A 54,303-nucleotide genomic window follows, 5' to 3' on the forward strand; every position below is an offset into this window, starting at 1 on the left:
GCCTCGGCCGCCGTGGCCGTCATCCCGGCGGCGAACGGATGCGTCGCGTCGACCACCGCCGCGGTGGGCGCCTCCCGCAGCCACGCCACCAGCCCGGCGACCCCGCCGAACCCGCCGATCCGCACGCGCCCCGGCGGCAGCGCCGGATCGGCCACCCGGCCGGCCAGCGAACTGACCACGTCGATCCCCGCGCCCGCGAGCGCCGCGGCCAGCCGCCGCCCCTCGCCGGTGCCGCCGAGCACCAGCACCCGGCCGGTCACCTGATCCCGCCGTGCATGCTGATCCCGTGACGACGGCGGATCGGGCGGAGGGCACCGGCCTGCGCTCCGGCTGGACCACCGGGGCCTGCGCCACCGCGGCGACCACCGCCGCGTACACCGCGCTGCTCACCGGCGAGTTCCCCGATCCGGTGACCATCGACCTGCCGAAGGACCGCCATCCGTCCTTCGCGCTGGCCGTCGAGCGGCTCGAGGACGGCGCCGCCACCGCGGGCGTCGTCAAGGACGCCGGCGACGACCCCGACGTCACCCACGGCGCGCTCGTCTCCGTCCGCATCACCCCCGGGCAGCCGGGCAGCGGCGTGACGTTCCGGGCCGGCGACGGCGTCGGCACCGTGACCAAGCCGGGGCTGCCGCTGCCGGTGGGCGAGCCGGCGATCAACCCGATGCCCCGGCAGTTCATGCGGGAGCACGTGGCCGCGGTCGCCGCCCGGCACGGCGGAACCGGCGACGTCGTGGTGGAGGTGTCCGTCGAGCACGGCGCGGAGCTGGCCCGCCGCACCTGGAACCCGCGGCTGGGCATCCTCGGCGGGCTGTCGATCCTCGGCACCACGGGCGTCGTCGTGCCGTACTCGTGCTCGGCGTGGATCGACTCGATCCGCCGCGGGGTCGACGTCGCGCGCGCCGCCGGCCACGCGCACGTCGCGGCCTGCACCGGCAGCACCAGCGAACGGGTGGCGGTCGAGACCTACGGGCTCCCCGAGGACGCGCTGCTGGACATGGGGGACTTCGCCGGCGCCGTCCTCAAGTACCTGCGCCGCCACCCGGTCGAGCGGCTGACCATCGCCGGGGGCATCGGAAAGCTGGCCAAGCTGGCCGACGGCCACCTGGACCTGCACTCCGGTCGCTCCCAGGTGTCGACCGACTCGCTGTCGGCCATGGTCGAGGGCGCCGGCGGATCCCCCGGGCTGGCCGATCGGGTGCGCGCGGCCAACACGGCCCTCGACGCCCTGCAGCAGTGCCAGGCGGCCGGGCTGCCGCTCGGCGACCTGGTGGCCGCCGGCGCGCGCCGGACCGCGCTCGGCGTCCTGCGCGGCGCACCGGTCGCGGTCGACGTGCTCGTCATCGACCGCGCCGGGACCGTCGTGGGACGCGCCTAGCTGCGGCATCTCGTCGTCGAGTACAGGTGGCTGTCGGGGAACTCGCCGGCGGTGAGCACCGAACCCACGATCACCACGGCGGTGCGGGTCACCCCGGCCGCCTCCACCTGACCGGCGATGTCGGCCAGCGTGCCGCGGAGCACCAGCTCGTCGTCGCGGCTGGCCCGCGCCACGACGGCGACCGGGCAGTCGACCCCGTACGAGGGCACCAGCTCGGGAACCAGCGCGGCGATCCGCTGCACTGCGAGGTGGAGCACGAGGGTGGCGCGGGACGCGCCGAGGGTGGTCAGGTCCTCCCCCGGCGGCATCGGCGTCGACCGCGCGGACGTGCGGGTGAGGATCACCGTCTGCCCCACCCCCGGAACGGTCAGCTCCCGCTTGAGCGACGCCGCCGCGGCGGCGAACGCAGGCACCCCGGGGACGACGTCGTAAGGAACGCCGGCCGCGTCCAGACGACGCATCTGCTCGGCCATCGCGCTGTAGACCGACGGATCGCCCGAGTGCAGCCGCGCGGCGTCGAGCCCGGCCCCGTGGGCGGCCACCAGCTCCGCGGTGATCTGGTCGAGGTCGAGCTCCGCCGTGTCCACCAGGCGCGCCCCGGCCGGCGCGGTGTCCAGCAGCTCCCGGGGCACCAGCGCGCCGGCGTAGAGGCAGACCGGCGCGGTGGCGATGAGCCGGGCGGCCCGGACCGTGATGAGGTCCGCCGCTCCCGGCCCGGCTCCGATGAAGTGCACCGTCACGGCTTGACTCCCGACCAGATCGTCACGGGCATGGCGGCCTTCCAGCCGGTGAAGCCGCCCACCGGCACGGCGCTCGACACGGTGAGGCGGACCAGATCGCCGCCGTGCGCGGCGAACCGGGCGGCGAGCACCGCCTCGCTCTCCAGCGTGACGGCGTTGACCACCAGCCGCCCGCCCGGGGGCAGCGCGTTCCAGCAGGCGTCGAGCACCCCGGGCACGGTGGCGCCCCCGCCGACGAACACCGCGCTGGGCGCCGGGAGACCGGCCAGCGCCTCCGGCGCCCGGCCCTCCACCAACTGCAGCCCGGGCACCCCGAGCCGGACCGCGTTGCGCCCGATGCGCGCGGCCCGGGCCGGGTCGCTCTCCACGGCGACGGCCCGGCAGGACGGGGAGGTGCGCATCCACTCGATGCCGATCGAGCCCGCGCCGGCGCCGACGTCCCAGAGCAGCCCGCCGGGCAGCGGGGCCAGCCGGGCCAGGGTGACCGCGCGCACGTCGCGCTTGGTGAGCTGGCCGTCGTGCTCGTAGGCGTCGTCCGGCAGGCCCGGCACGGGAGGCAGCGGCACGGTGCCGGGATCGGCGAGGACCTCGACGGCGGTGAGCACCAGGGCGTCGGTCTCCGCGTGCGGCCAGTCCGCGGCGGTGCCGGCGAACCGCCGCTCCTCCGGCCCACCCAGCTGCGCGAGCGCGGTGACCCGGCTGGCGCCGTAGCCCCACCCGGTCAGCCGGCCGGCCACCGCGGCCGGGGTCGTCGAGTCCGAGCCGAGCACCAGCAGCCGGCGGCCGGGGGTCACGTGCGGGGCCAGCAGGTCGACCGGCCGGCCGACCACCGGGACGACGGTGGTCTCCTCCACCGCCCACCCCAGGCGTGCGCAGGCCAGCGTCACCGACGAGGGGTGGGGCACCACCTCCACCGCCCCGGGGCCGAGCACCCGCACCAGCGAGCTGCCGATGCCGGAGAGCATGGGGTCGCCGCTGGCCAGCACGACCACCTGCCGGCCGGGGTGGTCGGCCGGCAGCGACGCGATCGCGGGGCCCATGGGCGAGGGCCAGGGCACCCGCTCGGCGGTCACCTGCGGTGGCACCAGCGCCAGCTGGCGGGCGCTGCCGCGGAGCACGTCGGCGACCTCGACCGCCCGCCTGGCACGCGGGGAGAGGCCCTCCCAGCCGTCCGCGCCGATGCCGACCACCACGACCGGCAGGCGGCTCTCGGGACGTCGGCTTCCGGGCACGTCCGCCGATCCTAGGGAGGGGCGGTGCACCCGGACGTCCGGCCGGCCCGGCTCGACGTTCGTGGGCAGCTGCGGCAGCGCCCGCGCTCAGAAGGGGACCAGCTGGCCGAGCAGGCCGGAGCCGCTGTCCCGGCCCGACAGCAGCCGGCAGAACTCGACCGCGTCGAGCTCCAGCTGCTCCCCGTCCGCTCCGGACGCCCAGGATCCGCCGGCCGGTCCGGTGAGGGTGAGCCGGTAGGGCCGGCCGTGGCGCTGGGCCCACTCGGCGACCACGTCGGCGACCAGGACGCCGTCGTGGTCGGGGGTGAGCTGCGGCTCGCGGCCCGTCGCGCGGCACACGTCGATCCGGTGCATCCACACGTCCCGGGTGAGGACCACGTCGAGCAGGAAGCCGATCCGCCAGTACTCGTGGATCTCCCCCAGGACCTGCTCCTCGGGGAGCCTGGCCCGGCCGACCAGCCGCGACATCCGGCGGCGATTCCGCACGGCGCGCGGCGCGGCCGCCTCGAGGCGGGTCGCGATCGCCGGGCCGTCGAGGTGGGCGTGCTCGCGCACCTGCACATCGGTGAGCGCGTCGATGCCGCCGCCCGCCCGTCCGGCGAGCCGCTGCTGGCGGGCCATCTCCCGCACGGAGGCGGCCATCTCCGCCATGCCGAGCACGTGCGCGGCCATGGCGCGCACGTCCCAGCCGGGGCAGTCAGTGGGGCGGTGCCAGTCGGGGGCGGCCAGGTCGCGGAGGACGGCGAGGAAGCGCTCGTACTCCGTGGCGGCGAGCCGGTAGGCGGTGTCCCTGTCCAGGGCTCCGGACCGCGGGCGGGGACGGGAAGGGGCAGGAGAGGCAGCGGTCACGACGGACCTCCTCGGATCAGCGGGTGGACGGGGTCGGTGCGGTGGTGGTCGAGCCACATGTCCATGACATCGGGCAGGACGGCGGTGAAGGCGCCGGTCTCGAACGGCTGCCCGGGCGCGTTGGACAGCTGCTGGGAGATGACCCCGGCGATCATCGCCGTCCAGGCGCGGTAGGCGCGGTCGACGTCGACGTCGGCCGCGATCAGGGCGGCGTCGCGCAGCGCGGCGACGAGGGCGCGCGAGTCGGTGTCGAGTTCGACGGCCGGCGCGTACGCCGCCTCCGAGGGCTCGAAGCCGGGCACGGGACGCCAGAACATGAGCGCCGAGTACGCGGGGTGCTCGATGGCCCAGCGGACCACGACCGTCGCGCCCTCCCGCAGGGCGGCCAGCGGGTCGGCACCCGTCCAGGCCCCGTCGGCCTCCCGGAGCGTCTCCAGCAGTGCGCGCCATCCGCGCTCGAAGAGGGCGTCGTAGAGGGCGTGCTTGCCGTCGAAGTAGCCGTAGAGCGACGGCGACCGGATGCCCATCCGGCGGGCCACCTCGCCGAGCGTGAGCCCGGCGACCCCCTGCTCGGTCATCACCTCGACGGCGACGTCGAGCACCTGCTCGATCGTCTCCTGCCGCCGACGCTGCCGGCGATCCAGCGGCACCGCTCCGCTCACGTCGTCGACTGTGCTCCTAACACCATTAGGAAGTCAATGAGGTCTTAGGTCCCGTTCGCGCGTCGCGGAGGGGGCTGTCGCAGGCCGGTCGTCCCGTGGTCGAATGACCCGCCACATGCGACGGCAGTGGAGGAAGCCCGGTGAGAACCCGGCGCGGTCCCGCCACTGTGACCGGGGAGCCCGTCCCCACGCTCGGCCACTACGTCCCCCGGGTCCGCCCGACGGGACATGGGAAGGCCGGGGACGGGCGTCGATCCGGGAGCCAGGAAACTCCAGCCGTCGTCCCAGCCACCTCCGGGCGTGGACACCCGGGGAGAGGACGCGTGCCATGCGCGGATACCCCGCGTGAGCTACCCCTTCACCGCCGTCGTCGGCATGGACGACCTGCGCCTGGCGCTGCTGCTGAACGCCGTCTCCCCCGCCGTCGGCGGCGTGCTGGTGCGCGGTGAGAAGGGCACTGCGAAGTCGACCAGCGTGCGCGCGCTGGCCGCCGTCCTGCCCCCGGTGGCGGTGGTGGCCGGCTGCCGATTCGGCTGCGACCCCGCCGCGCCCGACCCCACGTGCCCTGACGGACCGCACGAGGCCGGCGCCGCCGCCCGCAGCCGCCCGGCGCGGCTGGTCGAGCTGCCGGTCGGCGCCTCGGAGGACCGGCTGGTCGGCTCCCTGGACCTCGAGCGGGCGCTCACCGAGGGCGTGAAGGCCTACGAGCCCGGGTTGCTGGCCGCCGCCCACCGCGGGGTGCTCTACGTCGACGAGGTCAACCTGCTGCACGACCACCTGGTCGACCTGCTGCTCGACGCCGCCGCGCTGGGCACCGCCTACGTCGAGCGGGAGGGCATCTCGGTGCGGCACGCCGCCCGCTTTCTGCTCGTCGGCACGATGAACCCCGAGGAGGGCGAGCTCCGCCCCCAGCTGCTCGACCGGTTCGGCCTCACCGTCGAGGTCGCCGCGCCGCGCGATCCGGAGGTGCGCGCAGAGGTGGTCCGCCGGAGGTTCGCCTCCGACGCCGACCCGGCCGGCTTCGCCGCGGCGTGGGCCGCGGAGGAGACGGCGCTGGCCGAGCGCATCTCCGCGGCCCGCGCCCAGCTGCCCCGGGTCGCGCTCTCCGACGCCGCGCTGCGGCAGGTCACCGCGGTCTGCGCCGCCTTCGACGTCGACGGCCTGCGCGCCGACCTGGTCACCGCCCGCGCCGCGATCGCGCACGCCGCCTGGTGCGGTCGGGGAGAGGTCACCGAGGACGACGTCCGGGTCGCCGCCCGGCTGGCGCTGCCGCACCGCCGCCGGCGCAACCCGTTCGACGCCCCGGGGCTGGACGAGGACACCCTCGACCGGGCGCTGGCCGACTCCCGGCCCGACGACGAGCCGCCGCCCGACCCGTCCGACGACGACGGCGACCCCGACGACGGCGGCCCGGACGGCGAGGGCGGTCCCGGCGAGACCGGCCCCGGCGAGAGCGATTCCGGTGAGAACAGCCCCGGCGACCCAGGCGCAGGAGGCGATGCCCACGGACCGGGCGCACAGACCCAGGCAGCACCTCCCGAGCCTGAGGAGGGCACCGGCGGCCCGACGACGGCGCCGCGTGGAGAGGGCGGCGGGCGCGCGGACGTCGCCGCGCCCGACCGCGCGGCGGTCGCGCCGTCGGACACCTTCCGCACCCGGCGGCTGGAGGTCCCCGGTATCGGCGCCGGTGCGGCCGGACGGCGGTCCCGGGCTCGCAGCGAGCGCGGCCGCGTCGTCGGCGCCACCCGCCCGGCCGGCTCCGTCACCCGCCTGCACCTGCCCGGCACCGTGCTCGCGGCGGCACCGCACCAGCTCTCCCGCGGCCGGACCGGGCCGGGTCTGCGGATCGCCCGCGAGGACCTGCGCCAGGCCACGCTGGAGGGGCGTGAAGGCAACCTCGTGCTCTTCGTCGTCGACGCCAGCGGCTCGATGGGCTCGCGGTCGCGCATGGCCGCGGTGAAGGGCGCCGTCCTGTCGCTGCTGCTCGACGCCTACCAGCGCCGGGACAAGGTCGGGCTGGTCACCTTCCGCGGCGCCGGCGCCGAGCTGGTCCTGCCGCCGACCTGGTCGGTGGATGCCGCCGCCGCCCGGCTGACCGAGCTGCCCACCGGCGGGCGCACACCCCTGGCCGCCGGACTGCTCCGCGCCGCCGAGACGCTGCGGGTCGAACGGGTGCGCGATCCGCGCCGGCGGCCGCTGCTGGTCGTCGTCACCGACGGCCGGGCCACCGGGGCGCGCGGCGGCGACCACCTGGGCGACGCCCGCCGGGCGGCCGGCCTGCTCGCCGCCGCCCAGGTGGCGAGCGTGGTCGTCGACTGCGAGAGCGGTCCGGTCCGCCTCGGCCTGGCCGGCGCGATCAGCGCAGCCCTCGGCGCCCAGACCCTGCGGCTGGAGGAGCTGGGCGCCGACGCACTGGCCGCCACCGTCCGCACCGCCCGGCAGGCCGCCTGATGCCCCGGGGACAGGTCGAGGTCGTCCCGGCGGACGGCTTGAGCACCCGTCAGCGGCGGAACCGGCCGGTGCTCGCCGTGCACACGGGCGAGATGAAGGGGAAGTCCACCGCCGCCTTCGGCATGGCGATGCGGGCGTGGAACCAGGGCTGGTCGATCGCGGTCTACCAGTTCGTCAAGAGCGCGAAGTGGAGGGTCGGCGAGGAGAACGCGCTGACCGCCCTGGGCCGGCTGCACGAGCAGACCGGCGAGGGCGGCCCCGTGGTCTGGCACAAGATGGGGTCGGGCTGGAGCTGGTCGCGCCGCCAGGGCACCGAGGTCGACCACGCCGCCGACGCCGCCGAGGGCTGGGCGCAGATCCGGCGCGACCTCGCCGCCGAGGCGCACCGGTTCTACGTGCTCGACGAGTTCACCTACCCGCTGAAGTGGGGCTGGGTCGACGTCGACGAGGTGGTGCAGACCCTGGTGAACCGACCGGGCAACCAGCACGTCGTCATCACCGGGCGCGACGCTCCTCCGGCGCTCGTCGAGGCCGCCGACCTGGTCGTGGAGATGACCAAGGTCAAGCACCCGATGGACGCCGGCCAGAAGGGCCAGCGGGGCATCGAATGGTGACGGTCCCGAGAGTGGTGGTCGCCGCGCCGAGCAGCAACGCGGGGAAGACCTCGATCGCCACCGGGCTGATCGCCGCCCTGACCGCGCGGGGGCTGACCGTCTCCCCGCACAAGGTCGGCCCCGACTACATCGATCCCGGCTACCACGGCCTCGCCGCCGGCCGGCCCGGGCGCAACCTCGACCCCTGGCTGGTCGGCGAGGAGCGGATCGCCCCGCTGTTCCTGCGCGGCGCCGTGCACCCGCAGCCCGCCGACGTCGCCGTCGTGGAGGGCGTGATGGGCCTGTTCGACGGCGCCGCGCACCCCTCGGTCGAGCCGGGGTACGCCTCGACCGCGCACGTCGCCCGGCTGCTGCGGGCCCCGGTGGTCCTGGTCGTCGACGCCGCTTCCCAGGCGCACAGCGTCGCGGCGCTCGTGCACGGGTTCGCCACCTTCGACCCGTCGGTGCGCCTCGGCGGGGTCGTCCTCAACCGCGTGGGCACCGACCGGCACGAGACGATCCTGCGGGAGGCGCTGGGCGCGGCCGGCGTGCCGGTGCTCGGCGCCGTCCGCCGGGACGACCGGCTGCACACGCCCTCGCGCCACCTCGGGCTGGTGCCCGCCGCCGAGCGGTCGGCCGCGGCGGTGGACACGGTGCGCCGGCTCGGCGAGGTCGTCGCCGGCAGCGTGGACCTGGCCGCCGTCCTGGCGCTGGCCCGCACCGCTCCCCCGCTGGACGCGGCTGCCTGGAACCCGGCCGCCGAGGTCCCGCCGGTCGCCGGCCGCCCGCGCATCGCGGTCGCCGGCGGGCCGGCGTTCACCTTCGGCTACGCGGAGAACACCGAGCTGCTCGAGGCCGCCGGCGCCGAGGTGGTGACCGTCGACCCGCTGCGCGACGAGACCCTTCCCGAGGGCACCGCCGGGCTGGTGGTCGGCGGCGGGTTCCCGGAGGTGCACGCCGCCGACCTGTCGGCGAACGGGGCGCTGCGGGCCGACGTGGCCGCGCTCGCCGCCCGGGGTGCGCCGATCGCCGCCGAGTGCGCCGGGCTGCTGTACCTGGCCCGCGAGCTCGACGGCGTCCCCATGTGCGGAGTCCTCGACGTGGCGACGGCGATGGGCGGGCGGCTCACGCTGGGCTACCGCGCGGCGGTGGCGGCCGGCGACTCCGTGCTCGCGGCGGCGGGCACCCGGGTGCGCGGCCACGAGTTCCACCGCACGACCGCCGAGCCGGGCGCGGGACCGGCCCCGGCCTGGCACTGGGCGCCCGCGGGGGCCGAGGGCTTCGTCCGGGGCGGCGTGCACGCCTCCTACCTGCACCTGAACTGGGCCGGCTCGCCCTCGCTGGCCGGCCGCTTCGTCACCGCCTGCGCCACGGCCGACCGATCGGAGCACGCCCGTGCACATCGCTGAAGGTTTTCTGCCGGCCGGGCACGCCCTGGGCTGGACGCTCGCCGCGGCGCCGTTCGTCGCGTACGGGGCCCGCGCCGTGGTCACGGAGGTGCGCGAGAACCCGGAGTCCACCCTGCTGCTGGGCGCCGCGGGCGCGTTCACCTTCGTGCTGAGCGCGATCAAGCTGCCCTCGATCACCGGCAGCTCCAGCCACCCGACCGGGACCGGGCCGGGCGCGATCCTCTTCCGGCCCCCGGTGATGGCGCTGCTCGGCACCGTCGTCCTGCTGTTCCAGGCGCTGCTGCTCGCCCACGGCGGGCTCACCACCCTGGGGGCGAACGCCTTCGCCTTCGCCGTGGTCGGCCCGTGGACCGGCTACCTGGTCTACCGGCTGGCCCGCTCGGTGGGGACCGGTCTGCTCCCCGCGGTCTTCGCCGGAGTCGCGCTGGCCGACCTCGCCACCTACGTCACCACGTCGCTGCAGCTGGCGCTGGCGTTCCCCGATGCGAGCACCGGCGTCGCGGGCGCCCTGGTCAAGTTCCTCGGCGTCTTCGCCGTCACCCAGATCCCGCTCGCCCTCGGCGAGGGGCTGCTCGGCGTCCTGCTGTTCCGGGTGCTCACCGTCAACGCCCGCCCCGAGCTGGAGCGGCTGGGCATCCTCCGGCCCGCTCCGCTCGCCCCGACCGAGGGCGTCGCGTGAGCCGGCGGGCGGTGGTCAACGCGCTGCTCGTCCTCGCCGTCGTCGCGCTGTTCGCCGTTCCCCTCCTCCTCGACGGCGGCACCTCCGAGTACGGCGGCACCGACGCCGCCGTCACCGAGGAGCTGGCGGCCGACGGGTACACGCCGTGGGTCGAGTCGCTGTTCAGCCCTGCCGGTGAGGTGGAGTCGGGGCTGTTCGCCCTGCAGGCCGCGCTCGGGGGCGGTGTGCTCGGCTACGTGCTCGGCCGGCTGCGCGGTCGCCGGTCGACCGCGCGGCCCGGCCCCGCGGGGGCCGACCCCCGGTGACCGGCCTGGCCGTCGACGACGCGGCGTGGGCGAGCGCCTGGCGTGGCCGCGCCCCCGGCGACAAGCTCCTGCTCTGCGCGGGCCTGGTCGGGTGCGCGCTCGTGCTCCCGCCCTGGCCCGGTGCCGTCCTGGTGGCGGCGAGCGCGGTGGCGCTGGCACTGGGCCCGGCCCGCGTCCCGCCCGGCACCTTCCTCCGGGCCGTCCGGTGGCCGCTGGCGTTCATCACCGTCGGCGCGGTGACGGCGGTGGTCACCGTGGACGGCGGCGGACTGGGCTGGGCGCCCGACGCGGCGGCGCGGGCGGGACAGCTCGCCGGGCGGGCCGTCGCCGGCAGCGCCGCCGTGCTGCTGCTGGCCACCACCACCCCCATGTCGGACCTGCTGCCGCTGCTGCGCCGGCTGCGGGTGCCGGCCGCCGTGGTGGAGATCGCCTCGGTCACCTACCGGTTGCTGTTCGTGCTGCTCGACAGCCTCGGCACCGTGCGGGAGGCCCAGGCCGCCCGGATGGGCTGGTCGACGCCGCGCCGCTCGTACCACTCGGCCGGGATGCTCGCCGCCGCCGTCCTGACCCGGTCGTGGGACCGCGCCCGGCGCATGCAGGAGGGGCTGGCCGGCCGCGGCATGGAGACCGGCCTGCGGGTGCTGCCCGATGCCCGGCCGTCGTCGCGCCGCTTCCTGGTCCTGGCGGTGGCGCTCCCGGCCGCCGTCGTCGCGCTGACGCTGGTGCTGCGGTGAGCCACCGGACCCTCGCCGCCGCGGGCCTGGTCGCCGGATACCCCGGCGCGGCCCCGGTGCTCGACGGCGCGGCGGTCCGCGTGCCGCCGGGGCGGCGGCTGGCGCTGCTCGGCGCCAACGGCTCGGGCAAGACCACGCTGCTGCGCTGCCTGTCCGGGGCGCTGCGGCCGGCCGCCGGCACGGTCACCGTCGACGGCGAGCCGCTCGCGCACACCCGCCGCGGACTGCGCGCCCACCGCCAGGTGGTCCAGCTCGTGCTGCAGGACCCGGACGACCAGCTGTTCAGCGCCTCGGTCGGCCAGGACGTCTCCTTCGGCCCGCTCAACCTGGGCCTGGACGAGGACGCCGTCCGGGCCCGCGTGGCCGAGGCGCTGGAGCTGCTGGGCGTGGCACCCCTGGCGTCGCGGCCGACGCACCACCTCTCCTACGGCGAACGCAAGCGGGTGGCGATCGCCGGTGCGGTCGCCATGCGCCCGTGCGTGCTGCTCCTCGACGAGCCGACCGCCGGGCTCGACCCGACCGCGGTGGCCGACACCCTCGCGGCGCTCGCCCGCCTGCAGGAGCACGACTCCACGGTGGTGATGAGCACCCACGACGTCGACCTGGCGCTGCGCTGGGCCGACGAGGTCGCGGTCGTGGTCGGCCGGGCCGTGGTCCAGGGCGCCCCCGGCACGGTCCTCGGCGACGGCGGCCTGCTCGCCCGGGCCCGGCTGTCCCGTCCGTGGGCCCTGGAGGTCGGCGCCCGGTTGCGCGACCTCGGGCTGCTCCCCGACGGTCCGCTCCCCCGCGACGCCGCGGGGCTGCTGGCCGCACTCCCCGATCGTCCAGGGGTGCCCACGTGACGACCGTGGGGATCGGGCTGTCGTCGGGGGTGAGCGCCGCCGAGGTGCTGGCCGCGGTGGACGCCGTCCTGCCCCCGGTCGCCGGCCCGGTGCGGCTGGCCACCCTCGACACCCGGTCGGCCGAGCCGGGGCTGGTCGCGGCCGCCGCACGGCGCGGCTGGCCGGTGACCGGCCACCCGGCGGCGGACCTGGCCGCCGTGCGGGTGCCCACGCCGTCGCCCGCCGTCGCGGCCCGCGTCGGCACCCCCTCCGTGGCCGAGGCGGCGGCCCTGCTCGGCGGGGGTGAACTCGTCGTCGGCAAGACCGTCCACGGCCGGGTGACGGTCGCCGTCGCCCGGCTGCCCGACGCCGCCGGGACCGTCGTCGACGCCGATGACCGAGGAGGGCCCGTGACCCCCGACCCGGCCGGCGAGCTGCTGCACCCGGTGGGGCTCCGGCTCGCCGGCCGGCCCGTGGTCGTGGTGGGCGGCGGCGCGACGGCGCACCGCGGGGTCGCCGGCCTGCGGGCCGCCGGCGCGCTGGTCACCGTGGTCGGCCCCGAGGTCACCCCCGCGCTGGAGTCGCTGGCGACGACCGGCGGAATCACCTGGGAGCGCCGGCCCTACGGCGCCGGCGACCTCGCCGGCGCCTGGTTCGCGCTGGCGGCGAGCGGGGACTCCGCGGTGGACGCGGCGGTGGCCGCGGAGGCGGAACAGGCCCGCATCTTCTGCACCCGGGCCGACGACCCGGCGCTGTCCAGCGCCGCGCTCCCGGTCGCGGGCCGGGCGGGCGACCTGGTGGTCGCGGTCCACCGCGCCGCGGATCCTCGGCGGGCGGCCGGTGTGCGGAACGCCGTGCTGGCCGGCCTCGGCGACGGGACGCTGGCTTTCCGGTCGCCCGACGCCGGAGCCGCCCCCGGACGCGTGGTCCTCGTCGGTGGCGGCCCGGGGGATCCGGGGCTGATCACGGTGCGCGGCCGGCAGGCGCTCGCCGAGGCCGACGTCGTGCTGGTCGACCACCTGGCACCCCGGTCGCTGCTCACCTGCCTGGCGCCCGGCGCCGAGGTGATCGACGCCGCCAAGCTCCCGCGGGCCCGGTTCATGGCGCAGGAGCGGATCAACGACCTGCTGGTGGGCCACGCGCGCGCCGGCCGGCGGGTGGTCCGGTTGAAGGGCGGCGACCCGTTCGTCTTCGGCCGCGGCATGGAGGAGCTGGCGGCCTGCACCGCCGCCGGGGTGCCGGTGGAGGTGGTGCCGGGCGTCACCAGCGCCGTCGCCGTCCCGGCGCTGGGCGGCATCCCGGTCACCCACCGCGGGCTGACCCACGAGTTCGTCGTCGTCTCCGGCCATCTGCCCCCGGGCCATCCGCAGTCGCTGGTCGACTGGGCGGCCCTCGGCCGGCTGCGCGGCACGCTCGTCGTGCTCATGGGCGTGGAGACCGCCCCCGCGATCGCCGCGGCGCTGGTCGAGCACGGCCGGGCGCCGGACACCCCGGTCGCCGTCGTGACCGACGGCTCCACCGCCACCCAGCGGAGCGTGCGCACCACCCTCGCCGACCTGCCCCGGGTCTTCGCCGCCGGTCGTATCCGGCCGCCTGCGGTCTGGATCGTCGGCGAGGTCGTGAGCCTTCCTACCTGTTCCGAGGGCGCTCCGGCGGTGTGCCGTGACGGTGCGTGAACGCGTCGACAGCGGAGGAGGAAAGGCCCCGACGAACTCGTCACCCGACGTGGTGACGGCGCCGGTCGCCCCCTAGCGTGGGCCCGTCCGGACGGACCCGTCCGTCACCCGACCGGTGACAGCCGCCCGGACGCCGCCGAACCACCCGCCGGCACCGCCGGCACCCGGACCGGGGACCCATCGCACTCCCGGGGTGAAGCGACCGACCGACCCGCAAGGGCCGCCGGACGCCGGGCGTCTTCCCGCCCGAACCCGTCAGCTAACCCGGTAGGCGGCCGTGGAAGAAAGGAAAACCCGCCGAACATGGCGAGTTCGCTCAACCCTGCCCATCGCCGGATCACCGGCCGTCGGGCTCTGGTGGCCCTCGTGGCCGCCGGCGGTGTCGCCCTCACGCCGCTCCCCGCGTTCGCCGACCCCGAGCGGCCGACGACGTCGCAGCAGGCCGCGCAGCTGATCGCGAGCCGGGCGCACGACCTGGAAGTGCTCACCGAGCGGTACAACGAGACCCGCGAGCAGCTCAAGGCGACCCAGCAGGCCGCCGACCTGGCCGCCGAGGAGCTCAGCGCCGCGCAGGCCGCCCTGGAGCAGGCCCGCGACCGGGTCCGCACCGTGGCCCGCAGCGCCTACACCGGCGACGGGCTCGGCGTCCTCGAGGCCATGCTGACCAGCGGCTCCGCCGGCGACCTGGTCGACCGGGTGGGTCTCCTCGACGCCATCGCCGCGCACAACAACGGCGTGCTGGGCGAGGCCCGTCAGGCCGGGGAGGACGCCGACCGGGCCCGGGCCTCGGCCGAGCAGGCAGCGGAGGACGCGCGGTCCCAGGTCGACCGGGTCACCGCCCAGCGGGCCCGGCTGGACCAGCAGATCGCGGAGTACCAGGCGCAGTACGAGCGGCTCACCGAGGAGGAGAAGCGCGCCTCCCGGGCCGCCGCGGAGCGGCACGCCGCCGAGCAGGAGGTGGCGGCTGCCCAGGAGGCGGCGGCTGCCGAGGAGGCTCCGGCCGAGCAGGCCCCGGCCCCTGCGGCACCGCGCGCCTCGGCGCCGGTCGCCGCTGCCCCGGCTCCGGCCGCCCCGCGCGCTCCGGCTCCGGCCGCCCCAGCTCCGGCTGCCCCAGCTCCGGCCGCCCCGCCGGCTCCGGCCCCCGCACCCCCGCCGGCGCCGGTCGCGGGCGGGAGCGCCGCGGCCCGGACCGCGGTCGACACCGCCCTGGCCCAGGTGGGCGACCCCTACGTGTGGGCCGCCGCCGGGCCGAACGCCTTCGACTGCTCCGGACTGGTGCAGTACGCCTACGCCGCGGCCGGCATCTCGGTGCCGCACTCGAGCCGGATGCAGTCGACCATGGGCACCCCGGTGTCCCGGTCGGCCCTGCAGCCGGGTGACCTGCTGTTCTTCTACAGCCCGGTCAGCCACGTCGGCATCTACGTCGGCAACGGGCAGATGGTGCACGCCTCGACCTCGGGCGTGCCGGTCAAGGTCGCGTCGATCGACTCGATGGGCAGCTTCAACAGCGCCCGGCGGATCGCCGGCTGATCTCGGGGGGCGCGGGGCGGCGGTCCGCCCCGCGCCCCCCGCCTGCCCGGAGGCCCGGGCGGGCGGCGTGGGACGATCGCCCTCCGTGCGGGTCGGGACGCGGGGCGAGCTCCCCCGCGAGGTCAGGGTCCTGGCGGTCATCGCCTTCGTCGTGGCGTTGGGGTTCGGCATCGTCGCGCCGGCGATCCCGCTGTTCGCCCGCTCCTTCGGCGTCGGCACCACCGCCGTCGGGCTGGCGGTGAGCGCCTTCGCGTTCTTCCGCTTCGTCTCCGCGTTCAGCGGCGGCACCCTGGTCGAGCGGTTCGGCGAGCGGCTGGTGCTGGCCACCGGCCTCGCCATCGTCGCCGTGACCACCGGTGCGGCGGGGCTGGCGGGGTCCTTTCCGCTGTTCCTCGCCCTGCGGGCGGCCGGTGGCATCGGCAGCGCCATGTTCACCGTGGCCGCCCTCTCGCTGCTGCTGCGCGTCGCACCGCCGTCGCACCGAGGGCGGGCGGCCGCCACCTGGCAGGGCGGCTTCATCCTGGGCGGCATCGCCGGGCCCGCGGCCGGCGGGCTGCTGGCCGAGCTTTCCCCCCGGCTGCCCTTCTTCCTCTACGCCGGGTTCCTGCTCGTGGCCGGCGGCGTCGGTGTGCTGATGCTCCGCTCGGCCGCGCCCGCCCCGGACCCCGAGGCCGCGGACGTCGCCTCGCCCGACCTCGGCGCCGGACCGATGCCCCTGGGCACCGCGCTGCGCTCCCGGGTGTACCTCGCCGCGCTGGTGGCGAACTTCGGCGTCGGCTGGGTGCTCTTCGGCGTCCGCAACTCGCTGGTGCCGCTGTACGTGACCGAGGAGCTCGGCCGGACGGTCGCCTGGGCGGGCGCCGGCCTGCTGGCCGGCTCGGTCGCCCAGGCGCTGGGGCTGCTGCGGTCCGGCCGGCTGGTGGACGGCTGGGGACGGCGTCCCTCACTGGTGGTCGGCGCCGCGCTGGGCACCGCCGCCATGGCGATCCTCGTCCTGCCGCCCGTGGTCTGGGCGTTCCTGCTGTCCATGGCCGTCTTCGGGCTGGCGGCCTCCCTGCTGGCCAGCGCGCCGGCCGCGCTCGTGGGCGACATGAGCGCCGGGCGGGGCGGCCGGGTCGTAGCGGTGTTCCAGATGTCGGCCGACCTGGGGGCGATCGCCGGCCCGCTGGTCGCCGGCTGGCTGACCGACGTCGCCTCCTTCCAGGTGGCGTTCGCCGTGAGCACCGCCGTCCTCGCGGCCGGTCTCGTGGGCGGTCTGGTCATGCCGCGCGAGGCACCTCGGCCCGCGGCGGTCGGGGCGCCCGCCCCCTGACCCCCGTCAGCGGCTCCGGTACAGCCGGGTGGTCAGCGGCAGGAACACCGCGGCCAGGCCGGCGGCCACCGCCAGCGAGACGCCTATCGCGCCGCCGTCCGGTGTGCCGTCCATGAGCGAGCGGCACGCCGTCGCGAGGATCGAGATCGGGTTGACGGCGACGAACGCCTGCAGCGGCCCGGGCAGCGTGGCGGGGTCGACGAACACGTTGGACAGGAACGTCAGCGGGAAGATGCCCATGAAACCGGCGTTCATCACCGCGTTCGGGCTCCGCAGCAGCAGGCCGAGCACCGAGAACGCCCACGACAGCCCGAAGGAGAAGACCACCACGAGGGCCAGGGCCGCCACGGCACCGGCCACCCCCGCGTCCGGGCGGTAGCCCACGAGCACGCCGACGACGATGATCACGGTGCCGGCGACGACGTACCGGACGCTGTCCCCGAGCAGCGAGCCCAGCAGGGGCGCCGGTCGCCAGATCGGCAGCGACCGGAAGCGGTCGACGACGCCCTTGGTCAGGTCGGTGTTGAGCGAGACGCCGGAGTAGACCGTCGTGAAGAGCACCGACATGACCAGCAGCCCGGGCAGCGTGTAGTCCAGGTAGGCGCTGGTCGAGCCGGCGATGGCGCCGCCGAACAGGTACGTGAACATGAGCAGGAACATCACCGGCGTCACGGTCACGTCGAGCAGCTGCTCCGGCACGTGCCTGACCTTGAGCATGCCCCGCCAGCCGAAGGTGAGGGCCGTGGACAGCGGTCCCGGGCGCGGGGGGCGGGCGGTGCCCGCGATCGCCCGGCGCACGGCCGCGGCGTCGGCGTCCGTGGTCGTCCTCATGACGTCCGCTCCTCGAGGGTCGGTGCCGGTCCCGGCGGCTGCTCGGCGCCGCGGCCGGTCAGGGCGAGGAAGACCTCGTCCAGAGTGGGCTGGTCCAGGGAGAAGTGGGCGATGCCGATGCCCGTCCGCGCCAGCTCCGCCACCCCGGCCGCCGCACGGGCGGAGTCGGGGCACGAGGCGGACAGCGCAGCCGGGTCGGGTTCGAGGACGACCGTGCCGAGAGCCCGGTCCAGGACGACGGCCGCCTCGGCACGCCGGGCCGGGTCGAGCAGCCGCACGTGCAGCGCGCCGGTGCCGACCGAGGCCTTGAGCTGCGCCGGGGTGCCCTCGGCGATGACCCGTCCCCGGTCGATGACCGCGATGCCGTCGGCCAGCTGGTCGGCCTCCTCGAGGTACTGGGTGCAGAGCAGGATCGTCGTGCCCTCCGCCACCAGCGCCCGGGCGATCTCCCACACCTGGTTCCGCGACCGGGGGTCCAGGCCCGTGGTCGGCTCGTCGAGGAACATCAGCCGGGGGGTGACGACGATGCTCGCCGCGATGTCCAGCCGGCGCCGCATGCCGCCCGAGTAGTGCTTGACCAGCTTCCCTGCGGCGGCCGCGATGCCGAAGGCGTCCAGCAGCTCGTCGGCCCGCGCCCTCGACCCGGCCCGGGACAGGCCGAGGAGCCGGCCCAGCAGCACCAGGTTCTCGCGGCCGGTGAGCTCCTCGTCGACCGACGCCAGCTGCCCGGTCAGGCTCACCTTCTCCCGCACGGCGTCGGCCTCGGTGACGACGTCGTGGCCGAGCACCCGGGCACTGCCGGAGTCCGGGCTGATCAGCGTCGCCAGCATCCGGATGGTCGTCGTCTTGCCCGCCCCGTTGGGGCCCAGCACCCCGTAGATCGTCCCGGCCGGGACGACGAGGTCCAGCCCGCCGACGGCCGTCGTCCGCCCGTAGGTCTTGACCAGTGCGGTCGCCTCGACCGCCAGGGGTGCGTGCAGCTCCATGGGGACCTCGCCGGGTGTCGCGTCGTCGGGCTCTTGCTCCTGTTCGACGGACTCTCCTCGGCGAACTCATCGGAGGCCAACGACTTCTCCGCGGCCGGGCCGACCGTGCCGGCCGGAGCGGCGAGAAAGATCCGCGACCTCCGTGTGGCGGCGGCCGGGCCGGGGAAGGGGCAGGCGGAGCGCGCGGACGTGGTCGCCGGCCAGAGCTGACGTCGGGCGCTCGCCCAGCCGGACCGACCACGCCGCGAGGAGGCACGCATGGACATCGCCGCGATGCGGGCCAGCTTCGCGAAGGCCGCCGCGACGGGCGACGAGGCGCCGCTGTACTTCTACTCGCACCTGTTTTTGAGCCACCCCGAGACCCGGGCGATGTTCCCCGTCTCGATGGCCCACCAGCGCGACCGGTTCTTCCACGCCCTCGGCGAGGTCGTCTCGCACGTCGACGACCTCGAGGGCCTCGTGCCCATCCTGAAGCAGCTCGGGTACGACCACCGCAAGTTTGGCACCCTCCCGGCGCACTACCCGGCCGTGCTGCCCAGCCTGCTGGCCACCCTCGAGCACTTCGACGACGAGTGGGACGAGCACCGCGCCCGTACCTGGACCGAGGCCTACGAGCTGGTCGCCTCGGTGATGATCCAGGGCGCCGAGGAGTCCGCCGACCACCCCGCCACCTGGCGGGCCGAGGTCGTGGCGCACGAGCGCCGCTCGGTCGACGTGGCGGTGCTCCGCGTCCGCCCCGAGGTGCCGGTGGACTACCTGGCCGGTCAGTCGCTCTCCCTGGAGATCGACCGGCGTCCCCGGCTCTGGCGCTACTACTCCCCCGCCAACGCACCCCGCGACGACGGCACGCTCGACCTGCACGTCAAAGCCCGCCCCGGAGGACCGGTGAGCACCGCGCTGGTGCGCAGCGTGGAGGTCGGCGACCTGATGCGGCTGGGCCCACCGCTCGGCGACCTGACGCTGGGCGAGGGCTCCGACCGCGACCTGCTGCTCGTCGCCGGTGGCATGGGCCTGGCTCCGCTCGAGGCCCTCGTCGACCAGGTGCACCGCCAGGGGCCCGCCCGCCGGGTGGACCTCTTCGTCGGCGCCCGCACCGAGGACCAGCTGTACGACCGCGCCGCGCTGGACGCCCTGCAGCAGGCCTGCCCGTGGCTGAGCGTCACGTACGCGGTGTCGGACGACGGGCTGTCGGACCTGGAGCAGGGCGACGTCGGGGACGTGGTCCTGCGGCACGGTCCGTGGCTGAGCCGCGAGGTGTTCGTGGCCGGCCCGGCGCCCATGGTGGAGCAGACCGTCCACGGGCTGCTCCAGCACGGCGTACCGCGGGAGCGGCTGCGCAGCGAGGTGTTCGCCCCCAGCCGACCGGGGCCCAGTGCCGAGGGGAAGGTGACCGAATGACCACCACCGATGCGTCCGGTTCCGGAGGGCAGGATCGACGGCTGACGCCGGCGCAGATCCGCAGCACGCGGTTCCCCTCCGGCACCATGCTGCACCCCGGCTACGACCAGGCCGCCGTCGACCGCTTCCAGCAGCTGGTGGCGGCGGAGGTGAGCGCGCTGGCCGCGGAGGTGGAGACCCTCGCCGGCGAGCGCGCCCGCCTGCGGGAGCAGGTCACCGTCCTCGAGCAGCGGCTGGACGGCGCACCGGTGCCGCAGCCACCGAGCGAGCAGGCGGTGAAGATCCTGGCCAGCGCGCAGCAGACGGCCGACGAGTACGTCGCCGAGGCCGAGGACTTCAGCCGGCAGATGACCACCGAGGCCCGCGACCAGTACGAGGAGCAGCTGCGGCTCGCCCGCGAGAACGCCGGGGCGATCATGCAGGCGGCCCAGGAGGCGGCCGCCCGGCTGACCGGCAGGACCGCCGCCGTGGACGAGGACGCCGCCCCCGGCTCGCGGACCGCCGCGGAGCTCGAGGAGCAGGTCGCCTTCCTCAAGGCGTTCGCCCAGGCCTGCCGCGCCCAGCTGCGGGCCTACCTGGAGGCGCTGCTCACCGACGTCGAGACCGAGTGGGGGCGCGTCGACCCCGCGCTGGCCCCGCAGGCGATCCCCTCTCCCGCCCAGCCGGGCCGGCGCCCCGGGGGCACCGCGGCACCGCAGGCGTCCTTCCACGGCAACAGCGCCGGCGGCCCCGTGCAGGAGGACGAGCACGACGCCGAACGCGCCGCACCAGCGGGGGCGCGCGCGTCCGGCGGCTGAGCCCGGGCGGCCGGGTCCCGGGCCGGGCCACCGGGCGCGGAGCCCGTTCCGCGGGATCGGCGCGATAGGTTCTCCCCGGCCCGTCCGCCGACCGCCAGGAGGCCGCCCGATGCCCGACGTGCTCCTCGTCCTGCTGATCGTCGTGCTCGTGGCCCTGGCGGTCCTCGCGGTGGTGATCCTCGTGCTGCGCCGGCGGAACCTCGCCCGCGCCGCGGCCCCCCGCCCCCGCGTGGACCCGCTGGCCGACGAGCCCGACGTCTACGACCCGCACGCGATCGGCGTCGGCGACGTCATCACCTACGCCGGGATCGACCACGTCGTCCGCGGCACGATCGTCCTCGAGGAGGGCGGCATGACCTGGCGCGAGCACCTGCTGGACGGCTCCACCGGCCGCCGCTGGCTCACCGTGGAGGACGACGAGGGAGAGTTGGAGATGACCCTCTGGATGCGCCGGGAGGGCACGAACCTCACGCCGGACGGCGACGTGATCCTCGACGACCGGGTGCACCGGCAGATCGAGCGGGGCCGGGCGTCCTACACCGCCGAGGGGACCACGGGCACCCCGGCCACCGGGACCGTCGACTACGCCGACTACGCCACCGCGGACAAGACCGGCCTGCTCGCCTTCGAGCGCTGGGCGCCGACCCAGTCGTGGGAGGTCTCCACCGGCCGCAGCGTGAGCCGCGGCGAGCTCACCGTCTACCACCGGACGCCCGAGGCATGAGCCTGCACCAGCTGGACGTGGAGCCGCGGGACGTCTCCGCCGCCGCGCTGGGGCTGCTGCTCGGCGGCCCCGCGCCGGAGACGCTGGCGGAGCTCCGGCTGCCCGGTCCCGGCGGCGGATCGATCACCCTCGGCGTGCTCGGGGCCTCCCACGTGGTCACCGCCGAGGCCGGTGGCCGCCGGCTGACCGAGCAGGTCTCCTGCGACGCCGTCGGCGCCGGCGGCCACCCGCTCCCCCGCGCCGCCCGTTCCGGCGGCTACCGGCTCACCACGGCGGTCACCGCCACCGGCCGCGGTGAGCTCGACGCGACCGCCGACCGGTTGCGGGGGCTCGCCGCGGCCGATCCGGCCTGGTTGTGCGGCGCCTTCCCGGGGTCGGCGGGGGCGCTGACCGCCATGACCGCGCAACCTCGTGCGGGCGGCGGCTGGGCCTGGCAGACCTGGCACCTGTACCCCGCCGGCGTCACCGGCGAGGTCGTCACGACCCGGAGCTGGTGGACGCCGTGAGACCGATGCCCCGCGTGCTGGCCGTGCTCCTGGTCGCCGTCCTCCTGGCCGGCTGCAGCAGCGGCACCCGCGTCCGCGACTTCCTGGCCGGCACCTACGACCGGCAGAGCGCGACCGACGACACGGTCGTCTACTCCTCCCCCGACCCGGTCGGCACGACGACCGCGGCGATCGCCGACGCCGTCCCTCCGGCCGAGCGGCAGGCCGACGGCGGCAACGAGTACCTGCGCTACGACGACGACATCGTGATCGTGAGCGCGGCCGCCGGCGGCAGCACGGTGCGCGTCGAGGACCTCGACGGGCGCTACCGCAGCGGCTTCTTCGCCTTCCTCGGCCCCGGGTTCCGGCCGGGCTCCCCCGTCGGGGGCGGCGGCAGCGGCGGCCCCGGTGACGCCAAGTGACCCGTCCGCGCACGCCGTGGGCGCACCCGACCTCAGGAGGAACCCCGACGTGAGCAGCACCTGGCAGGCCCTGGAGTTCGGCACGGTCGAGGGCGGCGCCCTGGTCGACGGCGTGCTGGCGACGCTGCTGTGGTTCGTGATCGGCGTCGGCGTGCTGGCGCTGGGCTTCCTCGCGCTGGACCTGCTGACGCCCGGGAACCTGCGCACCCAGGTCTACACCGACCACAACCCGAACGCCGCGATCCTCCTCGCCGCCAACCACCTGGCCCTCGGGATCATCGTGGTCACCGCGATCATGACCAGCGCCGACAGCCTCGGCCAGGGCCTGGTGGACACCGCCGTCTACGGGCTGGTCGGCGTCGTGCTGCAGGCCGTGGCGCTCCGGCTGCTGGACGCGGTGATCCCGGAGAACCTGCGGGACCTGGTCAACGAGCCGCGGATGCGGGGCTCGGCGTGGGCGGTCGCCACCAGCCTGGTCGCCATCGGCGCGGTCAACGCCGCCGCCCTGTCCTGACGCCGTGGCCGCGTCCGCGCCGGAGCTGGCCCCGGCACCGGCGGCGGGCCGCGGCGCGGTCCGCTCCCGGCCGCTGCTGCTGGCCGCCGTCGCGGTCTGCGCCGCCTGCGGGCTGATCTACGAACTGGTCCTGCTCACCCTGTCGGCCAGCTTGGTCGGCGGTGGGATCACCCAGACCTCGCTGATCGTCGCCGGGTTCGTCGCGGCGCTCGGCGCCGGTGCCCTGCTGGTCAAGCCGTTCCTGCCGCACGCGGCGACGACGTTCGTCGCGGTGGAGATCCTGCTCGGCGTCGCGGGGGGCTTGAGCGCCGTCACCCTCTACGTGTCGTTCTCCTTCTACGGCACCAGCACCGCCGTCCTGCTCGTCGCGACCGGGGTGCTCGGCGTGCTGGTCGGCGCCGAGGTGCCGCTGCTGATGACGCTGCTGCAGACCGGACGCAGCGGGATCGACGCCGAGGGCTCGGGCAAGGTGCTGGCCGACCTCAACGCCGCCGACTACGCCGGCGCCCTGCTCGGCGGCCTGCTGTGGCCGTTCCTGCTGCTGCCCCTGGCGGGGCAGGTGCGCGGGGCGGCGATCACCGGCCTGGTCAACCTGCTCGCCGCCGCCGTGGTCTCCGGCCTGCTGCTGCGCCGGCAGATGAGCGTCCGCGCGCGCCGCTCCGCCACCGCCGCGCTGCTCGTCGCGGCCGCCGGGCTCGGGCTCCTGCTGCTGCGCGCCCAGGACATCGAGACGACGGCGCGGCAGCGGCTCTACGACGACCCCGTGGTGGCCGCCGAGCGCTCGAGGTACCAGGAGATCGTGGTCACCGAGCGCTCCGGCGACACCCGGCTGTACCTCGACGGCGACCTGCAGTTCTCCAGCCGCGACGAGCACCGGTACACCGAGTCGCTGGTGCACCCCGTGCTGTCCCGCGACCCCCGGCGGGTGCTCGTCCTCGGCGGCGGCGACGGCCTGGCCGCCCGCGAGGTGCTGCGCCACCCCTCGGTCGAGGAGGTCGTGCAGGTGGAGCTCGACCCAGCCGTCATCGAGCTGGCCCGCACACGGCTCGCCGCGCTCAACGACCACGCGCTCGACGACCCCCGGGTCCAGGTCGTCCCCGAGGACGCCTTCCGCTGGCTGCGCTCCCCGGCCGCCGACGGCTTCGACGCGGTGATCGTCGACATGCCCGACCCGGACACCCCCGTGCTGGGCCGGCTCTACTCCGAGGAGTTCTACGGCCTGGTCGCCGCCGCGCTCGCACCCGAGGGGCTCGTGGTGGTGCAGGCCGGCAGCCCGTACTCCACCCCCACGGCGTTCTGGCGGACGGTCTCGACCCTCGACGCCGCCGGGCTGACCGCCGCGCCGTACCACGTGCACGTACCGAGCTTCGGCGACTGGGGCTTCGCGCTGGCCCAGCGCGGTCCGCGGCCGCCCGACCTGGCGCTGTCCCCTGCCGCTCCGATGACCCGGTTCCTCGACCTCGACGTGCTGGCCGCCGCCGCAGTCTTCCCCGGCGACCGGCCCCGGCAGCGGCTGGCGCCCTCGACCCTGGACCGGCCGCTGATCGTCGAGGACCTGCGCGCCGGCTACACCGGCTGACGCAGCGGAGCGCGGCGACCCGGCCGATGGGCACACGCCTGTAGCGTGCTGTTCTTCAGGACACCGACGCTGCGCGCCCGACCCTCCGGCCCCGGGGGCCCGGCCGGCGGAGCGCCCCGGCCGCGGTGTCCCCGCTCCACCCGCCGCCGCCCTCCCGCGAGGCGCCGGCGCCCCGTCCTGCGAGGAGGACCACCCGTGACTGCCGCTCCCACCTCCGGTGATGCGGACCGGACCGCCCGCTCGGCGGTCGCGGAGGCCGCCCGGCGGCGCACCTTCGCCGTCATCAGCCACCCCGACGCCGGGAAGTCCACGCTCACCGAGGCGTTGGCCCTGCACGCGCGGGTGATCGGGCAGGCCGGCGCGGTGCACGGCAAGGCCGGCCGCCGGGGCACCGTGTCGGACTGGATGGACATGGAGAAGGCCCGCGGGATCTCCATCACCTCGGCGGCGCTGCAGTTCGAGTACCGCGACGCGGTGATCAACCTCCTGGACACCCCCGGGCACGCCGACTTCTCCGAGGACACCTACCGGGTGCTCACCGCCGTCGACGCCGCCGTGATGCTCGTCGACGCGGCGAAGGGCCTGGAGACGCAGACGATGAAGCTCTTCGCCGTCTGCAAGCACCGCGGCATCCCGATCATCACGGTGATCAACAAGTGGGACCGGCCCGGCAAGGACGCCCTCGAGCTGATGGACGAGATCAGCGAGCGCACCGGCCTCGCCCCCACCCCGCTGACCTGGCCGGTCGGCATCGCCGGCGACTTCCGGGGCGTGCTCGACCGCCGTGACGGCACTTTCCGCCGCTTCACCCGTACCGCGGGCGGGGCGACGATCGCCCCGGAGCAGCTGCTGACCGCCGCCGAGGCCATCGCGCGCGAGGGCGACGTCTGGCGGCAGGCCGAGGAGGAGGCCGAGCTGCTCGAGGCGACCGGCGCGGAGCACGACCAGGAGTCCTTCCTGGGCGGGGTGACCACGCCGGTGCTGTTCGCCTCCGCGATCTCGAACTTCGGCGTCGGCGCGCTGCTGGACACCCTTGTCGACCTCGCCCCGCCGCCGGCCGGGCGCCCGGACGCCGACGGCGCGGTGCGCGACCTCGACGAGCCGTTCAGCGCCTTCGTCTTCAAGGTGCAGTCGGGCATGGACGCCGCCCACCGCGACCGGCTGGCCTACATCCGGATCTGCTCGGGCGTCTTCGAGCGCGGCATGGTCGTCACGCACGCCGGTACAGGGCGCCCCTTCGCCACCAAGTACGCCCAGCACGTCTTCGGCCGGGAGCGGGAGAGCGTCGACGTCGCCTACCCCGGCGACGTCGTCGGGCTGGTCAACGCCTCGGCGCTCGGCGTCGGCGACAGCCTGTACACCGACCGGCCGGTCAGCTACCCGCCGCTGACCACGTTCGCACCCGAGCACTTCGCGGTGGTGCGCAGCCGGGATACCGCCAAGCACAAGCAGTTCCGCAAGGGCATCGAGCAGCTGGACTCCGAGGGCGTCGTGCAGGTCCTGCGCTCCGAGCGGCGGGGCGACGGTTCCCCCGTGCTCGCCGTCGTCGGGCCGATGCAGTTCGAGGTGGCCACGCACCGCATGGAGCACGAGTTCAACGCCCCGGTGGCGTTGGACCGGCTGCCGTACAGCATCGCGATGCGCACCGACGAGGCGTCCCTGCCGTTGATCGCGAGCTCCGGCGGGGTCGAGGTGGTGCAGCGGACCAGCGGCGAGCTGCTCGCCCTGTTCCCCGACAAGTGGGCGCTGCGGATGCTCCAGCAGCGCCATCCGCGCGTCACCCTGGAGCCGCTGGTGGCCGCGCAGCTGGCCTGAGCCGGGAACGCGCGGTCACCCCCGCAGGGCGGCGTACACCTCCTCGGCGTGGTCGAAGACGAAGAAGTGCCCCTCGCCGCCGAGCCAGTGCGCCGTGCAGACGGGCAGCATCGCGCTCAGGACCTGCCCCAGGACGACGGGCACCTGCCAGTCCTGCGTCCCGTGCCAGACGTGCACGTGCTGGCGGATCTCCGACAGCGGGAACCCCCACGGCCGGAACAGCAGCGCCCGGTCCTCGGCCAGCACGGCGGTTCCGTTCCGCAGCCCCTCGCTGAACGTCGCCGCCAGGATCCCCCGGACCGCCGGCCGGCCGATCACCCGCCGGTCGGCGGCGTTGAGCCGCAGCTGCAGGTACCGCGGGATCATCGCCGGCCGCAGCCCGATCGGCGCCAGGACGGGCCGGAGCACCGCCGCCAGCTGCGCGGGCCGGTGCGCGGCGGCCCGCACGCGCCGCGGCACCCAGCGCGGCCACGGCCAAGGCACGTCGGGCGGCGGCGCCCCACCGAGGATGCCGACGGCCCGGACGCGGTCGGCGAACGTGTGCGCACACGCCAGCGCGTAGGCCGCCCCGCCGGACAGGCTGACCACCGAGAAGCGGTCGACGCCGAGGTGGTCGAGCAGCTGCCCGACGTCGTCGGGCCAGTCCTGCACCCGGCGACCGGGCTGCGGGTCCGAGCGCCCGAAGCCGGGGCGGTCCGGGACGATCACCCGCATCCCCCACCGCCGGTAGGCGTCGGGGTCCTCCACGTGCCGCTCCAGCCGCGAGCTGGGCGATCCGTGGCAGCCCAGCACCGGCCAGCCGGCCGGATCGCCGTACTCGGCGTACGCGAGCACCCGGCCGTCGCGCAGCCGGATGCTGTTCTGACCGGGTGAGGGGTCCTCGACCATGGGGCTCCCCTACCCGCCGATCCCGGCCTCACCCGGCGGGCCCCGGTTGCCAGCTCGCCCGCGTGGCGGCCGATCCACCGGTGGGCGTGCTCAGCCGCGGGCAGGGCGCCTCGCCGTCCTGACCGCCGGCCAGGAGGCGCTGGCCGGGCTGTCGGTCCCGTCCCGGTCGCTGGTCGCGGGCGCCGGGCAGCAGCTCCCGTCGAGGAGCCGAGGGGAGTGGCCGACGCCGTCGAGGGCCTGCTGACCGGCTCGCTGGGCGGACCAGCAGGCCCTCGGTCAGTGGCCGCGGAACGCCTCCTCCAGCCACCACGAGGGCTGGTCGCGGGTCACCTTGGCATCGACGAGCAACGGTGCCGACCGCGGTCCGGCCAGCCACGCGGCGACCCCGTCGAGGTCGGCGGCCCGCCGCACGGTCACCGCCGCGTAGCCGTGACCGCGGGCGAGCGCGGCGAAGTCGGTCTCCGGGAAGCGGACGGTGTCCAGCGGGTGCCCGTCCGGACCGAAGTGGTGCATCTCGGCGCCGTAGCCGGCGTCGTCGTAGACCACGACGACCATCGGCAGGCCCAGCCGGACGACGGTCTCCAGCTCGGCCGCGCCCATCAGCGCCCCGCCGTCGCCGAGAGCCGCGACCGGCAGCCGGTCGGGCCGGGCCAGCGCCGCGCCGATCGCCGTGGCGAGGCCCAGGCCGACGGACTGGAAGGCCTGCGTGAAGCAGAAGCCCTGCTCGTCGGGCACGTCGAGGAACATGCTCGGGTAGCCCATGAAGTTGCCGGAGTCGACGGCCACCACCCGCTCGGCGGGCAGCAGGTCGTCGAGCGCCACGGTCAGAGACCGCGGATCGATGCGCTCGCCGTCCGCGGCGCCGGGCAGCGGCTCGTCCCGCCAGCGGCCCCGCACGGCCAGGGCGGACCGCACCTCCGGCGTCCGGTAGCCCGCGGCCCCGGACGAGCCCACGCGGGCCGCCGCCGCCTCGGCGACGACCCGCACGTCGCCGGTGACGCCGAAGGAGACCTGCCGCTGCGCGCCGATCGCGTCGGCGTCGAGGTCGACCTGCACCACGGTGGCGTCGTCGGCGATCAGCCGCCCGTGCCGCATGGTCCACATGTTGAGCTGGCAGCCCCAGCCGACGATCAGGTCGGCGCCGCCGATGAGCTCGGCGGCCAGCGGGGTGGCGAACCCACCGGAGACGTCCAGGTCCCAGTCGCTGCCGCGGAACAGCCCCCGGGCCACCGCCGAGGTTGCCAACAGTGCCCCGCAGCGCGCGGCCAGCTCCTCCAGCGCCCGGCGGGCACCCGGCCCGCGGGAGCCCCGGCCGGCCACGAACACCGGCCGCCGCGAGGCACGCAGCGCGTCGGCCAACCGCGCCACCTCCGCGTCGGCGGGCACCGGCGCCGCCCGGTGCGGTGCCGGCGGAGCGCCGGCCTCCTCCGCGGCGAGGGACTGGACGTCGAGCGGCAGGTTCAGCACGACGGTGCGCCGCTCCTGCCGGGCGGTGTCCACCGCGGCGGCGGCCACCGCGACCGCCTCGGCCGCCGAGGTCACCCGCACCGGGACCGCGCCGACGGCGGTGGCCAGCCCGAACTGGTCGACGTGGAAATTGGAGCGCGCCGACGTCGCCTCCGCCGTCAGCACCACCAGCGGGGTGCGGCTCTTCGCCGCCTCGGTGATGCCGGTGAGCGCGTTGGTGAGGCCGCAGCCCTGGTGCAGGCTGAGCACCGCCGCCCGGCCGCTGGTCCGGGCGTACGCATCGGCCATCGTGGCCGCGCCGCCCTCGTGGCGGGCCGCGACGTACCGGGCCCCCGTGGCGACCATCGCGTTGGTCGCCACGAAGTTGCCCGAGCCGACGACGCCGAAGACCGTGTCGACCCCGCGCCGGACCAGCGTCTCCCCGACGGCTGCCGCGACCGTGCGCCCGGTGGCCGGGGTCATCCCCGCTCGACCAGCGCCAGCACCCGCGACGGCGAGCCGGATCCGGAGACGATCGGCAGCGGTGCCGCCACCAGGAGGGCACCGGTCGCCGGGAGCCGGTCGAGGTTCTGCAGCTGGGTCAGCCCGTACTTGCCGCTGCCCATCAGCGCCGCGTGACAGGGGAACGGCGGGTCGAAGGAGTGCGCCGCGCCCGCGTCGGTGCCCACGGTCTCGACGCCGAGCCCGAGGACCGGGGACTCCTCGGCGAGCCAGCGCGCGCAGGCCGGCGAGAGCCCCGGAGTGTGCGGTCCGGTGTCGTCGGCGTTGAGGAACGCCTGCTGGGAGGCCGACCGGGCGTCCCAGCCGGTGCGGAAGAGCAGCCACCCGCCCTCGGGTAGCGGCCCGTGCTCGGCCTCCCACTCCCGCACGTGCTCGACCTCGAGCAGGAAGTCGGGGTCGGCGGCGGCCTGCGCGGAGAAGTCCAGCACGACGGCCGGGGCGATCAGCCGCCCGGACGGCACCGAGGCGACGTCGTCGCCGTTCCGGCCGGTGACCCAGTGGTTGGGCGCGTCGAAGTGCGTTCCGGTGTGCTCGCCGGTACGGAAGTTGTTCCAGTACCAGGCCGGGCCGCGGTCGTCGTACCGGCTCAGCTCCTCCAGCTCGAACCGTGCCGTCTGGGCGAACTGCTCGGGCAGCTGGATGACCGGCGTCTCCGCCGACAGGGGCGCGGTGAGGTCGACGACCTCGATCCGCGCGGTGGCCAGCGCCTCGGCGAGGCTGGTGAGGAGCGACATCGAAGTCCCTTCGCAGGAGGGCGGAACGGCCGACAGTCAAACATGATCGTCGTCGGCAGCCCGGTCCTTCCCGGGAACGCCTCAGCGCTCCTTGGGGATCATGATCCACAGGGCGATGTAGACGAGCTCCCCGACGCCGACGACGCCGAAGACGACGAAGCCGAGCCGGACGAGGGTCCGGGAGACGCCGAACCGGTTCGCCAGGGCGGCGCACACCCCGGCGATGACCTTCTGCGAACGTGGTCTGACCAGCGTAGATGTCATCCCGGCGCCCTACCCGGCCCCGGCCGGGGGCACACCTGCCCCGGCCGGTCAGGCCTGCGCGACCAGGCGCAGCACCGCCTCGGCGACGACGTCGGGCCGGTCGGCGGGCGCGAAGTGGCTCGCGTCGTCGATCCAGGTCAGCCGGGCACCCGGGATGTCGTCGGCCAGCCGCTGCCCGTACTTCGGCTTCATCTGGTGGTCCCGGCGGCCCCACACGATCTCGGCCGGGAGGGACAGCCGGGGCAGGAAAGGGGCCACCGTCTGGGTGTAGACGGAGTCCAGCGACCGAAGGTGGCGCGCGAGCTGCGCGGGGCCGCCCGGGCGCTCCCACGGCTCGACGAAGCGGTCGATGAACGGCGCGGCGCGGTCCTGGTGCGCGAACAGGGTGCGCAGCGCCGGACGTAGTCCGGTGGCGAGTGCGGTGGGCGGCAGGTGCTCGATCACCGGCCAGGCGGCCTTCATCGCCCGGACCAGCGGTACCGGCCACCCGTCGTAGGACACCCCGTTGACGACGCCCAGGCCGGCGACCCGCTCGGTGGCGGTGGTGGCGAGGATCTGCGCCACTCCCCCACCGAGGTCGTGGCCGACGACCACCGTGCGCTCCACCGCCGATGTGTCGAGCAGCCGCAGCAGCAAGGCCGCCTGCGCCGCGAGGTCCACCCGGCTCCCGCCGGACGGATCCGAGTTCCCGTAGCCGAGCATGTCCACGGCCAGCACCCGCGCTTCCGCGGCCACCGCCGGGACGACGTCCTGCCAGAGCCGGTGGTTGGTCGGGATGCCGTGGATCAGCAGGACCGTCGGCCCGGAGCTCCCGGCCTCCCAGACGTTCAGCCGGTGATCGCCGACCTGGACCGTGCGCGTCTCTCCGATGGGTAGCTCCATGAGGGGTCACTGCCCACGTCCCCGGGTCCGTGCACGTGGTGGCCTCGACCGGCCGTGGGTATCCGGGCGTGCACGGGGTAGGACCCCCGGCCATGGACGCAGTGACCCTCGGAAAGGCCGGCCTCAAGGGCTGGCGCGCACGCGTGGCGGATGCGGTGGCCGGGCCGGTGGCCCAGCGGACGCCGATCACCGACGACCAGGTACGGGCGGCGATCGGAGCCCTCTTCCTGGCCCTGTCGGTCATGTACGTGGCGAAGGCGGCGAAGGACCTGGCGACCGCCCGCTGACCCGGCTCCGTCAGCCGGGTCGTCACCCCCCGCCAGGCGCGCCCGTGACCAGGCGCTTCCCACGGCGGCCGGCAGGGCGTACAGTTCTCCTCGGTCGCTGTTGCGCCTCTGCTTTCGTTCTTGGACGTCCGCAGTCGTCTCTGCCTGACGTTCCTCTCGGTCCTTCCGGTCGGTGCGGCGGCCCCGCACCCGGTACGTACCTGTGCGGTCACCTCCCAGCACGGAAGAAGAACGAACATGGCTCAGGGCACTGTGAAGTGGTTCAACGCGGAGAAGGGCTTCGGGTTCATCGCCCAGGACGGCGGCGGCGCCGACGTCTTCTGCCACTACTCCGCCATCACCGGTACCGGCTACAAGTCCCTCGACGAGGGCCAGCAGGTCGAGTTCGACGTCACGCAGGGCCAGAAGGGTCCGCAGGCGGAGAACGTCCGCCCGCTCTGATCGACGCCTGAGGAGGGGGCCACGGCGCACTGCGCCGTGGCCCCCTTCGCGTCGGTGCCCGGGTGTCGCCCGCACCGGCCACGACGACGGGCGCCGCCGGCGTGCCGTCGACCACGAGACCGAGGGGCACCCCATCGCCACACATGCCGGACGCTGCGAGGAAGCCCATCTCGGTTGCCCCTGCCGGGGCGACGCCAGGATCCACGAGGAACGCTCCCGGGCGCTCAGCGAGGCGCGCGCCAGCTCCGAGGGAGCGGTCGAGTGCCCCGAGTGCGGCGGCCCGACCACGCCGCTGTGCATCGTCTCCTGGGGGAACTGCCGGGCCTGCCGGACCGCGCACTCCCGCTCCACGCACCCTCTGCGCTGGTGAGCCGGAACCTGCCGGCCCCCGGAGGCTGCTGCAGCGCCGGGTGTTCCGGCTAGGGGGCCCGGACCTTCGCCCGGCCGGGCAGCGTCCAGCAGTCGCCGAGCAGCCGGTCCAGCGCCGGGTCGAACGGGTCGAGCCCGCCGCCGGGATAGGGCGTCAGCTCGCTGAACCACACCTCGCCGCCGACGTCGTAGAGGTCCACCCGGACGAAGTCGAACGCCGCGCCCAGCGTCTCGGCGGCCGTGACCATGGCCGGCAGCGCCGCCGGCGGCGGGGTGACCGGGCCGGTGACCACGTGCGGCTCGTGTGCCGCCACCGGCTCCCAGTCCCGGGTGTAGAGCCGCCGGGAGTGGCTCCCGGTGAGCCGGCCGGTGTCCACCTGCACGAGCCGCACCCGGCCGCCGAAGACCAGGAACTTGTGGTCGGCGAGCACCTCTCCCGGCCGGCCCAGGAACTCCTCGGCCAGGAGCAGCCGGCGGGCCTGGCTGTAGACCCACTCGCCGCGCTCGGGCCACAGCGGCTCGCCGAGCCAGTCGGCGGTCAGCCGCCGGAGCGCCGGGACGTCCGGGGCCCCGGTGCCGCGGTGCACGCGCAGCGTGCCGTGATTCGGCTTGAGCACCCACCGCTCCGGCAACGCCACCCCGGCGAGCTCGCCGACGTCGGTGCCCGACCACAGCACCCGCGGGATCGCCAGCCCCGGGCAGGCGCGCGCCGCGTACTCCTTCATCGCCAGCTTGTCGCCCAGCTGCCCGATGAGCGGCCGCCGGTCGTGGACGATCCGCCAGTTCAGCTTCTCGGTGAAGGTGCGCGGGTTCCCCAGGTGCGGCCGGCGGCCGTGCGCCTCGGCGTACAGCAGGGCACGCTTCGCCGCGATCGGCAGGCGTCGCACCAGGGCCCGGTGCAGCCGGTCGGGCACCGCGGCCACGCTGCCTCCTCCTCCGGTCCCCCGGGGCCGTCCGGACCGGCCCCCTCCCGGACAGTCTGGTCGGCGGACCGGACGGTCCGCTCCTAGGGTGGGGCCGTGACGACGGACGGGGCCCCGCGCTGAGCAGGACCGCCGCCCGGGAACCGTCCGGCGGGGTGGGCTTCGTGGCCAAGGACCCGTGGCATCCGGCCGTCCGGCGCGAGCAGATGATGGCCCGCGAGCTCGTCCGCCAGGACCGGCCGGTGAGCTTCCTGCAGGCGCCGGCGGACTGGCGCCGGCTGCGCAGCGACCCGGCCAACTGGTGGGGCCACCTGACCCGGGCCCGGTTCGCGCCGGCCGCTCCCGGCGTCCGGGTGTCGGAGCGCTCCACCGTGCTGCCCGGCTCACGGGGCCCCCTCGCCGAGCGCCTGGACGCGGCGCTGCTGGGCACCGTCCTCCGGCGCTCGGGCTGGGACGCCGACGTCACCGCCTTCATGCTGCCCTGGGACTGGCGCGCCTCCCGCGCCGTCCGCGGGCGGGTGGTGTTCGACTGCACCGACGACTGGGCCCGGCTGCTCCCGCACGCCCGCCGGCTGCCCGACCAGCTCCGCCGGATCGCCGCGGAGGCCGACGAGGTCGTGGTCGTCAACCCGCTCCTGGGCGCGCTCTTCCCGGGGCGGACGCCGGTCGTCGTGCCGAACGGCACCGACGCCGACCTGCTCGCCGCGCCCCGGACGGCCGAGCGCGCCGAGCGGCACGCGGTCTACGTCGGCAGCATCGCCGAGCGCTTCGACGTCGACCTGGTCCGCGCCCTGCTCCGGGCGCTACCGGACTGGACGATCTCCGTGCACGGCCAGCTGGTGTTCCCCGACCGGGCCCGTCGGGCCGCCGAGCGCTTCCGCGCGCTCGTCGCGGAGTCCGGCGGGCGCCTGACCTGGTGCGGTCTGCTGCCGCGGGACCGGCTGGCCGCCGTCCTCGACGCCGCGACCGTCGGGCTGGTCCCCGACGTGCCCGGCCGGGCGCTGGGTCAGTCGTCGATGAAGAGCTACGACTACGCGGCCCGGGGGCTGCCGCTGGTCGCGACCGCCGGTCACCTTGAGCACGCCGCGGAGCTCCCCCCGCACACCGCGATCGTCTCCGGCGCCGAGGAGATGGCCGCCGCCCTGCGCGCCGCCGCGGAGGAGCCGCGGCAGTTCGCGGCCCGGCGCCGGGCCTGGGCCGCCGACCGGACGTGGGGACGGCGCACCGGGCAGTGGCTGGACGCCGTCCTCGGCCGGCCGGTCGTCCCGGCCGGATCGCAGCGGTCGGCCTAACCCAGGGAGCGGACCACCCGCGCGGGGTTGCCGACGGCCATCACGCCGGCGGGCAGGTCGGCGGTGACGACCGCCCCCGCGCCCACCACCGTGTCGGCACCGATGGTGACGCCCGGGAGCACGATCACCCCGCCGCCGAGCCAGGCGTTGTCCCCGATGGTGACGGGTGCCGCGTGCTGCCAGCCGGCCCGCCGCTCGGCCGGGTCGAGCGGGTGGACGGCGGTGAGCAGCTGCACGTTCGGGCCCAGCTGGACGGAGTCGCCGAGGACGATGGGGCCGACGTCGAGGAAGACCGCACCCCAGTTCACGAAGCAGTAGGCGCCGATGGTGATGCGGTAGCCGTAGTCGCAGCGGAAGTCCGACCGGATCGTCGTCCCTCCGCCCACCGCGCCGAGGAGCCCGGTCAGCAGCCCGTGCCGGCGATGCGGGTCGGACTCGGCGTTGTAGGCGGCGACGAGGGCGGCGGCCCGCCGCCCGTCCGCGGCGAGGTCGGGGTCGTCGGGGCGGTACGGCAGCCCGGCCAGCATGCGGTCCTTCATCTCGCCCACGCGGAAACGCTATCCGGCCTGTCGGGGATCAGTCGGCGGCGAGCCACTCGACGGCCGCGTGCAGCACCTCCGGGGGCACGGCGTGCGGCCCCGGGAACTCCCGGTAGGTGACGTCGTAGCCGTCGTCCTCGAGCGCGGGCACGATCCGGCGGCTGGTCCGGTCGATCGGCAGCACGTCGTCGTCGACCCCGTGGGAGACGAACACCGCCGGGCTGCCCGACCGCGGGGCGGGCGGCACGAACCCCGGGGAGAAGGCGACGATGTGCCGGAACAGCCCGCCGTTGGCCAGGCCGAGCCCCAGCGCGTACGAGGCCCCGTCGGAGAACCCGGCGACGGCGATGCGCGCCGGATCCACCGGCACCGTGACGAAGACCTCGGCCAACGCCCGGTCCACCAGCGCCGCGTCCCGGCCGTACTCGCCTCCGACGGCGTCCCAGGTCGGCCCGCGCGACGCAGGCGCCAGGACCACCAGGCCCTGCTCGTCGGCCGCCGGCCGCAGCAGGCCCAGCCCCGCCTCGGCGTCCCCGCCGGCGCCGTGCAGGGAGACGACCAGTGGCAGCGGGCCCGTGCCGGGGTCCGGCGGGACGTGCAGCAGGGGGTCGCGCGAGGACACGAGCCCGAGCGGACGGGTACCGGGCTCGGGCGCACCCGTCGGCGACGACCCGGTCGGCCGGGCCTCGAGCGCGGCCCCCTCCTGCCCCGTCGCCGACCCACCGGCCGAGCCCGGCGTCCGGGGCGCGCAGCCCGCGCCCAGGACGGCCAGCGCCGTCGCGGCCCCGGCTCCCAGCACGGCTCGTCGCGTCGGCACCGTCGTCCTCCTCCCCGGCGGATCCGGTGGCCGACCGGTACCCCCTCCCCGGTACGCGACACGGGGCGGCTCCGGTCGGCCCGTCACCGGGCCCGGCGATCAGGGAGGACGGCGGTGACCCGGATCCCCCGGGAGGGCGCCACCACGGTCGTCGTCGGCCACGACCGCACCGCGGCCGCCCTCATGCGCCAGCTGCGGAACGTGCTGCGCGGCACCGCCCACGCCCCGACGGCCTGGTCGAGCGGCGCGGTTCGACGCTGGACGACGGGTTGGACCGGCTGCCTCCGCCGCCGGCGACCCCCGGCCTCTCCGTCGAGGAGGTGGCGGACACCCTCCTCGGCCGCATGGCGCCGGTCCACGCCGACGACGTCGCGCTGGTGGTCTCGCGCGTGGTGCCCGGGATCGTCAGAGGCTGACCGCCACGGTCGCCGCGAGCTCGCGGCAGGCCTCCAGCTCGGCCGGACCGGGTGCGCCGGTCAGGCTCAGCGGCGCCGCGACCTGCTTCCAGCGCAGCGCGCCGGTGATCCGCTCGATGCTGCGCAGCGCGCCCGCCGTGTCGTCGTTGCCGTGCACGTAGACCCCGTAGGGCAGCCCGCCGGTGGCGTCGAGGCACGGGTAGTAGACGGTGTCGAAGAAGTGCTTCAGCGCACCGGACATGTAGCCGATGTTCGCGGGGGTGCCCAGCAGGACGCCGTCGGCGGCGAGCAGGTCAGCGGCCCCGGCCGACAGGGCCGGGCGGACGGTCAGCTCGACGTCGTCGACGAGGGCGACGCCCTCCCGGACCGCTTCGAGCACCGCCTGCAGCGCCGGTGAGGGGGTGTGGTGGACCACGAGGAGACGGGACACCCCGGCATCATCCCGTTTTCGGCAGGGGCCGGAGCTGCCGGTAGACGCGGGCGAGATCGGCGAGCTGGAAGTGGGCGTTCAGCCCGCTGGGATTCGGGACGACCCAGGTGTCGGCGCCGCCCACGCGTTCGGGCTGCCGGCCGATGACCGCCTTCGGCCGGCCGAACCCCTCCCGCCACGCGGTGATGCCGAGGACCGCCAGCACCCGCGGCCGGTACCGGGTGACCAGGCGTTCCAGCGCGGCCGCACCGGCCCGCAGCTCCTCGGGGGTCAGCTCGGCCGCGGTCCGCGTGGGCCGGTCCACCACGTTGGTCACGCCCAGCCCGTGGCGCAGCAGCTCGCGGTCCTCGTCCGGGGAGAGCCGCCGCGGAGTCAGCCCGGCGAGGTGGATCGCGGGCCAGAAGCGGTTGCCCGGCCGGGCGAAGTGGTGACCGCGCTCGGCCGACATCAGGGACGGGTTGATCCCGCAGAAGAGGACGTCGAGCCCCGGGGCCACGATGTCGGGCAGCGCCTTGCCGGGCAGGGTGTCGTCGGGCGTCGGGTCGTCGGGCACCGCCCCATCCTGACCCGCGAGGACCCGACCGGTCCTCAACGGTAGGTGAGCAGGTCCCTGCGGGCCCCGGTGACGTGCGCGTGGTCGTTGAACGCCAGCAGCGACAGGCCGTTCGACCCCGCGAGGACGGAGGTGACGCCGACGTTCACCGCGGCGCGGTTGAGCGCGATGACGCCGTCCCTCGGAGCGCCCAGCAGCGCGGCCACCACCGCGGCGATCACGCCTCCGGAGCTGACGACGACGGCGTCGCGCCCGGAGGGCACCGCGGCGGCCACGTCGGTCACGGCGGCGACCGCCCCGGCGGAGAAGGCCGGCCAGCCGTCGGCGTCGGCCGCCGCGATCCACGACCGCACCGCGCCGTCGAGCAGCCGCTGCACCTCCCGGGATCCGGACCCGTCCCCGGCCCCGCCCTCCCCTGGATACCGCTTCAGCAGGTCCAGGTGGTCGTACTCGTCCAGCCGCGGGTCGGGCTCGGCCGCCATCGGCCACCCGGCGGCCGCGGCCAGCAGGGCGGCGGTGTCCCGCTGGCGGCGCAGCGTGCCGGAGACGACCAGCGGGTCGCGCAGCTCCCGGCGGCGCAGTTCCTCCCCCACGCAGCGGGCCTGCTCCCGGCCGAGGTCGCTGAGCACGTCGTAGTCGTCGGCACCGAAGGACGCCTGCCCGTGCCGGACGAGGCAGATCAGCGGCATCCGGCCAGCTTCTCCGCGCGCTCGAGCAGGACGGCGGTGGCGGCACCGAAGGTGGCGAACCGTGGGTTGGTGCTGTGCCCGGAGCTGTACCGCGCCCAGATCTGCTGCAGGATCACCGCGAGCCGGAACAGCCCGAAGACCTCGTAGAACGTCCAGTTCGACGTCTGCAGACCGGTCCGGGCGAGATATCGCTCGACGAGCTGCTCCCGCGTCGGCATGCCCGGCAGGATGCTCGGTTGGTTCGACACCATCGCGAACGCCTCGTCGTCGTCGGTGGTGACCCAGTAGGCCAGCGACGCGCCGAGGTCCATGAGGGGGTCGCCCACGGTGGCCATCTCCCAGTCGAGGACGCCGGTGATCCGCGGCGTGCCCGACAGGTCGAGCACCAGGTTGTCCAGCTTCCAGTCACCGTGCAGCAGGCTGGCGCGCACGTCCTCCGGCTGGGAGGCGGCCAGCCAGGCCATGAGCTCCTCGGCGGCGGGCACGTCGTCGGTCCGGGCGTCGCGGAACCGGCGCGACCAGCCCTCGACCTGACGCCGGACGTACCCCGGTCCCCTGCCCAGATCGGCCAGGCCCGCGGCGTCGACGTCGATCGAGTGCAGCTCGGCGAGGGTGTCGTAGGCGGTCTCCCCCAGCACCCGCGCGCGGTCGGGCCCCAGCTCCACGCCCTCGGGCAGGGTCCGGCTCAGCACGACGCCGTCCAGCCGCTCCATGACGTAGAAGTCGCTGCCGATCACCGACGGGTCCTCGCAGAAGCCGTGGATCTGCGCCACGACGTCCAGGTGCGGCCGCAGCCGCTGCTGCACCCGGACCTCGCGACCCATGTCGTGGGCCGAGGCCGCCTTGTGGCCGTGCGGCGGCCGGCGCAGCACCAGGTCGAGGTCGCCGTAGTCGAGCAGGTAGGTCAGGTTGCTGGCGCCGCCGGTGAACTGCCGTACCTGGGGCGCGGGCCGCCCGTCGAGCGCCGGCACGCGCGGCGCGAGCCACGCGTGCACGGCGTCGACGTCGAAGGCGTCCTCGGGGCGGACATCACGCAGTCGGGTCGCGTTCTCGCTCATCGCCCCCATCCCACCACGGCCCACCCGGGCATCTCCCGCAGCGGTCTCCGCCCGGGACTCCTTGACGTCACCGTCCGCGCGCCCACGGTGCGCACCGGGCCGACCGCGACTGCGGAACCGCCACGGTCCCCATCCCGGGTATAGCGTGACGCGCGGGTCGAAGCACCGGCCCGGCGCATGCCGCACCGCGGGCAGCGCTTGCCCGGAGCCACCGGCCCCGGGCTCGCGCGACCTCCAGGCGGGAGACCTGCCATGGCACCGGACGCACTGCAGTTCAGCCCTCGTCACGACGACGAGCCGATCCCCTTCCACGTGTGCGTCGACCTGGTCGACGCGACGGTGACCGTCGCCGGCGAGCTCGACCGTGAGAACGCCCACCACGTCGTCGACGGGCTGGCGGCGCTGACCGGCACCAGGCACCGCCGCTGGGCCATCGACGCCGCCGATGTCATCTTCTGCGACGCCGCGGGGCTGCGCATCCTGGTCACCGCGCACCACCTGGCCCGGCGGCACGGATGCGCACTCGTGCTGGAGCGGCCGAGCCCCTGCCTGCACCGGCTCATCCTGCTGGTCGGGCTGGACCGGATGCTCGAGTTGCACCCCACCGGCGCCGCGGCGCCGCCCGCGGCGGGCGGTCACCGTCCGCTGCCGTCGGCCGGTCCGCTGCGGGCGGGGCACCCGATCCGGACCGTGCCGACCCGGGTCTGACCCGGACCGCTACTGGACCGGGGCGTCCGGTGGGGGCAGCCGGGTGGTCAACTGCTCGTCCACCGAGACGACCCCGGCGACGCTGGTCAGGGCGCCGAGGGCGCCCGACTGCACCGAGCCGGTGATGATCCCGAGCCCGTCGAGGACCTGCTCCACCTGCATGCCGCGGGCGCGCAGGCCCTGCACCACGCCGTCGAGGGCGGCCAGGTGCCCGTCGTCCACGGTGACGCTGACGTGGGTCATGCGGCCGACGCTACGCGGGTCCGGCCGGGCCGGGAACCGTCAGCGCGGGGCCACCACCAGGCCGCTGCCGACGTCGGCCGACGGCTGGAGCAGCCGCTCGCTCTCCTGGCAGAGCGTCGCCCAGAGCTCCAGCCCCCGCAGGCCGGTCGCCTCGGCCCAGAGCGCCGCGACCCCGGCCACGTGGGGAGTGGCCATGCTGGTGCCGCTGATGGTGTTGTAGCGGGCCGGCATGGGCCAGGCCGAGCGGACCTCCCAGCCCGGGCCCGCGACGTCGACCTGCCCTCCGCGCGCCGGCAGGCTCCGCGCGGAGAAGTAGGCCGTTCCGCATCCCTGGTCGACCGCACCGACGGCCATGATCTCGACGCTGTTGGCCGGGGCGCCGACGAAGCCGTCGTTCCCGGCCGGGCGATCGGCGTTGTTCCCGGCCGCGGCGATGACCAGCGACCCCCGCTGCAGCGCGCGCCGGCCGGCGGCGGAGTAGGGCGGGTGGGCCTCGACCACGTCGGCGCCCAGCGACATGGAGATGACCGGACAGCCGCTCGTGACGGCCCAGTTCATCCCCGCGAGGATGCCGGCGTCGGTGCCGCTCCCGTCGGTCCCGAGCACCTTCCCGGCATACACCTCCGCCTCGTGCGCGATCCCGTAGCGCTGCCCGTCCGGTGGGGTCCGCGGCCCGCAGGCGGTGCCGATGCAGTGCGTTCCGTGCCCGTGCCCGTCCTGGGCGTCCTCGCCGGTGACGAAGGAGCGGGCCGTCACGGCCCGGCCGGCGAAGTCGGGGTGGGCGAGGTCGAAGCCGGTGTCGAGCACCGCCACGCGGACGCCGCGCCCCGATCGGGACGAGGCGTCCGCGCGCACCGCCTGCACCCCCCACGTCGCGTACGGCGTGTCGGCGAACCGGGCCGTCGGCACGCCACCGCCTGGCGCGGCCGGCGGGAGCAGCCGTCCGGCCAGGTCGGACACGCCGTCGCGGTATCCCCGCGCGTACCCGCCCACGTCGTTCCCGAGAACGCGGTGCACGAGCTCGGGCGAGACCGAGAGCACCGGCCGGGCCGACGCCGCCCGCAGCGCGCCGACCTGGTCCGGACCGGCCGCGACGACGGCGATGCCGAGGGCGGCGAAGACCGTGGCCCCGGCTTCTCGGAGCGTCTCCGGGGGCACGCCCCCGTCCGCGAAGTCCCGGGAGTCGGCGATCCGGTGCACGCCGGCGCGACTCCAGTCCACGGGCGCCTCGGCACCCTCTCCGGCGTCGGCGAACACGACGATCTGGCGGCCGGTGGTCCGGGCCGTCGGCTCCACGGCTCCGTGCCGGACCCTGCCCGGCTCCGGCGGCTCCTGCGGATCGATCACTGCTCCCCCTCGGCGTCGTGGCGGGCCCGACCGGCGACCCGCATGCTGGCGACCGCGGGTATCCGGTCGGAGACCCAGGGTGGCCGAGGCCGGGGCGGATCGCCATCCGGTCCCGCCGGTCGCAGTGTGGCCGCGGGGTACGACGCTCCGCGGGGGGGGCGGCCTGCACCACCGCCGGGTCCGTCCACATGACCTCCCCGACGGTGCCGTCCGGGTCGGTAGAGCCGGCGCCGTACACAGCGCCGTGGTCCTGCGCCGGCAGCCGGGGCTCACGCCGGGCGGGCGCGCAGCCCGCTGAACGTGGTGGTGACCACCACGTCGGCGAGCTCGTCCGGCGACAGGCCGCCGTCGGGCCGGTACCACCCGGTCACCGAGTTGACCGCCCCGAACAGCAGCCGGGCGGTCACCGCCGGGTCGACGTCGGGGCGCACGTCTCCCTCCGCCACGGCGTCGACCACGAGCCCCGCGACCAGCCGGTCGAACTCCCGTCGACGGTCCAGCGCCGCGCGCTCCACCTCGGAGTTGCCGCGCACCCGCAGCAGCAGCCTGACCGCCGGCAGCTGCGCGGCGAGCACCCGGACCGAGGCCCGGACCACGTGCTCGAGGCGGTCGACGGCACGCCCGGTGACGGCCCCCGGCTCCTCGATGACGGCGAAGAGGGCGTCGAGTGCCTGATCGAGCGCAACCCTCAGCAGGTCGAGCTTGCTCGGCACGTGGTGGTAGAGGGCCGCCTTCGTGACGCCGAGCCGCCCGGCGAGCTCCTCCATGCTGGCCGCCTCGTAGCCGCGCTCGTCGAAGAGCTCGACAGCGGCAGTCAGCAGACTGTCCCGGGAGTGCCCGGGCCGGCCGCGCCGTCCGGCCGGTTCCGCTCGCGGACCACGGGTCGTCATCGCGGCGATCCCTTCCGGCAGGGGGCGCTTGTGGCGTGGTGTGCGCTGCGTCACACTATTACTGACCACCCGGTCAGTACCAGGAGGTGCCATGGTCGTCGCGTCGGGGATCGATGGGCCACCGGCCGACGAGGTCAGCCTGCAGGCGCTGTTCGACGCCACCATCGCCGCCGGCTCACGGATCGAGCCGCGGGACTGGATGCCGGAGGGCTACCGGCGGACGCTCGTGCGCCAGATCGCCCAGCACGCCCACTCCGAGATCATCGGCATGCAGCCCGAGGGCGACTGGCTGCTCGCCGCACCGAGCCTGCGCCGCAAGGTGATCCTGCTGGCCAAGGTGCAGGACGAGGCGGGCCACGGCCTCTACCTCTACGCGGCGGCTGAGACGCTGGGCGCCGACCGGGCCGACCTGACCGACAAGCTGATCGAGGGCCGGCAGAAGTACAGCTCGATCTTCAACTACCCGACACCGACCTACGCCGACGTGGGCGTGATCGGGTGGCTGGTCGACGGCGCGGCGATCTGCAACCAGGTGCCCCTGTGCCGGTCCTCGTACGGCCCCTACGCCCGGGCGATGATCCGGATCTGCAAGGAGGAGTCGTTCCACCAGCGGCAGGGCTACGAGCTGCTGATGACGATGATGGGCGGCACCGCGGAGCAGCGGGCGATGGTGCAGGACGCCGTCGACCGGTGGTGGTGGCCGTCGCTGATGATGTTCGGCCCGCCCGACACCGACAGCCCGAACACAGCGCAGTCGATGGCGTGGGGCATCAAGCGGCACAGCAACGACGAACTGCGCCGGCGCTTCGTCGACATGACCGTGCCCCAGGCGGAGTTCCTCGGCGTGACGCTGCCCGATCCGGAGCTGTCCTTCGACCCGGCGAGCGGACGCTACCGGTTCGGGGCCATCGACTGGGCAGAGCTGAAGCGGGTCATCAGCGGCGGCGGGCCGTGCAACGCCGAGCGGATCGCCCGCCGGCGCGCGGCCCGGGACGACAACGCCTGGGTGACCGAGGCGGCGACCGCCTACGCCGCGAAGCAGGCGGGGACCCCGGCATGAGTGACCTGACGGCCGAAGGCGGCCACGGCGCCGTCCCGACGGCGTCGGAGGTGCCGGTGACCCCGGCCCGTCGGGCGGTGCAGCGCGACTGGCCGCTGTACGAGGTGTTCGTCCGTGGCAAGCGCGGTCTCAACCACGTGCACGTGGGCTCGCTGCACGCCCCCGACGCCGAGATGGCGGTGCACGCCGCGCGGGACCTCTACACCCGGCGCAACGAGGGCGTGAGCATCTGGGTGGTCCGGGCCGCCGAAATCACCGCGTCGAGCCCCGACGAGAAGGACCCGATGTTCGCCCCCAGCGGCGACAAGGTCTACCGCCATCCGACGTTCTACGAGATCCCGGCCGACGTCCCGCACATGTAAGAGGCCCCCTCCTCCCCCACACCTCGGCGCGGGGACCCTGGAAGGGCCACCCACGGAGGTCACCATGCACGAGGAGACCGTGTACGACGCGCTGTCCAACGCGCAGGAGGATGCCGGCCACTGGGCCTTCGGCACCGGGTTCGACGACCCGCTGGCCGGGGTCGACACCACCGTCCCCGACGGCGTCGACCCCGCCGATGTCGGCGCCTACTGCCTGATGCTCGGCGACGACGCCCTGGTGCTCGCCCAGCGGCTGATCCAGTGGGTGACGGCCGCGCCCGAGCTCGAGGAGGAGGTCGCGATCGCCAACACGGCGCTCGACCTGCTCGGCCAGTCCCGGCTGCTGCTGGCCCGGGCCGGATCGGTCGGGGTGCTCGGCCGATCCCGGAACACGGCCACCGCCTCCATCCCCGACGAGGACGCCCTCGCCTACTTCCGCGACCCCGGCGAGTTCCGCTGCACCGCGCTGGCCGCGGCGGAGAACGGCGACTTCGCGCAGACGATGGTCCGGCTGCTCGTCGCCTCCACCGTGCGGCTCGCCGTCTTCGCCCGGCTGCGCGGATCGCGGGACCCGGTGCTCGCCGCGATCGCCGCCAAGGGCGTCCACGAGCTGGCCTACCACCGCGACCACGCCGCCCGCTGGGTGCTGCGCCTCGGCGACGGCACCGCGCTGTCCCACCGCCGGGCCCAGGCCGGCGTCGACGCGGTCTGGCCTCTGCTGGGCGACGTCCTGGCCGCCACCGAGGTCGAGCGGAGGCTGGTCACCGCGGGCGTCGCCGTGGACCCGGCGGACACCGCCGAGGAGGTGACCGGCGTGCTCCGGCAGGTGCTGGAGCAGGCGACCCTCCGGACGCCGGCCTGGCCGGCCCGGACGCCGCCGCGCGGGCGGGTGGGGAAGCACGGGCCGGAGTTGACCGAGCTGCTCACCGGGCTGCAGGGCCTGGCCCGGGAACACCCGGCGGCGACCTGGTGAGGCCGGTGCCCGTGACCCTCGACCCCCGCGCGATCGCCGAGACGGTGACCGATCCCGAGCTGCCGATGCTCACGCTCGCCGACCTCGGCGTACTGCGCGACGTGCGGGAGGAGGAGGGCACGGTCGTCGTCGAGATCACGCCCACCTACAGCGGGTGCCCGGCCATGGGTGTGATGCGCGCCGACCTGCTGCACGCGCTGCACGCGGCCGGCTTCGCCGACGTCGACGTCCGCACCGTGCTGTCCCCGGCCTGGAGCACCGACCGGATCACCGCCACGGGACGCCGGAAGCTGGCCGAGGCCGGCATCGCCCCGCCGGGCCCGGCCCCGGAGCCCGCCCCCGGTCCGGTGCCCCTCCAGCTCGGCCGGGCCCGGCGCACGGCCGACTGCCCGCTGTGCGGATCGCCCGACACCGACCAGCTCAGCGAGTTCGGCGCCACCGCCTGCACGGCGCTGCGCCGCTGCCGCAGCTGCCGGGAGCCCTTCGAGCACGTCAAGGAGATCTGAGTGGCGCGACAGGGAGCGGGCACCCGCCGTCGCCCGCGGTTCCACCCGCTGACGGTGGCGCGCGTGGACCGGCTGACCGACGACGCCGTGGCGGTCACCTTCGAGGTCCCGCCCGAGCTCGCCGAGGAGTACGCGTTCCGGCCGGGCCAGGCGCTGACCCTGCGCCGTGTCGACGGCGACCGCGACGAGCGGCGGTCCTACTCGATCTGCGCGCCCGTGGGCGCGCCGCCGCGGGTGGGCGTCCGCGAGGTCCCCGGCGGCTTCCTCTCCACCTACCTCGTCCACCAGGTCCGCCCCGGTGACGCGATCGAGGTGCTGCCGCCGTCGGGCACCTTCACCGCCGACCTCTCCACGCCGGCCGACCACGTCTTCATCGCCGCCGGATCGGGCATCACGCCGGTGCTGTCGCTGGCCGCGACGGTGCTGGCGGACGGTGGGTCGACGGTCACCGTCCTGTACGGCAACCGGCGCACCGACACCGTCATGTTCGCCGACGAGCTCGCCGACCTGAAGGACCGCCACGGCCCCCGCCTGCAGCTGGTGCACGTGCTCTCCCGCGAGCCGCGCGGAGCCGAGGTGACCAGCGGCCGGCTCGACCGGGACCGGCTCGGCACCCTGCTGGGCCACCTGGTCGACGCTGCCCATGTGGACCACTGGTGGCTCTGCGGACCGCACGGGATGGTGCAGGACGCCCGCGAGCTGCTGACCGCGCTGGGGGTGCCCGGATCACGCGTGCACCAGGAGCTCTTCTTCGTCGACGACGTCCGACCCGAGCCGGTCCGCGGCGACGAGCGGACCGTCGACGGGCCGAGCGCCCAGGTGACCGTCGTCCTCGACGGGCGGACGACGACGATCGCCGTGCCCCGGGACGTGCCGTTGCTCGACTCGGCCCAGCAGGTCCGCGGCGACCTGCCCTTCGCCTGCAAGGGCGGCGTCTGCGGCACCTGTCGCGCCCACGTCACCGACGGGCGGGTCGAGATGCGCCGCAACTACGCGCTCGAGCCGGACGAGGTGGCGGCCGGCTACGTGCTCACCTGCCAGGCCGTGCCGGGAAGCGACGCGGTCACCGTCGACTTCGACGCCTGACCGGCAGCGCCGCCCGGCTCACGACTCGGTGCGCACCTGGCTGGCGGCGAGGTAGGGCTCGTCCTCCCACTCCTCGAACGCCTCGTCGGGCAGGTCCGCCCCCAGCGCGTCCTCGGCCTCCGCGAGCGAGAACTCGTCCTCCGGCTGAGCTGCGACCACCACCTGGTCCCCCGGCGCGAGCGCCGGCTCGGTGCTGGTGAGCACCAGGATCGGCTCGACGTCGGCACCGTCCGGCCCGCTCATGGTGAACGCCACCGGCGAGACGATGCTGACCACCTCGCCGGTCAACGTCACCTCCACGTTGGTGTACGCGTCGAGGTCCTCGCGGAACTCCGCCGTGTACGCCCCGTCGTAGGGGTCCTCGAGGTCGCCGGACGGGCGGATGTCGGGATCGGCGGCCGTGGTGGGCTCGCCGCCCCCGCCCTCCGCGTCGTCGACGCCCGAACAGCCGCCGAGGACGGCGGTTCCCAGCGCAGTGACCAGGAAGGCGCCGGCGATGCGCGGCGCGCGACCCCGGGCCAGGGGCAGGGTGCGGAACGCCACGCCGCTCACCCGTTCCGTGGGGCGAGGGGCGCGGGGGCGTGCGCCCCGGTCGTGGGCCGGCTGGTCTGCATGGACGTCGTTCCTTCCGGGCCGGGGTCCGGCCACGGGGCTTCCCGCGGCCGGTGCTGTGCTGCCGCTGGTGCTGCCCCGGCAGGGGCGGCACCCTGCCGCGCCCGCCACTTCGTCACGGTTCCGCAAAGACCGGGGGCGCCCCGCAGCGGCCGGTCATTGCGGAACCGTGACGGCGGTCGGCAGCGGTTCCCGGCCGCCACCGCGTGGCCCGCCGCGGCGGGCTCGGCCCTACATGACGAGCGCGTGGCGATCCCGTCGCCGGAGGAGTCGGCGGAACGGCGGCGGGCACCGCCCGACGGCGGCACACGGCCGCGCCCTGCACCCTGGAGGCACCCCGACATGTTGCGCTGGACCCTGCGGATCGCCATGGCGCTCGCGGGGGCGCTGGCGCTGCTCGTGGCCTACGGCGTCCTGGTGGAGCCGCGGCTGATCCTCGACGAGGAGCACCTCGACGTCCCGCTGCCCGGCCTCGTCACCGCTGCCGACGGCACGGAGGTCGGGGTCGTCACCGACCTGCAGATCGGCATGTGGTGGTCCAACACCGGCATGGTCGAGCGGGCCGTGGAGCGGATCGTCGACGCCGATCCGGACCTGGCGCTCCTCGGCGGTGACTACGTCTACAGCAGCGACCCGAGCATCCCCGAGCAGGTGGCCGGGGTCATGCAGCTGCTCGACCCACTGGTCGAGTCGGGCATCCCCACCTTCGCCGTCCTGGGCAACCACGACTACGCCGTCGGTGCGGCCGAGGAGCTGACCACCGCCTTCGAGGAGGCGGGCATCACGATGCTGCGCAACGAGGCGGCGCCGGTGCCCGGCACCGGGACCGGTGCGCAGGCGCTGCACGTGGTGGGGATCGGCCCCGTCGTCCCCGGGGAGGTCGACGTCGAGACGGCCCTCTCCGGCGTGCCGGACGACGCCCCCCGGATCGTGCTGTCGCACAACCCCACGGCCTTTCCGGAGTTCCCGGCCGGCACCGCCCCGCTGGCCCTCGCCGGGCACACCCACTGCGGCCAGATCGCGCTGCCGGGCACGCCGACGTGGTCGTACCTGGCGCTGACCGACGAGGAGAAGATCGTCGCCAAGGGCTGGGCCCCCGAGGAGTACGGCGCGGAGGGCAACCGGATGTTCGTGACCTGCGGCATCGGGTTCAGCCTCGTGCCGATGCGGATCAACGCCCCGCCGGAGGTCGCCTTCTTCGAGCTGCGCCCGGGGGACTGACCGGCACGGTCATTCCTGCCACTCCCAGCCTGCGTCCTGCACGAGCTGCCGCAGCCGGGCGCGGCGCGGAGCCGCGGCGTCGACGGCGCGCCGCCACTCCGCCGCATCGCCGAGCGGTATGCCCGCGTCGATCAGCCGGCGGAGCCCGGGCTCGGGCGGCGGCCCCGCGTCGTGCAGGGGTGTCCGGCCGTGCGACGCGGTTGCCACGTAGCGGTCGATGACGCGGCGGACCGGCAGCACCGCTGCGGCGGGCGGCCGCAGCTCCGCGGCGACCGCCGCCCCGAGGACCAGCAGCGCGTCGTCGAGCCGGGCGATCGCGACCGGCGCCGACGCGGTGGCCCGCGCGCTGCGGAAGTAGTGCAGCACGGGGTAGGCCAGGTGCTGCTCGGCGACCGAGGCCAGCTGCGCCGGCAGCTGCAGGAGCTGCTGGGTGAGGACGGGGCTGAACCGGTCCCCGTCCCAGCCGCCGACCACCATCCGTTGGGCGCTGTCCCCCAGCCCGTGCAGCTGGGTCGCCACCGCCCCCCGGGCGACGACCGCGTTCATCACGGAGAACAGGTACGTGATGGAGAGGGTGACCAGCGCGAGGCCGCTGAAGCTGGCGAGAGAGGTGATCACCCGCCAGGCCGGATCGGTGGCGACGAAGTCGCCGACGCCGAGGGTGGACACCGCGTAGCCCGCGAAGTAGGCGACGTCGGCGGCCGATCCCGGCCGGCCGGTGCTGGCCTCGGCCACCGAGCCGCTGCCGAGGAAGATCAGCGACCAGCCGGCCCAGAAGAGGACCACCCACAGGGCGACGGTCGCGCCCATCAGGACCGGGCCGGCCGCGCTGAGCAGGCGCGGCCGACCGCCGCCCCGCCGGTGGAGCCGGAGCAGCACGCGCCACGCCGCCGCGAGCAGCCGCCGGGTCAGCGGACCGGCGCCCTCGCCGAGGGCGAGCGTGGTGGCGCTGACGTCCCACACCACCAGGGCGACGGCGAACACCCCGACGAGGACGAGGAGGACGTCGCTCACCGCGCACGGACCTCCGGGGGCCCGCCGCGACCACGTCGGCCGGGACGTCTCCTGCGGGTCATCTGCACGTTCTCCTCCTCCGCCGCGGCGGTCTCCACCCGGCTCGCCCAGGACGAGGTAGCCCACCCCGGCGCTCGGGACCCAGTCATCATGCAGTCGTCACATGGTCCCGCCCGGACCGGCACCCGCCCGGGCGCTCCGCGCTGCAGGCCGCCGGTGCGGTCGTCAGACTGGGGGCATGTCGCGGTCCGTGCTGATCATCGAGGACGATCCGCGGATCCGCCGGATGCTCCAGATGACGCTGCAGCGGGAGGGGCTCGAGGTCACCGAGGCCGGCAGCGGCGAGGACGGGCTGGCGCGGCTGGCGGAGAACACGTTCGACGTCATCCTGCTGGACCTCATGCTGCCCGGGAAGGACGGTTTCGAGGTCTGCCGGGAGATCCGCCGCACCTCCAACACACCGGTGATCATGGTGACCGCGCGCTCGGACAGCCATGACGTCGTCGCGGGCCTGGAGGCCGGCGCCGACGACTACGTCTCCAAGCCCTTCGTGGTCAAGGAGCTGTCCGCGCGGATCCGGGCCCTGGCGCGGCGTACCCGGGCCCCGGAGCCGCGCACCCGGCTCCAGGTGGGCGACCTGGAGATCGCACCGGCGGACGGCACGGTGACGCGGGGCGGGGAACTGCTCAACCTCACGCGTACCGAGTTCCGGCTGCTGTGCGAGCTGGCCGCCGAGCCCGGACGGGTGCTCAGCCGCGAGGAACTCCTCGAGCGGGTGTGGGGCTACGACTACTTCGGCGACTCCCGCCTGGTCGACGTCCACGTGCGCCGGTTGCGGAAGAAGATCGAACCGGAGCCGGGCAACCCCACGCTGGTCACCACCGTGCGCGGCATGGGCTACCGAGTACCGGAGTGATCGCCCGGCACGACCACCAGGACGGTCGGCCGGCCCGGTCCCTCCGGCCGCGGACGCTGCGGGGGCGGGCCGCCGTGGCGTTCGCCGCGGTCACCTTCGTGCTCTCCGGCGTGCTGGCCATCGCCGTGTGGGTCGGTGTGTCGCAGTACCTGCTCGTCCAGCGGGAACGCGTCACCCTGATCCAGGCCACCGACAACGCGGCGCAGGTCCAGCGCGCCCTGTCCACCGAAGGGCTCGGCGTCCCGCAGGTGCTCGCCCAGCTACCGCGGGAGACCGGGTCGACGTCGCTGCTCGTCGACGACGGCGCCTGGACGACCACCTCGCTGCTGGTCGGCCGGGACGCCCTCCCCGAGCAGCTGCGCGAGACGGTGGTCGCCGGCACGCCCGCGCGGCAGCGGATCGAGGTCCAGGGCGAGACGATGATGGCCGTGGGCATCCCGCTCGCGGAGCTCCGGCAGGCCTACGTCGAGGTCTTCCCGCTCGACGAGCTGGACAAGACCTACCGCGTGCTGGCGACCGTGCTCGCCGTCGCGGTCCTGGGCACGGTGCCCCTCTCCCTGCTGGTCGGCTGGTACGTGACCCGCCCGACCCTGCGCCCGCTGGACCGCATCTCCAGCGCGGCCGCCGCCGTCGCCGGCGGTGCCCTCGACACGCGCATCGACCCCCGGGGCGACCCCTCCCTCGTCCCGATCGCCACCTCGTTCAACCAGACCGCCGACGCGCTGGAAGCGCGGGTGCGCAGCGACGCCCGCTTCGCCGCCGACGTCAGCCACGAGCTGCGCAGCCCGCTCACCACCATGCTGGGCGCGCTGGACCTGGTGGACGCCACCGCCGACCCTGACGACCCGCACCAGGCCGAGGCCCTCGCCCTGCTCCGCTCGGAGGTGGTCCGCTTCGAGCGCCTGGTCGCCGACCTGCTGGAGATCTCGCGGGCCGACGCCGGCAGCGCCGACCTGGTCGCCGAGCCGGTCCGCCTGGCGTCGCTGACCGAGGCCGTGGTCGCCCGGCACCGCCTCGACGGCAGCGCCGCGGAGCTGCTCACCGTCGAGGACGCCGCCCGCGACGTCCTCGTCTGCGTCGACAAGCGACGGCTCGAACGGGCGCTGACCAACCTGCTGGACAACGCCGACAAGCACGGCGGCGGCGTCACCGCCGTGATCGTGGACCGGCACGGCGACACCGCCATGGTGTGCGTGGACGACGCCGGCCCCGGCGTCCCGGAGGACGAGCGGGAACGGATCTTCGAGCGGTTCGCCCGCGGGTCGGGCAGCATCCGCACGCGGACCGACGGCTCCGGCCTCGGGCTCGCGCTGGTCACCCGGCACATCACCGCCATGGACGGGCGGATCCGGGTCAGGAACAGCCCGTCCGGCGGCGCCCGCTTCGTCGTCGAGCTGCCCGTGGAGACGCAGTCGTGAGGGCCCTCGCCGTGCTGCTGTGCGCGCTCGTGGTCCTCACCGGCTGCGGGGTGGACCCCCAGGACCGCCCGCAGGTGCTCACCATCCCGGTGCCCGAGGTCAGCGAGACCGGGGGGCAGCCCCCGGCGAACGGCCCGACCCTCACCGTCTACTTCGTCCGGGGCACCGTCCTGGCGCCGGTCGAGCGCGCGACGGACGTCGTCGACGCCCCGTCCGCGCTCAGCCAGCTGAACCTGGGGCCCACCCGTGCCGAGGTCATCGGTGGGCTGCGCACCGCGCTCGCGCCGCAGACCCTGCGGGTCGACGAGGGCGTGCCCGGTGGCATCACGTCGGTGTCGGTGACCCGGGAGTTCACCGGAATCACCGGGGGCAACCAGCTGCTCGCGGTGGCCCAGGTCGTGTGGACGCTCACCGACCTGCCGGGCACCACGCAGGTGCGGTTCCTGGTCGACGGGGTGCCCGTGGAGGTGCCCACCGACGGCGGGCTCACCGAGCAGCCGGTGAGCCGCACCCACTTCCGGTCCGTGGCGCCGGTGAGCGGTCCCGACGACGACCGGCCGCCGTCCGGGCCGCCCGCCACGGAGACCGAGTGACCGGCCGGTCCCGCCGTCGTCAGGCGGTCGGGTCCCCGTCCGCAGCAGCACCCGCTCGGTGCTGGTCACCCTGGTCACCGACGGAGCGGAGGCGGCGGTCATGATCGTCGGCATGGTCCTCGAGATGCGGCGGTGACGGGGTGACGCGGATCAACCCGGTCGGCCGGCTCTGGCGGCTGGCCCGCGGTGCCCTCTGGCCGCTGCCCCTCTTCGCCGTGACCCTCGCCGTGGCCGTCGGGGTGATGCTGCCGCTGCTCGACGAACGCCTGGGCACCGCCGACGAGGGCTCGCCGCTCGCATTCGTCTTCGGCGGCGGACCGGCCGCCGCGCGTGACCTGCTGGCCGCGATCGCCGGCTCGCTGATCTCGGTCACCGGCGTCACCTTCTCGCTGACCGTGGTCGCCCTGCAGCTGGGCAGCAGCCAGTACTCCCCCCGCTTGCTGCAGACGTTCGTCACCGATCCGGTGGTGCAGGCGACCCTCGCCCAGCTGACCGGGACGTTCGTCTACGCGCTCACCGTGCTCCGGACCGTCCGGACGTCGGAGGCGACGGTGGACGGCTCGGCGTTCGTGCCCCGCCTGTCGATCACCCTGGCCTTCCTGTTCTCCCTGGGCAGCGTGGCGGCCCTGGTGGTGTTCCTCGGCCACCTCGCCCGGATGCTGCGGGTGGAGACGATGCTGCGCAACGTCCACGACGAGGCCGTGGCCACGATCGAGCGCACGGCGGAGGACCCGGACGACGCCCCGCCGGAGCTGCCCGCCGGCCCGGGCACGCCCGTCGAGGCGCGCGCCAGCGGCTTCGTCGTGGCGGTCGACGAGGAGCGGCTGGTCGCCGAGGCGCGTGACCGGGACCTCGTCGTGGTCCTGCGGCCTCGGATGGGCGACTCGGTGGTGGCGGGCACACCGCTGGCCCACGCCTGGGTGCGCGCCGGGGGCCCGGTGCGGGACGCGGACGAGCTGGCGGAGGTCGTCACCGGCGCGGTCGCGCTGTCCTACGAGCGGACCCCGGAGGAGGACGCCGCCTACAGCGTGCGCAAGATCGTCGACATCGCCGGGCGAGCCCTCTCCCCCGGCATCAACGACCCGACGACGGCCGTGCACGCGCTGTCGCACCTCTCCGCGCTGCTGGGCGACATGCTGCCCCGCCACTCGCCGACGCTGGTCCGCCGGGACGCCGACGGCGTCGTGCGCCTGGTGGTCCACCGCTGGACGTCCGGGGAGCTGCTGCGGCTGGGGCTCGAGGAGACGCTCGAGTACGCCTCCGGGCAGCCGGCGGTGCTGCGGCGGATCGCGGGGCTGTTGCGCGAGCTGGCCTGGCGCGTGCGCGGGCACGGGCTGGACCGCGACCTCGCCGTCCTCGTCGAGCGCACCACGACCCTGGCCGTGGAGACCACCGCGATCGACGACCGGGAGGCCGCCCTGTGGCGCTCCGGCGTCGAGGACGCGCTCGCGGGCCGGTGGTCGGTCGCGCCCGAGCCCCATCGCCGGCCGTCGGACCAGGACGCACCGGCCGGCTGAGCACCGCCGCCGCCGGGCCGACGCGCCGAGGGCCGGCGGGTCACAGCTGGGGGCGGACCCCCGCCTCCCGGATGAGGTCGCCGGGGTCCAGCGGGCCCTCGCCCGCCATCGCCGAGCGGCCGGCGCCGCGCCGGCCGACGGGGATGACGGTCCGCTCCCGGGCCCCCTCCAGCTCCAGGGCGAGGGCCGCGTAGATCGCCAGCACGGCGAGCCCCACCCCGACCCAGCCGGCCGTCGTCTTCCAGGCGGCGGAGCCGGTGAGCTCGTAGATCCCGGTGACGGCGAACCGGGTGGCGGCCAGGGCCATCACGGCCGCGGGAACGACCTTGCTGCTGACCGCCGCGGCCGCCGGCACGAGCATGGCGGCGGCGCCCACGAGCAGCAGCGTGCCCAGCCCGGGGCTGACCTGGCCCGGCCGGGTGCCGAGGGTGGTGAGACCCGCGACCGCCCAGGTCCCGCTGAGGACGCCCATGCCGGTCGCGGCCACGGGATCGCGGCTCAGGAATCCGAACACCGACGCCAACAGCTGGAGCGGCACGGTGGCGAACAGCGCGGTGTAGCCGGCGACCCGCCCTTCCTCGGGCGGCACCCAGCCGAGCTGCACCGCGCTGAACACCGTGGTGGCCAGCGCCAGCGCCAGGAAGCCGAGCGGCAGCGGCGTGGCCAGCGGGCGGAGCACGACCTGCGTCCCCGTCGGCGTGGCACCCGCGCCGGTGCTCAACTGACCAGCACCTGGGTCGCCGACTCCTTGAGCTTGCCGTTGGCCCACCGGACCTGGCGGAGCGTCTGCGGGTGGCACCGCTGGGCGAGCTCGAGCAGCTCCTTCTTCCGCGCGCCCTGCGCCCCCTGGGCCAGCAGCTCCCAGTCCAGCGACGTGCCCGACGCCTCCCGGTAGATGTGCCGCAGGTCGGCCAGCAGCAGGAGCCCTGGCGCGCTGCTGCGACCCATCAGGTCCGAGGCCTTCTGCCGGGTCTTCTCGAGGATCGTCGGATCACCCTCGGGCTCGGGGTCCAGGGCCAGCCCGAACTCCTGGCCGATCTCCGCCAGGGCGCGCACGTGGTCCTGCGACCACCGGGCGATGTCACGCGCCACGTGGAAGACCTCGTGGTCGGCCTTGTGCCGGTCCGACATCGCCAGCAGGGCGCCGGCGAGGTGGTTCTCCGACCTGTGCAGCTCCTCGATCGCCAGCCTCAGCTTCATCGGGCACCTCCGGACACGCTCACCAGCTCCTCGGTGGCCACGGCGGCCTCGCCACCGGTCGTGGGCGGAACTCCCTCGGTGACCGGTCGCGAGCCGGTCGTGGTGGGGGCCGGCGACGGCCCGACGGCCTTCTCCAGGCGCTTCACGGCAGCGGCTGCGGTCTTG

General features: G+C 75.6%; 62 protein-coding genes and 2 riboswitches (2 of these 64 running past the window's edge). Of the genes, 35 read left to right on the top strand and 27 right to left on the bottom strand.

All coding sequences use genetic code 11. The features are described 5' to 3' along the window. Nucleotides 1–260 carry the start of a cobalt-precorrin-6A reductase gene (locus ACI791_RS07790; protein WP_456585531.1) on the bottom strand. Its footprint begins 478 nt before the window's first position, so only the first 260 of its 738 coding nucleotides appear in the window; its start codon is at nt 258–260; its stop codon lies beyond the left edge, outside the window. Between the two features lie 26 nt (nt 261–286). On the opposite strand from ACI791_RS07790, the gene ACI791_RS07795 reads away from it, so the two are divergent. After that, a complete protein-coding gene (locus tag ACI791_RS07795) occupies nt 287–1,378 on the top strand; it encodes a cobalt-precorrin-5B (C(1))-methyltransferase (protein ID WP_456585532.1) in 1,092 nt (363 codons plus the stop codon). Here the strand turns inward: ACI791_RS07795 and cobM are convergent. The 4 genes from cobM to ACI791_RS07815 all read right to left on the bottom strand — a co-directional run bounded on the left by cobM (nt 1,375) and on the right by ACI791_RS07815 (nt 4,861). After that, nucleotides 1,375–2,118 (bottom strand): precorrin-4 C(11)-methyltransferase, encoded by a 744-nt coding sequence (gene cobM / locus ACI791_RS07800; RefSeq protein ID WP_456585533.1) that lies wholly within the window; start codon nt 2,116–2,118, stop codon nt 1,375–1,377. The two genes, ACI791_RS07795 and cobM, sit on opposite strands and share 4 nt — an antisense overlap. After that, on the bottom strand, nt 2,115–3,350 hold the full coding sequence (cbiE, locus tag ACI791_RS07805; RefSeq protein WP_456585534.1) for a precorrin-6y C5,15-methyltransferase (decarboxylating) subunit CbiE: 1,236 nt from the start codon (nt 3,348–3,350) through the stop codon (nt 2,115–2,117). Before cbiE ends, cobM begins: the two co-directional genes overlap by 4 nt. Before the next feature lie 87 nt (nt 3,351–3,437). Further along, nucleotides 3,438–4,199, bottom strand: a complete 762-nt coding sequence (locus ACI791_RS07810; protein WP_456585535.1) for a maleylpyruvate isomerase family mycothiol-dependent enzyme — start codon at nt 4,197–4,199, stop codon at nt 3,438–3,440. Next, nucleotides 4,196–4,861: a TetR/AcrR family transcriptional regulator gene (locus tag ACI791_RS07815; RefSeq protein WP_456585536.1), complete on the bottom strand. Its 666-nt coding sequence runs from the start codon at nt 4,859–4,861 to the stop codon at nt 4,196–4,198. Before ACI791_RS07815 ends, ACI791_RS07810 begins: the two co-directional genes overlap by 4 nt. Before the next feature lie 130 nt (nt 4,862–4,991). Further along, a riboswitch (cobalamin riboswitch) is annotated at nt 4,992–5,133 on the top strand. 73 nt (nt 5,134–5,206) lie between these two features. Here ACI791_RS07815 and ACI791_RS07820 point away from each other — a divergent pair. From ACI791_RS07820 to ACI791_RS07865, 10 genes are all read left to right on the top strand, one after another. Beyond that, on the top strand, nt 5,207–7,312 hold the full coding sequence (locus tag ACI791_RS07820) for a putative cobaltochelatase (protein WP_456585537.1): 2,106 nt from the start codon (nt 5,207–5,209) through the stop codon (nt 7,310–7,312). Next, nucleotides 7,312–7,926 (top strand): cob(I)yrinic acid a,c-diamide adenosyltransferase, encoded by a 615-nt coding sequence (cobO, locus tag ACI791_RS07825; protein ID WP_456585538.1) that lies wholly within the window; start codon nt 7,312–7,314, stop codon nt 7,924–7,926. Before ACI791_RS07820 ends, cobO begins: the two co-directional genes overlap by 1 nt. After that, entirely contained in the window at nt 7,920–9,314 is a 1,395-nt protein-coding gene (locus ACI791_RS07830) for a cobyrinate a,c-diamide synthase (protein ID WP_456585539.1), read from the top strand. Before cobO ends, ACI791_RS07830 begins: the two co-directional genes overlap by 7 nt. Then, a complete protein-coding gene (locus ACI791_RS07835) occupies nt 9,301–9,993 on the top strand; it encodes an energy-coupling factor ABC transporter permease (RefSeq protein WP_456585540.1) in 693 nt (230 codons plus the stop codon). Before ACI791_RS07830 ends, ACI791_RS07835 begins: the two co-directional genes overlap by 14 nt. Beyond that, nucleotides 9,990–10,298: an energy-coupling factor ABC transporter substrate-binding protein gene (locus ACI791_RS07840; RefSeq protein WP_456585541.1), complete on the top strand. Its 309-nt coding sequence runs from the start codon at nt 9,990–9,992 to the stop codon at nt 10,296–10,298. The genes ACI791_RS07835 and ACI791_RS07840 overlap by 4 nt, the downstream gene beginning before the upstream one ends. Next, nucleotides 10,295–11,032, top strand: coding sequence for a cobalt ECF transporter T component CbiQ (cbiQ, locus tag ACI791_RS07845; RefSeq protein WP_456585542.1), 738 nt, complete (start codon nt 10,295–10,297; stop codon nt 11,030–11,032). Before ACI791_RS07840 ends, cbiQ begins: the two co-directional genes overlap by 4 nt. Next, nucleotides 11,029–11,874 (top strand): energy-coupling factor ABC transporter ATP-binding protein, encoded by an 846-nt coding sequence (locus ACI791_RS07850; protein WP_456585543.1) that lies wholly within the window; start codon nt 11,029–11,031, stop codon nt 11,872–11,874. The genes cbiQ and ACI791_RS07850 overlap by 4 nt, the downstream gene beginning before the upstream one ends. Continuing rightward, complete coding sequence (gene cobA, locus ACI791_RS07855) at nt 11,871–13,529, top strand: uroporphyrinogen-III C-methyltransferase (RefSeq protein ID WP_456585544.1); 1,659 nt, start codon at nt 11,871–11,873, stop codon at nt 13,527–13,529. The genes ACI791_RS07850 and cobA overlap by 4 nt, the downstream gene beginning before the upstream one ends. Before the next feature lie 136 nt (nt 13,530–13,665). Continuing rightward, nucleotides 13,666–13,818: riboswitch (cyclic di-AMP (ydaO/yuaA leader) on the top strand. 14 nt (nt 13,819–13,832) lie between these two features. Continuing rightward, nucleotides 13,833–15,059 (top strand): NlpC/P60 family protein, encoded by a 1,227-nt coding sequence (locus tag ACI791_RS07860; RefSeq protein ID WP_456585545.1) that lies wholly within the window; start codon nt 13,833–13,835, stop codon nt 15,057–15,059. An 85-nt stretch (nt 15,060–15,144) separates the two neighbouring features. Beyond that, the gene (locus ACI791_RS07865) at nt 15,145–16,371 is read left to right on the top strand and encodes an MFS transporter (protein ID WP_456585546.1); all 1,227 of its coding nucleotides are present in this window, start codon (nt 15,145–15,147) and stop codon (nt 16,369–16,371) included. A gap of 6 nt (nt 16,372–16,377) precedes the next feature. Here the strand turns inward: ACI791_RS07865 and ACI791_RS07870 are convergent, their stop codons facing one another. Both ACI791_RS07870 and ACI791_RS07875 read right to left on the bottom strand, forming a co-directional pair. After that, a complete protein-coding gene (locus tag ACI791_RS07870) occupies nt 16,378–17,202 on the bottom strand; it encodes an ABC transporter permease (protein ID WP_456585547.1) in 825 nt (274 codons plus the stop codon). Then, nucleotides 17,199–18,188: an ATP-binding cassette domain-containing protein gene (locus ACI791_RS07875; protein ID WP_456585548.1), complete on the bottom strand. Its 990-nt coding sequence runs from the start codon at nt 18,186–18,188 to the stop codon at nt 17,199–17,201. The genes ACI791_RS07870 and ACI791_RS07875 overlap by 4 nt, the downstream gene beginning before the upstream one ends. A 33-nt stretch (nt 18,189–18,221) precedes the next feature. Between ACI791_RS07875 and ACI791_RS07880 the strand changes: the two genes are divergently transcribed. The 9 genes from ACI791_RS07880 (at nt 18,222) to ACI791_RS07920 (ending at nt 25,922) form a co-directional block, all read left to right on the top strand. Beyond that, complete coding sequence (locus ACI791_RS07880; protein WP_456585549.1) at nt 18,222–18,398, top strand: hypothetical protein; 177 nt, start codon at nt 18,222–18,224, stop codon at nt 18,396–18,398. 48 nt (nt 18,399–18,446) lie between these two features. After that, nucleotides 18,447–19,586, top strand: a complete 1,140-nt coding sequence (locus tag ACI791_RS07885) for a globin domain-containing protein (protein WP_456585550.1) — start codon at nt 18,447–18,449, stop codon at nt 19,584–19,586. After that, a complete protein-coding gene (locus ACI791_RS07890) occupies nt 19,583–20,383 on the top strand; it encodes a DivIVA domain-containing protein (RefSeq protein ID WP_456585551.1) in 801 nt (266 codons plus the stop codon). The genes ACI791_RS07885 and ACI791_RS07890 overlap by 4 nt, the downstream gene beginning before the upstream one ends. Before the next feature lie 109 nt (nt 20,384–20,492). Continuing rightward, on the top strand, nt 20,493–21,107 hold the full coding sequence (locus tag ACI791_RS07895; RefSeq protein ID WP_347057031.1) for a DUF4178 domain-containing protein: 615 nt from the start codon (nt 20,493–20,495) through the stop codon (nt 21,105–21,107). Then, nucleotides 21,104–21,613 carry a DUF2617 family protein gene (locus ACI791_RS07900; RefSeq protein ID WP_347057032.1) on the top strand — a complete coding sequence of 170 codons (510 nt, stop codon included), beginning with the start codon at nt 21,104–21,106 and terminating at the stop codon, nt 21,611–21,613. The genes ACI791_RS07895 and ACI791_RS07900 overlap by 4 nt, the downstream gene beginning before the upstream one ends. A 5-nt stretch (nt 21,614–21,618) precedes the next feature. Next, nucleotides 21,619–22,014 (top strand): DUF4247 domain-containing protein, encoded by a 396-nt coding sequence (locus ACI791_RS07905; RefSeq protein ID WP_347057033.1) that lies wholly within the window; start codon nt 21,619–21,621, stop codon nt 22,012–22,014. 49 nt (nt 22,015–22,063) lie between these two features. Beyond that, complete coding sequence (locus ACI791_RS07910; protein WP_347057034.1) at nt 22,064–22,528, top strand: DUF350 domain-containing protein; 465 nt, start codon at nt 22,064–22,066, stop codon at nt 22,526–22,528. Nucleotides 22,529–22,532: 4 nt separating this feature from the next. Next, complete coding sequence (locus ACI791_RS07915; RefSeq protein ID WP_456585552.1) at nt 22,533–24,107, top strand: polyamine aminopropyltransferase; 1,575 nt, start codon at nt 22,533–22,535, stop codon at nt 24,105–24,107. A 195-nt stretch (nt 24,108–24,302) separates the two neighbouring features. Beyond that, nucleotides 24,303–25,922 (top strand): peptide chain release factor 3, encoded by a 1,620-nt coding sequence (locus ACI791_RS07920; protein ID WP_456585553.1) that lies wholly within the window; start codon nt 24,303–24,305, stop codon nt 25,920–25,922. A gap of 15 nt (nt 25,923–25,937) precedes the next feature. Here ACI791_RS07920 and ACI791_RS07925 read toward each other — a convergent pair whose 3' ends face one another. From ACI791_RS07925 to ACI791_RS07945, 5 genes are all read right to left on the bottom strand, one after another. Beyond that, nucleotides 25,938–26,810: an alpha/beta fold hydrolase gene (locus tag ACI791_RS07925; RefSeq protein ID WP_456585554.1), complete on the bottom strand. Its 873-nt coding sequence runs from the start codon at nt 26,808–26,810 to the stop codon at nt 25,938–25,940. 276 nt (nt 26,811–27,086) lie between these two features. Beyond that, on the bottom strand, nt 27,087–28,739 hold the full coding sequence (locus tag ACI791_RS07930) for a thiamine pyrophosphate-binding protein (protein ID WP_456585555.1): 1,653 nt from the start codon (nt 28,737–28,739) through the stop codon (nt 27,087–27,089). Beyond that, the gene (locus tag ACI791_RS07935) at nt 28,736–29,512 is read right to left on the bottom strand and encodes a cyclase family protein (protein WP_456585556.1); all 777 of its coding nucleotides are present in this window, start codon (nt 29,510–29,512) and stop codon (nt 28,736–28,738) included. The genes ACI791_RS07930 and ACI791_RS07935 overlap by 4 nt, the downstream gene beginning before the upstream one ends. Before the next feature lie 81 nt (nt 29,513–29,593). Then, nucleotides 29,594–29,776, bottom strand: a complete 183-nt coding sequence (locus tag ACI791_RS07940) for a PspC domain-containing protein (protein WP_347057040.1) — start codon at nt 29,774–29,776, stop codon at nt 29,594–29,596. 48 nt (nt 29,777–29,824) lie between these two features. Next, on the bottom strand, nt 29,825–30,658 hold the full coding sequence (locus ACI791_RS07945) for an alpha/beta fold hydrolase (RefSeq protein ID WP_456585557.1): 834 nt from the start codon (nt 30,656–30,658) through the stop codon (nt 29,825–29,827). A gap of 92 nt (nt 30,659–30,750) precedes the next feature. Between ACI791_RS07945 and ACI791_RS07950 the strand changes: the two genes are divergently transcribed. Further along, nucleotides 30,751–30,945 (top strand): hypothetical protein, encoded by a 195-nt coding sequence (locus tag ACI791_RS07950; RefSeq protein ID WP_456585558.1) that lies wholly within the window; start codon nt 30,751–30,753, stop codon nt 30,943–30,945. A 237-nt stretch (nt 30,946–31,182) separates the two neighbouring features. Further along, the gene (locus ACI791_RS07955) at nt 31,183–31,386 is read left to right on the top strand and encodes a cold-shock protein (protein ID WP_347057043.1); all 204 of its coding nucleotides are present in this window, start codon (nt 31,183–31,185) and stop codon (nt 31,384–31,386) included. A gap of 419 nt (nt 31,387–31,805) precedes the next feature. On the opposite strand, the gene ACI791_RS07960 is transcribed toward ACI791_RS07955, so the two are convergent. Then, nucleotides 31,806–32,678, bottom strand: coding sequence for an ATP-grasp fold amidoligase family protein (locus tag ACI791_RS07960; RefSeq protein ID WP_456585559.1), 873 nt, complete (start codon nt 32,676–32,678; stop codon nt 31,806–31,808). Nucleotides 32,679–32,842: 164 nt separating this feature from the next. Between ACI791_RS07960 and ACI791_RS07965 the strand changes: the two genes are divergently transcribed. Next, nucleotides 32,843–33,970 (top strand): hypothetical protein, encoded by a 1,128-nt coding sequence (locus ACI791_RS07965; protein WP_456585560.1) that lies wholly within the window; start codon nt 32,843–32,845, stop codon nt 33,968–33,970. Here ACI791_RS07965 and ACI791_RS07970 read toward each other — a convergent pair. After that, nucleotides 33,967–34,509: a sugar O-acetyltransferase gene (locus tag ACI791_RS07970; RefSeq protein ID WP_456585670.1), complete on the bottom strand. Its 543-nt coding sequence runs from the start codon at nt 34,507–34,509 to the stop codon at nt 33,967–33,969. The two genes, ACI791_RS07965 and ACI791_RS07970, sit on opposite strands and share 4 nt — an antisense overlap. Before the next feature lie 37 nt (nt 34,510–34,546). After that, nucleotides 34,547–35,326 carry an alpha/beta hydrolase gene (locus ACI791_RS07975; RefSeq protein ID WP_456585561.1) on the bottom strand — a complete coding sequence of 260 codons (780 nt, stop codon included), beginning with the start codon at nt 35,324–35,326 and terminating at the stop codon, nt 34,547–34,549. Between the two features lie 269 nt (nt 35,327–35,595). Here ACI791_RS07975 and ACI791_RS07980 point away from each other — a divergent pair, with 269 nt between their 5' ends. Continuing rightward, nucleotides 35,596–35,742 (top strand): hypothetical protein, encoded by a 147-nt coding sequence (locus ACI791_RS07980; protein WP_456585562.1) that lies wholly within the window; start codon nt 35,596–35,598, stop codon nt 35,740–35,742. On the opposite strand, the gene ACI791_RS07985 is transcribed toward ACI791_RS07980, so the two are convergent. From ACI791_RS07985 to ACI791_RS08000, 4 genes are read right to left on the bottom strand one after another with little or no spacing between them, the layout of a single operon-like run. After that, entirely contained in the window at nt 35,732–36,172 is a 441-nt protein-coding gene (locus tag ACI791_RS07985; RefSeq protein ID WP_347057048.1) for a flavodoxin, read from the bottom strand. The genes ACI791_RS07980 and ACI791_RS07985 overlap by 11 nt on opposite strands. A 7-nt stretch (nt 36,173–36,179) precedes the next feature. Further along, the gene (gene mug / locus ACI791_RS07990; protein ID WP_456585563.1) at nt 36,180–36,725 is read right to left on the bottom strand and encodes a G/U mismatch-specific DNA glycosylase; all 546 of its coding nucleotides are present in this window, start codon (nt 36,723–36,725) and stop codon (nt 36,180–36,182) included. A 35-nt stretch (nt 36,726–36,760) separates the two neighbouring features. After that, entirely contained in the window at nt 36,761–37,414 is a 654-nt protein-coding gene (locus ACI791_RS07995) for a histidine phosphatase family protein (RefSeq protein ID WP_456585564.1), read from the bottom strand. Then, entirely contained in the window at nt 37,405–38,472 is a 1,068-nt protein-coding gene (locus tag ACI791_RS08000; RefSeq protein ID WP_456585565.1) for a phosphotransferase family protein, read from the bottom strand. Before ACI791_RS08000 ends, ACI791_RS07995 begins: the two co-directional genes overlap by 10 nt. 252 nt (nt 38,473–38,724) lie before the next feature. Between ACI791_RS08000 and ACI791_RS08005 the strand changes: the two genes are divergently transcribed. Further along, nucleotides 38,725–39,180 carry an STAS domain-containing protein gene (locus tag ACI791_RS08005; protein ID WP_456585566.1) on the top strand — a complete coding sequence of 152 codons (456 nt, stop codon included), beginning with the start codon at nt 38,725–38,727 and terminating at the stop codon, nt 39,178–39,180. Between the two features lie 9 nt (nt 39,181–39,189). Here ACI791_RS08005 and ACI791_RS08010 read toward each other — a convergent pair whose 3' ends face one another. The 3 genes from ACI791_RS08010 to ACI791_RS08020 all read right to left on the bottom strand — a co-directional run bounded on the left by ACI791_RS08010 (nt 39,190) and on the right by ACI791_RS08020 (nt 41,660). Beyond that, the gene (locus ACI791_RS08010) at nt 39,190–39,423 is read right to left on the bottom strand and encodes a hypothetical protein (protein ID WP_456585567.1); all 234 of its coding nucleotides are present in this window, start codon (nt 39,421–39,423) and stop codon (nt 39,190–39,192) included. A 39-nt stretch (nt 39,424–39,462) separates the two neighbouring features. Then, complete coding sequence (locus ACI791_RS08015) at nt 39,463–40,770, bottom strand: S8 family serine peptidase (RefSeq protein ID WP_456585568.1); 1,308 nt, start codon at nt 40,768–40,770, stop codon at nt 39,463–39,465. Nucleotides 40,771–41,039: 269 nt separating this feature from the next. Continuing rightward, entirely contained in the window at nt 41,040–41,660 is a 621-nt protein-coding gene (locus ACI791_RS08020; RefSeq protein ID WP_456585569.1) for a TetR/AcrR family transcriptional regulator, read from the bottom strand. Nucleotides 41,661–41,751: 91 nt separating this feature from the next. Between ACI791_RS08020 and paaA the strand changes: the two genes are divergently transcribed. The 5 genes from paaA (at nt 41,752) to paaE (ending at nt 45,647) form a co-directional block, all read left to right on the top strand. After that, the gene (gene paaA, locus ACI791_RS08025) at nt 41,752–42,720 is read left to right on the top strand and encodes a 1,2-phenylacetyl-CoA epoxidase subunit PaaA (protein WP_456585570.1); all 969 of its coding nucleotides are present in this window, start codon (nt 41,752–41,754) and stop codon (nt 42,718–42,720) included. Beyond that, the gene (paaB, locus tag ACI791_RS08030; protein ID WP_456585571.1) at nt 42,717–43,082 is read left to right on the top strand and encodes a 1,2-phenylacetyl-CoA epoxidase subunit PaaB; all 366 of its coding nucleotides are present in this window, start codon (nt 42,717–42,719) and stop codon (nt 43,080–43,082) included. Before paaA ends, paaB begins: the two co-directional genes overlap by 4 nt. Before the next feature lie 64 nt (nt 43,083–43,146). Continuing rightward, on the top strand, nt 43,147–44,055 hold the full coding sequence (gene paaC / locus ACI791_RS08035; protein WP_456585572.1) for a 1,2-phenylacetyl-CoA epoxidase subunit PaaC: 909 nt from the start codon (nt 43,147–43,149) through the stop codon (nt 44,053–44,055). 5 nt (nt 44,056–44,060) lie between these two features. After that, nucleotides 44,061–44,561 (top strand): 1,2-phenylacetyl-CoA epoxidase subunit PaaD, encoded by a 501-nt coding sequence (paaD, locus tag ACI791_RS08040; protein ID WP_456585573.1) that lies wholly within the window; start codon nt 44,061–44,063, stop codon nt 44,559–44,561. Beyond that, on the top strand, nt 44,562–45,647 hold the full coding sequence (paaE, locus tag ACI791_RS08045) for a 1,2-phenylacetyl-CoA epoxidase subunit PaaE (protein WP_456585574.1): 1,086 nt from the start codon (nt 44,562–44,564) through the stop codon (nt 45,645–45,647). An 18-nt stretch (nt 45,648–45,665) separates the two neighbouring features. Here the strand turns inward: paaE and ACI791_RS08050 are convergent, their stop codons facing one another. Continuing rightward, complete coding sequence (locus ACI791_RS08050; protein ID WP_456585575.1) at nt 45,666–46,190, bottom strand: hypothetical protein; 525 nt, start codon at nt 46,188–46,190, stop codon at nt 45,666–45,668. A gap of 411 nt (nt 46,191–46,601) precedes the next feature. On the opposite strand from ACI791_RS08050, the gene ACI791_RS08055 reads away from it, so the two are divergent. Further along, on the top strand, nt 46,602–47,480 hold the full coding sequence (locus ACI791_RS08055; protein WP_456585576.1) for a metallophosphoesterase: 879 nt from the start codon (nt 46,602–46,604) through the stop codon (nt 47,478–47,480). Between the two features lie 9 nt (nt 47,481–47,489). Here the strand turns inward: ACI791_RS08055 and ACI791_RS08060 are convergent, their stop codons facing one another. Continuing rightward, entirely contained in the window at nt 47,490–48,494 is a 1,005-nt protein-coding gene (locus ACI791_RS08060) for an ion channel (protein ID WP_456585577.1), read from the bottom strand. Nucleotides 48,495–48,732: 238 nt separating this feature from the next. On the opposite strand from ACI791_RS08060, the gene ACI791_RS08065 reads away from it, so the two are divergent. The 4 genes from ACI791_RS08065 to ACI791_RS08080 all read left to right on the top strand — a co-directional run bounded on the left by ACI791_RS08065 (nt 48,733) and on the right by ACI791_RS08080 (nt 52,938). Beyond that, nucleotides 48,733–49,410: a response regulator transcription factor gene (locus ACI791_RS08065; protein WP_347057065.1), complete on the top strand. Its 678-nt coding sequence runs from the start codon at nt 48,733–48,735 to the stop codon at nt 49,408–49,410. Next, entirely contained in the window at nt 49,407–50,828 is a 1,422-nt protein-coding gene (locus tag ACI791_RS08070; protein ID WP_456585578.1) for a sensor histidine kinase, read from the top strand. Before ACI791_RS08065 ends, ACI791_RS08070 begins: the two co-directional genes overlap by 4 nt. After that, entirely contained in the window at nt 50,825–51,421 is a 597-nt protein-coding gene (locus ACI791_RS08075) for a GerMN domain-containing protein (protein WP_456585579.1), read from the top strand. The genes ACI791_RS08070 and ACI791_RS08075 overlap by 4 nt, the downstream gene beginning before the upstream one ends. A 140-nt stretch (nt 51,422–51,561) precedes the next feature. Further along, on the top strand, nt 51,562–52,938 hold the full coding sequence (locus ACI791_RS08080) for a DUF2254 domain-containing protein (RefSeq protein ID WP_456585580.1): 1,377 nt from the start codon (nt 51,562–51,564) through the stop codon (nt 52,936–52,938). Nucleotides 52,939–52,978: 40 nt separating this feature from the next. Here the strand turns inward: ACI791_RS08080 and ACI791_RS08085 are convergent, their stop codons facing one another. The 3 genes in view from ACI791_RS08085 to ACI791_RS08095 are tightly spaced (each overlapping or abutting the next) and all read right to left on the bottom strand, a layout consistent with a single transcriptional unit that may run on beyond the window. Then, nucleotides 52,979–53,659: a GPR1/FUN34/YaaH family transporter gene (locus tag ACI791_RS08085; RefSeq protein WP_456585581.1), complete on the bottom strand. Its 681-nt coding sequence runs from the start codon at nt 53,657–53,659 to the stop codon at nt 52,979–52,981. Then, the gene (locus ACI791_RS08090; RefSeq protein ID WP_456585582.1) at nt 53,656–54,138 is read right to left on the bottom strand and encodes a hypothetical protein; all 483 of its coding nucleotides are present in this window, start codon (nt 54,136–54,138) and stop codon (nt 53,656–53,658) included. The genes ACI791_RS08085 and ACI791_RS08090 overlap by 4 nt, the downstream gene beginning before the upstream one ends. After that, nucleotides 54,135–54,303 carry the 3' portion of a molybdopterin oxidoreductase family protein gene (locus ACI791_RS08095; protein WP_456585583.1) on the bottom strand. Its footprint extends 2,297 nt past the window's final position, so the window shows 169 of its 2,466 coding nt (coding positions 2,298–2,466); the start codon falls outside the window, past its right edge — the gene reads right to left on this strand; its stop codon occupies nt 54,135–54,137. The genes ACI791_RS08090 and ACI791_RS08095 overlap by 4 nt, the downstream gene beginning before the upstream one ends.

Source organism: Blastococcus sp. SYSU DS0973 (assembly GCF_054051055.1).

What these genes read in the sequence shown, in the direction of transcription:
- ACI791_RS07995 (WP_456585564.1), bottom strand. Translation starts at nt 37,414, where the DNA reads ATGCCGCTGATCTGCCTCGTCCGGCACGGGCAGGCGTCCTTCGGTGCC.
- ACI791_RS07945 (WP_456585557.1), bottom strand. Translation starts at nt 30,658, where the DNA reads ATGGAGCTACCCATCGGAGAGACGCGCACGGTCCAGGTCGGCGATCAC.
- ACI791_RS08055 (WP_456585576.1), top strand. Translation starts at nt 46,602, where the DNA reads ATGTTGCGCTGGACCCTGCGGATCGCCATGGCGCTCGCGGGGGCGCTG.
- ACI791_RS07875 (WP_456585548.1), bottom strand. Translation starts at nt 18,188, where the DNA reads ATGGAGCTGCACGCACCCCTGGCGGTCGAGGCGACCGCACTGGTCAAG.
- ACI791_RS08065 (WP_347057065.1), top strand. Translation starts at nt 48,733, where the DNA reads ATGTCGCGGTCCGTGCTGATCATCGAGGACGATCCGCGGATCCGCCGG.
- ACI791_RS07950 (WP_456585558.1), top strand. Translation starts at nt 30,751, where the DNA reads ATGGACGCAGTGACCCTCGGAAAGGCCGGCCTCAAGGGCTGGCGCGCA.
- ACI791_RS08010 (WP_456585567.1), bottom strand. Translation starts at nt 39,423, where the DNA reads ATGACCCACGTCAGCGTCACCGTGGACGACGGGCACCTGGCCGCCCTC.
- cobO (WP_456585538.1), top strand. Translation starts at nt 7,312, where the DNA reads ATGCCCCGGGGACAGGTCGAGGTCGTCCCGGCGGACGGCTTGAGCACC.
- ACI791_RS08005 (WP_456585566.1), top strand. Translation starts at nt 38,725, where the DNA reads ATGGCACCGGACGCACTGCAGTTCAGCCCTCGTCACGACGACGAGCCG.
- paaA (WP_456585570.1), top strand. Translation starts at nt 41,752, where the DNA reads ATGGTCGTCGCGTCGGGGATCGATGGGCCACCGGCCGACGAGGTCAGC.
- ACI791_RS07930 (WP_456585555.1), bottom strand. Translation starts at nt 28,739, where the DNA reads ATGACCCCGGCCACCGGGCGCACGGTCGCGGCAGCCGTCGGGGAGACG.
- ACI791_RS07925 (WP_456585554.1), bottom strand. Translation starts at nt 26,810, where the DNA reads ATGGTCGAGGACCCCTCACCCGGTCAGAACAGCATCCGGCTGCGCGAC.
- ACI791_RS07905 (WP_347057033.1), top strand. Translation starts at nt 21,619, where the DNA reads ATGCCCCGCGTGCTGGCCGTGCTCCTGGTCGCCGTCCTCCTGGCCGGC.
- ACI791_RS07935 (WP_456585556.1), bottom strand. Translation starts at nt 29,512, where the DNA reads ATGTCGCTCCTCACCAGCCTCGCCGAGGCGCTGGCCACCGCGCGGATC.
- ACI791_RS07870 (WP_456585547.1), bottom strand. Translation starts at nt 17,202, where the DNA reads ATGAGGACGACCACGGACGCCGACGCCGCGGCCGTGCGCCGGGCGATC.
- ACI791_RS07885 (WP_456585550.1), top strand. Translation starts at nt 18,447, where the DNA reads ATGGACATCGCCGCGATGCGGGCCAGCTTCGCGAAGGCCGCCGCGACG.
- ACI791_RS07955 (WP_347057043.1), top strand. Translation starts at nt 31,183, where the DNA reads ATGGCTCAGGGCACTGTGAAGTGGTTCAACGCGGAGAAGGGCTTCGGG.
- paaB (WP_456585571.1), top strand. Translation starts at nt 42,717, where the DNA reads ATGAGTGACCTGACGGCCGAAGGCGGCCACGGCGCCGTCCCGACGGCG.
- ACI791_RS07900 (WP_347057032.1), top strand. Translation starts at nt 21,104, where the DNA reads ATGAGCCTGCACCAGCTGGACGTGGAGCCGCGGGACGTCTCCGCCGCC.
- ACI791_RS07830 (WP_456585539.1), top strand. Translation starts at nt 7,920, where the DNA reads ATGGTGACGGTCCCGAGAGTGGTGGTCGCCGCGCCGAGCAGCAACGCG.
- ACI791_RS07970 (WP_456585670.1), bottom strand. Translation starts at nt 34,509, where the DNA reads ATGAAGGACCGCATGCTGGCCGGGCTGCCGTACCGCCCCGACGACCCC.
- ACI791_RS07860 (WP_456585545.1), top strand. Translation starts at nt 13,833, where the DNA reads ATGGCGAGTTCGCTCAACCCTGCCCATCGCCGGATCACCGGCCGTCGG.
- ACI791_RS07895 (WP_347057031.1), top strand. Translation starts at nt 20,493, where the DNA reads ATGCCCGACGTGCTCCTCGTCCTGCTGATCGTCGTGCTCGTGGCCCTG.
- ACI791_RS08090 (WP_456585582.1), bottom strand. Translation starts at nt 54,138, where the DNA reads ATGAAGCTGAGGCTGGCGATCGAGGAGCTGCACAGGTCGGAGAACCAC.
- ACI791_RS07890 (WP_456585551.1), top strand. Translation starts at nt 19,583, where the DNA reads ATGACCACCACCGATGCGTCCGGTTCCGGAGGGCAGGATCGACGGCTG.
- ACI791_RS07940 (WP_347057040.1), bottom strand. Translation starts at nt 29,776, where the DNA reads ATGACATCTACGCTGGTCAGACCACGTTCGCAGAAGGTCATCGCCGGG.
- ACI791_RS08000 (WP_456585565.1), bottom strand. Translation starts at nt 38,472, where the DNA reads ATGAGCGAGAACGCGACCCGACTGCGTGATGTCCGCCCCGAGGACGCC.
- paaC (WP_456585572.1), top strand. Translation starts at nt 43,147, where the DNA reads ATGCACGAGGAGACCGTGTACGACGCGCTGTCCAACGCGCAGGAGGAT.
- ACI791_RS08020 (WP_456585569.1), bottom strand. Translation starts at nt 41,660, where the DNA reads ATGACGACCCGTGGTCCGCGAGCGGAACCGGCCGGACGGCGCGGCCGG.